Source organism: Streptomyces sp. NPDC051207, assembly GCF_040682395.1.
GTDB lineage: Bacteria > Actinomycetota > Actinomycetes > Streptomycetales > Streptomycetaceae > Streptomyces.
The window spans coordinates 168,113-224,522 of sequence record NZ_JBFBAX010000003.1; the positions used below are offsets into that span (position 1 = coordinate 168,113).

At 72.0% G+C, this 56,410-nt stretch carries 49 protein-coding genes and 2 pseudogenes (1 of these 51 only partly in view); 19 read left to right on the forward strand and 32 right to left on the reverse strand.

The window, feature by feature from the left end:
• From AB0M97_RS04310 to AB0M97_RS04320, 3 genes are all read left to right on the forward strand, one after another.
• Positions 1 to 62: the 3' end of a PadR family transcriptional regulator gene (locus AB0M97_RS04310; RefSeq protein ID WP_365959190.1), read on the forward strand. 454 nt of this gene lie to the left of the window's left edge; only the last 62 of its 516 coding nucleotides appear in the window; the start codon falls outside the window, past its left edge; it ends in the stop codon at positions 60 to 62.
• Complete coding sequence (locus AB0M97_RS04315; protein ID WP_365959191.1) at positions 59 to 808, forward strand: ABC transporter ATP-binding protein; 750 nt, start codon at positions 59 to 61, stop codon at positions 806 to 808. The genes AB0M97_RS04310 and AB0M97_RS04315 overlap by 4 nt, the downstream gene beginning before the upstream one ends.
• Positions 809 to 1,172: 364 nt before the next feature.
• On the forward strand, positions 1,173 to 3,455 hold the full coding sequence (locus tag AB0M97_RS04320) for an FtsX-like permease family protein (RefSeq protein WP_365959192.1): 2,283 nt from the start codon (positions 1,173 to 1,175) through the stop codon (positions 3,453 to 3,455).
• An 88-nt stretch (positions 3,456 to 3,543) separates the two neighbouring features.
• On the opposite strand, the gene pgi is transcribed toward AB0M97_RS04320, so the two are convergent.
• The 12 genes from pgi to uvrC form a co-directional block, all read right to left on the reverse strand.
• Entirely contained in the window at positions 3,544 to 5,199 is a 1,656-nt protein-coding gene (gene pgi / locus AB0M97_RS04325) for a glucose-6-phosphate isomerase (protein ID WP_365959193.1), read from the reverse strand.
• A gap of 73 nt (positions 5,200 to 5,272) precedes the next feature.
• Complete coding sequence (locus AB0M97_RS04330) at positions 5,273 to 6,466, reverse strand: MFS transporter (RefSeq protein ID WP_365959359.1); 1,194 nt, start codon at positions 6,464 to 6,466, stop codon at positions 5,273 to 5,275.
• Positions 6,467 to 6,696: 230 nt separating this feature from the next.
• Positions 6,697 to 7,032, reverse strand: a complete 336-nt coding sequence (locus tag AB0M97_RS04335; RefSeq protein ID WP_003976875.1) for an RNA polymerase-binding protein RbpA — start codon at positions 7,030 to 7,032, stop codon at positions 6,697 to 6,699.
• Positions 7,033 to 7,231: 199 nt separating this feature from the next.
• A complete protein-coding gene (gene secG, locus AB0M97_RS04340) occupies positions 7,232 to 7,462 on the reverse strand; it encodes a preprotein translocase subunit SecG (protein WP_365959194.1) in 231 nt (76 codons plus the stop codon).
• 117 nt (positions 7,463 to 7,579) lie between these two features.
• The gene (tpiA, locus tag AB0M97_RS04345) at positions 7,580 to 8,356 is read right to left on the reverse strand and encodes a triose-phosphate isomerase (RefSeq protein WP_365959195.1); all 777 of its coding nucleotides are present in this window, start codon (positions 8,354 to 8,356) and stop codon (positions 7,580 to 7,582) included.
• A 6-nt stretch (positions 8,357 to 8,362) separates the two neighbouring features.
• On the reverse strand, positions 8,363 to 9,574 hold the full coding sequence (locus AB0M97_RS04350) for a phosphoglycerate kinase (protein ID WP_365959196.1): 1,212 nt from the start codon (positions 9,572 to 9,574) through the stop codon (positions 8,363 to 8,365).
• A gap of 123 nt (positions 9,575 to 9,697) precedes the next feature.
• The gene (gene gap, locus AB0M97_RS04355) at positions 9,698 to 10,705 is read right to left on the reverse strand and encodes a type I glyceraldehyde-3-phosphate dehydrogenase (RefSeq protein ID WP_365959197.1); all 1,008 of its coding nucleotides are present in this window, start codon (positions 10,703 to 10,705) and stop codon (positions 9,698 to 9,700) included.
• Positions 10,706 to 10,927: 222 nt separating this feature from the next.
• Positions 10,928 to 13,882 (reverse strand): M14 family zinc carboxypeptidase, encoded by a 2,955-nt coding sequence (locus AB0M97_RS04360; RefSeq protein ID WP_365959198.1) that lies wholly within the window; start codon positions 13,880 to 13,882, stop codon positions 10,928 to 10,930.
• A gap of 145 nt (positions 13,883 to 14,027) precedes the next feature.
• A complete protein-coding gene (gene whiA / locus AB0M97_RS04365; protein WP_365959199.1) occupies positions 14,028 to 15,017 on the reverse strand; it encodes a DNA-binding protein WhiA in 990 nt (329 codons plus the stop codon).
• Positions 15,008 to 16,099, reverse strand: coding sequence for a uridine diphosphate-N-acetylglucosamine-binding protein YvcK (yvcK, locus tag AB0M97_RS04370; protein WP_365959200.1), 1,092 nt, complete (start codon positions 16,097 to 16,099; stop codon positions 15,008 to 15,010). The genes whiA and yvcK overlap by 10 nt, the downstream gene beginning before the upstream one ends.
• On the reverse strand, positions 16,096 to 17,127 hold the full coding sequence (gene rapZ, locus AB0M97_RS04375) for an RNase adapter RapZ (protein WP_365959201.1): 1,032 nt from the start codon (positions 17,125 to 17,127) through the stop codon (positions 16,096 to 16,098). The genes yvcK and rapZ overlap by 4 nt, the downstream gene beginning before the upstream one ends.
• Positions 17,124 to 19,163, reverse strand: a complete 2,040-nt coding sequence (gene uvrC / locus AB0M97_RS04380) for an excinuclease ABC subunit UvrC (protein ID WP_365959202.1) — start codon at positions 19,161 to 19,163, stop codon at positions 17,124 to 17,126. Before uvrC ends, rapZ begins: the two co-directional genes overlap by 4 nt.
• A 326-nt stretch (positions 19,164 to 19,489) precedes the next feature.
• Here uvrC and AB0M97_RS04385 point away from each other — a divergent pair, with 326 nt between their 5' ends.
• The gene (locus AB0M97_RS04385) at positions 19,490 to 20,437 is read left to right on the forward strand and encodes a hypothetical protein (RefSeq protein ID WP_365959203.1); all 948 of its coding nucleotides are present in this window, start codon (positions 19,490 to 19,492) and stop codon (positions 20,435 to 20,437) included.
• 222 nt (positions 20,438 to 20,659) lie between these two features.
• On the opposite strand, the gene AB0M97_RS04390 is transcribed toward AB0M97_RS04385, so the two are convergent.
• Positions 20,660 to 21,088 carry a Rieske (2Fe-2S) protein gene (locus tag AB0M97_RS04390; protein ID WP_365959204.1) on the reverse strand — a complete coding sequence of 143 codons (429 nt, stop codon included), beginning with the start codon at positions 21,086 to 21,088 and terminating at the stop codon, positions 20,660 to 20,662.
• Positions 21,089 to 21,291: 203 nt separating this feature from the next.
• On the opposite strand from AB0M97_RS04390, the gene AB0M97_RS04395 reads away from it, so the two are divergent.
• Together AB0M97_RS04395 and AB0M97_RS04400 are read left to right on the forward strand one after the other, a co-directional pair.
• Positions 21,292 to 22,344, forward strand: coding sequence for a LacI family DNA-binding transcriptional regulator (locus tag AB0M97_RS04395; protein WP_365959205.1), 1,053 nt, complete (start codon positions 21,292 to 21,294; stop codon positions 22,342 to 22,344).
• Entirely contained in the window at positions 22,341 to 23,261 is a 921-nt protein-coding gene (locus tag AB0M97_RS04400) for a carbohydrate kinase (protein WP_365959206.1), read from the forward strand. The genes AB0M97_RS04395 and AB0M97_RS04400 overlap by 4 nt, the downstream gene beginning before the upstream one ends.
• A 116-nt stretch (positions 23,262 to 23,377) precedes the next feature.
• On the opposite strand, the gene uvrA is transcribed toward AB0M97_RS04400, so the two are convergent.
• Positions 23,378 to 26,464 (reverse strand): excinuclease ABC subunit UvrA, encoded by a 3,087-nt coding sequence (gene uvrA / locus AB0M97_RS04405; protein WP_365959207.1) that lies wholly within the window; start codon positions 26,462 to 26,464, stop codon positions 23,378 to 23,380.
• A 224-nt stretch (positions 26,465 to 26,688) separates the two neighbouring features.
• Between uvrA and AB0M97_RS04410 the strand changes: the two genes are divergently transcribed.
• Together AB0M97_RS04410 and AB0M97_RS04415 are read left to right on the forward strand one after the other, a co-directional pair.
• The gene (locus AB0M97_RS04410; protein WP_365959208.1) at positions 26,689 to 27,375 is read left to right on the forward strand and encodes a maleylpyruvate isomerase family mycothiol-dependent enzyme; all 687 of its coding nucleotides are present in this window, start codon (positions 26,689 to 26,691) and stop codon (positions 27,373 to 27,375) included.
• Positions 27,376 to 27,428: 53 nt separating this feature from the next.
• Complete coding sequence (locus AB0M97_RS04415) at positions 27,429 to 28,085, forward strand: MBL fold metallo-hydrolase (RefSeq protein ID WP_365959209.1); 657 nt, start codon at positions 27,429 to 27,431, stop codon at positions 28,083 to 28,085.
• A gap of 125 nt (positions 28,086 to 28,210) precedes the next feature.
• On the opposite strand, the gene aroQ is transcribed toward AB0M97_RS04415, so the two are convergent.
• Positions 28,211 to 28,684 (reverse strand): type II 3-dehydroquinate dehydratase, encoded by a 474-nt coding sequence (gene aroQ, locus AB0M97_RS04420; protein ID WP_365959210.1) that lies wholly within the window; start codon positions 28,682 to 28,684, stop codon positions 28,211 to 28,213.
• A gap of 234 nt (positions 28,685 to 28,918) precedes the next feature.
• Between aroQ and AB0M97_RS04425 the strand changes: the two genes are divergently transcribed.
• Positions 28,919 to 30,205, forward strand: a complete 1,287-nt coding sequence (locus tag AB0M97_RS04425) for an MFS transporter (protein WP_365959211.1) — start codon at positions 28,919 to 28,921, stop codon at positions 30,203 to 30,205.
• Here AB0M97_RS04425 and AB0M97_RS04430 read toward each other — a convergent pair.
• From AB0M97_RS04430 to AB0M97_RS04455, 6 genes are all read right to left on the reverse strand, one after another.
• On the reverse strand, positions 30,195 to 31,295 hold the full coding sequence (locus AB0M97_RS04430) for an ionic transporter y4hA (protein WP_365959212.1): 1,101 nt from the start codon (positions 31,293 to 31,295) through the stop codon (positions 30,195 to 30,197). The two genes, AB0M97_RS04425 and AB0M97_RS04430, sit on opposite strands and share 11 nt — an antisense overlap.
• Before the next feature lie 146 nt (positions 31,296 to 31,441).
• Positions 31,442 to 32,443, reverse strand: coding sequence for a TerC family protein (locus tag AB0M97_RS04435; protein ID WP_365959213.1), 1,002 nt, complete (start codon positions 32,441 to 32,443; stop codon positions 31,442 to 31,444).
• Positions 32,444 to 32,726: 283 nt separating this feature from the next.
• Positions 32,727 to 34,730, reverse strand: a complete 2,004-nt coding sequence (locus AB0M97_RS04440) for a TerD family protein (protein ID WP_365959214.1) — start codon at positions 34,728 to 34,730, stop codon at positions 32,727 to 32,729.
• A gap of 68 nt (positions 34,731 to 34,798) precedes the next feature.
• Positions 34,799 to 35,377, reverse strand: a complete 579-nt coding sequence (locus AB0M97_RS04445; RefSeq protein ID WP_365959215.1) for a TerD family protein — start codon at positions 35,375 to 35,377, stop codon at positions 34,799 to 34,801.
• A 205-nt stretch (positions 35,378 to 35,582) separates the two neighbouring features.
• Complete coding sequence (gene uvrB, locus AB0M97_RS04450) at positions 35,583 to 37,730, reverse strand: excinuclease ABC subunit UvrB (protein WP_365959216.1); 2,148 nt, start codon at positions 37,728 to 37,730, stop codon at positions 35,583 to 35,585.
• Positions 37,731 to 37,770: 40 nt separating this feature from the next.
• Positions 37,771 to 38,622, reverse strand: a complete 852-nt coding sequence (locus AB0M97_RS04455; RefSeq protein ID WP_365959217.1) for an MHYT domain-containing protein — start codon at positions 38,620 to 38,622, stop codon at positions 37,771 to 37,773.
• Positions 38,623 to 38,903: 281 nt separating this feature from the next.
• Here AB0M97_RS04455 and AB0M97_RS04460 point away from each other — a divergent pair, with 281 nt between their 5' ends.
• Both AB0M97_RS04460 and AB0M97_RS04465 read left to right on the forward strand, forming a co-directional pair.
• Positions 38,904 to 39,776, forward strand: coding sequence for a glycerophosphodiester phosphodiesterase family protein (locus tag AB0M97_RS04460; protein ID WP_365959218.1), 873 nt, complete (start codon positions 38,904 to 38,906; stop codon positions 39,774 to 39,776).
• A 54-nt stretch (positions 39,777 to 39,830) separates the two neighbouring features.
• A complete protein-coding gene (locus AB0M97_RS04465) occupies positions 39,831 to 40,385 on the forward strand; it encodes a methylated-DNA--[protein]-cysteine S-methyltransferase (protein WP_365959219.1) in 555 nt (184 codons plus the stop codon).
• 9 nt (positions 40,386 to 40,394) lie between these two features.
• On the opposite strand, the gene AB0M97_RS04470 is transcribed toward AB0M97_RS04465, so the two are convergent.
• The gene (locus tag AB0M97_RS04470; RefSeq protein WP_365959220.1) at positions 40,395 to 40,823 is read right to left on the reverse strand and encodes a VOC family protein; all 429 of its coding nucleotides are present in this window, start codon (positions 40,821 to 40,823) and stop codon (positions 40,395 to 40,397) included.
• A 99-nt stretch (positions 40,824 to 40,922) separates the two neighbouring features.
• On the opposite strand from AB0M97_RS04470, the gene AB0M97_RS04475 reads away from it, so the two are divergent.
• Positions 40,923 to 41,831: a pseudouridine-5'-phosphate glycosidase gene (locus AB0M97_RS04475; protein WP_365959221.1), complete on the forward strand. Its 909-nt coding sequence runs from the start codon at positions 40,923 to 40,925 to the stop codon at positions 41,829 to 41,831.
• On the forward strand, positions 41,828 to 42,745 hold the full coding sequence (locus AB0M97_RS04480; RefSeq protein WP_365959222.1) for a sugar kinase: 918 nt from the start codon (positions 41,828 to 41,830) through the stop codon (positions 42,743 to 42,745). Before AB0M97_RS04475 ends, AB0M97_RS04480 begins: the two co-directional genes overlap by 4 nt.
• A gap of 209 nt (positions 42,746 to 42,954) precedes the next feature.
• On the opposite strand, the gene AB0M97_RS04485 is transcribed toward AB0M97_RS04480, so the two are convergent.
• Entirely contained in the window at positions 42,955 to 43,746 is a 792-nt protein-coding gene (locus tag AB0M97_RS04485) for a methyltransferase domain-containing protein (protein ID WP_365959224.1), read from the reverse strand.
• Between the two features lie 229 nt (positions 43,747 to 43,975).
• Between AB0M97_RS04485 and AB0M97_RS04490 the strand changes: the two genes are divergently transcribed.
• Entirely contained in the window at positions 43,976 to 45,103 is a 1,128-nt protein-coding gene (locus AB0M97_RS04490; RefSeq protein ID WP_365959225.1) for a magnesium and cobalt transport protein CorA, read from the forward strand.
• A 28-nt stretch (positions 45,104 to 45,131) separates the two neighbouring features.
• On the opposite strand, the gene AB0M97_RS04495 is transcribed toward AB0M97_RS04490, so the two are convergent.
• On the reverse strand, positions 45,132 to 45,560 hold the full coding sequence (locus tag AB0M97_RS04495) for a CBS domain-containing protein (protein ID WP_365959226.1): 429 nt from the start codon (positions 45,558 to 45,560) through the stop codon (positions 45,132 to 45,134).
• Positions 45,561 to 45,705: 145 nt separating this feature from the next.
• Positions 45,706 to 46,338: a uridine kinase gene (locus AB0M97_RS04500; protein WP_365959227.1), complete on the reverse strand. Its 633-nt coding sequence runs from the start codon at positions 46,336 to 46,338 to the stop codon at positions 45,706 to 45,708.
• Between the two features lie 245 nt (positions 46,339 to 46,583).
• Between AB0M97_RS04500 and AB0M97_RS04505 the strand changes: the two genes are divergently transcribed.
• Both AB0M97_RS04505 and AB0M97_RS04510 read left to right on the forward strand, forming a co-directional pair.
• Positions 46,584 to 47,063: an anthrone oxygenase family protein gene (locus AB0M97_RS04505; RefSeq protein ID WP_365959228.1), complete on the forward strand. Its 480-nt coding sequence runs from the start codon at positions 46,584 to 46,586 to the stop codon at positions 47,061 to 47,063.
• 123 nt (positions 47,064 to 47,186) lie between these two features.
• Entirely contained in the window at positions 47,187 to 48,674 is a 1,488-nt protein-coding gene (locus AB0M97_RS04510; RefSeq protein ID WP_365959229.1) for a glutamate synthase subunit beta, read from the forward strand.
• Positions 48,675 to 48,825: 151 nt separating this feature from the next.
• Here the strand turns inward: AB0M97_RS04510 and AB0M97_RS04515 are convergent, their stop codons facing one another.
• A complete protein-coding gene (locus AB0M97_RS04515; RefSeq protein ID WP_365959230.1) occupies positions 48,826 to 49,308 on the reverse strand; it encodes a carboxymuconolactone decarboxylase family protein in 483 nt (160 codons plus the stop codon).
• Positions 49,309 to 49,385: 77 nt separating this feature from the next.
• Between AB0M97_RS04515 and AB0M97_RS04520 the strand changes: the two genes are divergently transcribed.
• Positions 49,386 to 50,807: a PLP-dependent aminotransferase family protein gene (locus AB0M97_RS04520; protein ID WP_365959231.1), complete on the forward strand. Its 1,422-nt coding sequence runs from the start codon at positions 49,386 to 49,388 to the stop codon at positions 50,805 to 50,807.
• Positions 50,808 to 50,993: 186 nt separating this feature from the next.
• On the opposite strand, the gene AB0M97_RS04525 is transcribed toward AB0M97_RS04520, so the two are convergent.
• Together AB0M97_RS04525 and AB0M97_RS04530 are read right to left on the reverse strand one after the other, a co-directional pair.
• Positions 50,994 to 51,269: a DUF397 domain-containing protein gene (locus tag AB0M97_RS04525; RefSeq protein ID WP_365959232.1), complete on the reverse strand. Its 276-nt coding sequence runs from the start codon at positions 51,267 to 51,269 to the stop codon at positions 50,994 to 50,996.
• Complete coding sequence (locus AB0M97_RS04530) at positions 51,270 to 52,130, reverse strand: helix-turn-helix transcriptional regulator (protein ID WP_365959233.1); 861 nt, start codon at positions 52,128 to 52,130, stop codon at positions 51,270 to 51,272.
• A gap of 266 nt (positions 52,131 to 52,396) precedes the next feature.
• On the opposite strand from AB0M97_RS04530, the gene AB0M97_RS04535 reads away from it, so the two are divergent.
• Both AB0M97_RS04535 and AB0M97_RS04540 read left to right on the forward strand, forming a co-directional pair.
• Entirely contained in the window at positions 52,397 to 53,014 is a 618-nt protein-coding gene (locus AB0M97_RS04535; protein WP_365959234.1) for an ATP-binding protein, read from the forward strand.
• Positions 53,011 to 53,445, forward strand: a complete 435-nt coding sequence (locus tag AB0M97_RS04540) for a hypothetical protein (protein ID WP_365959235.1) — start codon at positions 53,011 to 53,013, stop codon at positions 53,443 to 53,445. Before AB0M97_RS04535 ends, AB0M97_RS04540 begins: the two co-directional genes overlap by 4 nt.
• Before the next feature lie 216 nt (positions 53,446 to 53,661).
• Here AB0M97_RS04540 and AB0M97_RS04545 read toward each other — a convergent pair whose 3' ends face one another.
• From AB0M97_RS04545 to AB0M97_RS04560, 4 genes and pseudogenes are all read right to left on the reverse strand, one after another.
• Entirely contained in the window at positions 53,662 to 53,844 is a 183-nt protein-coding gene (locus AB0M97_RS04545) for a hypothetical protein (protein WP_365959236.1), read from the reverse strand.
• Between the two features lie 286 nt (positions 53,845 to 54,130).
• Positions 54,131 to 54,603, reverse strand: a pseudogene (locus tag AB0M97_RS04550) (DUF899 family protein).
• Between the two features lie 8 nt (positions 54,604 to 54,611).
• On the reverse strand, positions 54,612 to 55,976 hold the full coding sequence (locus AB0M97_RS04555; RefSeq protein ID WP_365959237.1) for an amidohydrolase: 1,365 nt from the start codon (positions 55,974 to 55,976) through the stop codon (positions 54,612 to 54,614).
• A pseudogene (locus tag AB0M97_RS04560) lies at positions 55,973 to 56,272 on the reverse strand (hypothetical protein); the annotation flags it as partial. The gene AB0M97_RS04555 and the pseudogene AB0M97_RS04560, both read right to left, overlap by 4 nt.
• Positions 56,273 to 56,410 lie beyond the last annotated feature (138 nt).

A 56,410-nucleotide genomic window follows, 5' to 3' on the forward strand; every position in this document is an offset into this window, starting at 1 on the left:
ACCTGCAGGCCGATCTCGACTGGCTGGAGCGGTGCCAGGAAGAGCTGGAGGAGCTGGAGTGAGCGACGGTTCCCCGCCCGTGCTGCGCGCCGAGGGCCTGGTCAAGACCCACCACGGCGAGGGCGCGCCCGCCCACGCCGTGCGCGGGGTCGACCTGAGCGTGCGGGCGGGCGAGTTCGTGGCGATCACCGGCCCGTCCGGCGCCGGCAAGTCGACGCTGCTGCATCTGCTCGGCGGTCTGCAGCGCCCCGACGCCGGCAGCATCTGGCTGGACGGCGAGTGCACGGACGGCTACAGCGAGGCGCGCTGGGCCGTGGAGCGCAGGAAGCGCATCGGGATCGTCTTCCAGTTCTTCAACCTCGTCTCCAACCTGTCGGTCGCCGACAACGTCGAACTGCCCGCGCTGCTCGCCGGGGTGCCGCCGAAGCAGGCCCGCGCCGAGCGGGAGCGGCTGCTGGCCGAGCTGGGCCTGGCCGGCAAGGAGCGCGGCATGCCCGGTGAGCTGTCCGGCGGTGAGCAGCAGCGGGTCGCGCTGGCCCGCGCACTGGTCAACCATCCGCCGCTGCTGCTCGCCGACGAGCCCGCGGGCAGCCTGGACAGCAGGGGCACGCGCGAGGTGATGCGGCTGCTGTCCCGCTTCCACCAGCGCGGCCAGACCATCCTGCTGGTCACCCACGACGCCCGGATGGCCAGCGCCGCCGACCGCGTCATCAGCTTCTTCGACGGCCGGATCGCCGACGACGCGGTACTGGACGGCACACCGTCGCGCGGCGCCGGCATATCTGGGGTGCTGGAGCTCAAGGACTGATGCGGGGGGCACGACTGATGGGGTACGCCTGCCGGGGTGGGGGCGAGGTGGGACGGGCCTGCGGCGGGGGGCGCGAGGGGTCCCGGATCTGCCGCGTCGCGGGCGGGGCGGGACGGGGCTGGGGCGGGTCCCGCACCTGCCGCGCCGCACGTGAGCCGGGGGTGACCCGGGACGGGGCCCCGGCCTGCCGTGCCGCGCGCGAGCCGGAACGAACCTGCGGTGGGTCCCGGGCCTGCCGCGCCACACGTGAACCGGGGGTGGCCCAGGATGAGGCCCCCGCCTGCCCCGCCGCGCGCGAGCAGGAGCAGACCCGCGCCCGGTCCCAGGACTGGCGCGCCGCGCGCGAGCCAGGAGGCTGAGCCCCGTGCGAGCCACCATGCGCTGGGCGCACTCCGATCTGCGCACGCACCGCGGCGAGGCGCTGTTCCTGGTGCTCGCCACCGCGGGCATCGTCGCCTCACTGCTGCTGGCCACGGCCCTGTTCGGGTACGCCACGAACCCGTGGCAGCGGGTCTTCACGCAGGCCCGTGGCGCGCACGTGTGGCTGCACACCGCCCTCTCCGCCGACCCGGCGGCACTGGCCGCGCTGGACGGCGTCGAGTCCGTCGCCGGCCCCTACCCCACCGAGTCCACCGCCGTCACCGCGCGTGGCACCCGCGCCTCCGTCGAGCTGCGCGGCACGCCCGAGCTGCCCGAGGTCGGCCGCCCGCTGCTCACCGCCGGGCGCTGGCTCGACCCGGCGGTCCCCGACGGGGTGGTCCTGGAGTCCCGGGTGGCCCGCGCGCTGCTGGCCGAACCCGGCGACACGGTCACCGTGCCCGGCTCGGCCCGCACCCTGACCGTGCTCGGCGTCGCCGACAGCGCGGAGCGGCGCTACCGGCCGGGTGAGCGGCCCGGCCTGGTGTGGACGCAGCCGTCCGCCGTGTCCGACCCGTCCGGCCAGGCGATCGGGCTGCGTCTGACCGACCCGGAGGACACCGACTACGCCGTCCAGCGCGCGGTGACCGTACTGGGCGCCGGAGCCATCGGCGAGGTCAGCACCTGGAAACAGGCGCGGGCCGAGGCCCAGGGCGAGAACCGGCTGCTCGGGCAGGTGCTCGGGCTGTTCGGGCTCGGCGCGCTGGTCGCCGCCGGGCTCGCGGTGCACGGGGCGATCGGCACCCGCATCCGGGGCCATCTGCGGGACATCTCGGTGCTGAAGGCGATCGGCTTCACGCCCGGCCAGGTGGTCCGCGTCTTCCTGCTCCAGCACATCGCCTACGCGCTGCTGGGCGCCGTGTCCGCCGCCGCCCTCGCCGAGGCGCTGGGCAGCCGCATCCCGGGGCGGCTCGGCGACGCGGTCGGCGTGTGGCAGGGGCTGCCCGGTCACACCCTGGCGCTGGGCGCGGTGCCGGTGGGCGCGGTGCTGTTCATCGGCGCGACGACCGGGCTCGCCGCCTGGCGGGCGGGCCGGGTGCCGCCGGTGCCGCTGCCGAGGCCCGCCGCCCCGTCGGGCGGGCGCCTGCCGGGGGCGGCACGCCGGGCGCTGGGCATGCGGGTGCCGCCCGCGCTGGTGCTGGGCTGGCACAAGGCGTCCTCGCACCGCCCGCGCTCGCTCGGCACGGTCGCACGACTCGCGCTGCCGCTGCTGCTGATCGTGGTGGCGATGAGCGCCTGGACCACCATCGAGCGGTTCCACGACAGCCCCGAGGACATCGGCCTGCCGGCCGCGCTCACCGTCCGCGCGGACGCCGGACTGGGCGACCGGGAGACCCGTGCCCTGCTGGAGCGCGACCCGCAGGTCGCCGCCGCCCACCCCGGCGTCGAGGTGGCCGCGCTGGTGCCCGGCCAGACCGCCACGATCGCGCTGCGCGGCCTCGGCACCCGCGAGGACCCCTACCCGTACCCGCTCGCCGAAGGGCGCGCCGCGCGCGGTTCCGACGAGGCCGTCGCCGGGCAGGGCCTGCTGGACCTGCTGGACGTGCGGGTCGGCGACTGGGTGCGGATGACGGTGGGCGACCAGCCGCAGATCCTGCACATCGTGGGCCGCAGCATCGAACCGGAGAACGCCGGCCGGGTCATCTCCACCTCGCTCGACACCCTCCGCGAGAACGACCCGCGGCTGCGCCCCACCCTGTACCAGCTCCGGCTCGAACCGGGCGCCGACCCGGACGAGGTGGCCGCCCGGCTCACCGCCGCGGGCGACGGGCGTCTGGACGTGCACGCCGTGCCGAACCCGGCCGACGGGCTGTCCCCGTTGCGGGGCGTCGTCGTCGGGGTGATCGGCGTGCTCGCCCTCATCGGGCTGATCGAGCTGTTGACCGCGATCGGCGGCACGGTCCGCGAGAGCGAGCGCGACCTGCTGGCGCTGAAGGCCATCGGCCTCTCCCCGCGTCAGATCACCGCGATCACCGTCACCGCGACCGGCTGCACCGCCTTCCTCGCCGTCCTCGTCGCCACGGCCCTCGGTCTGCCGCTCGCGCACTGGCTGATCGACTACCAGGGCAGTACGAGCGGCATCGGCGCCGGTATCGCGCAGTTCCCCTCTCCCGCGCTGCTGCTGCTGTTCGGCGCGGCGGCGGTGCTGGGCGCCGTGGCCCTCGCCGCCGTCCCGGCGGCCCGCGCGGCCCGCCGCCGCCTGGCGGACACCCTCAGCGCCGTGGCGTGAAGCCGTTGCGGCCGCGGCTGCCCGTGATCGCCGGGGAGTCCGCGGGAAGCGGCCGGCGCCGCGAGCCGCCCGCTTCCCGCGGCACCGGTCAGGCCCGGCCGCGCAGCTCCCGGTAGGTGGCGACGAGCGCCTTGGTGGAGGCGTCCAGGCCCTCGACGTCGGCGCCCCCGGTGAGGGCGGGCTCGACGCGCTTGGCGAGGACCTTGCCGAGTTCGACGCCCCACTGGTCGAAGGAGTCGATGTTCCAGATCGCGCCCTGCACGAACACCTTGTGCTCGTACAGCGCGACGAGCTGTCCCAGCACGGACGGCGTCAGCTGGCGCGCCAGGATCGTCGTCGTCGGATGGTTGCCCTTGAACGTCTTGTGCGCGACCAGGTCCTCCGGCACGCCCTCGGCCCGCACCTCGTCCGGTGTCTTGCCGAAGGCCAGCGCCTGCGTCTGGGCGAAGAAGTTCGCCATCAGCAGGTCGTGCTGCGCCTTGAGCGTGTCGCTCAGCTCGGCGACCGGCTCGGCGAAGCCGATGAAGTCGGCCGGGATCAGCTTCGTGCCCTGGTGGATCAACTGGTAGTAGGCGTGCTGCCCGTTGGTGCCCGGCGTGCCCCACACGACCGGGCCCGTCTCCCACTCGACCTCGCGCCCGTCCCGGCCGACGTACTTGCCGTTGGACTCCATGTCGAGCTGCTGGAGGTAGGCGGTGAACTTGGACAGGTAGTGGCTGTAGGGCAGCACCGCGTGCGACTGGGCGCCGAGGAAGTTGCCGTACCAGACGCCCAGCAGGCCCAGCAGCAGCGGCACGTTGGACTCGGCGGGCGCGGTCCGGAAGTGCTCGTCCACGAGGCGGAAGCCGTCGAGCATCTCCCGGAACCGGTCCGGGCCGATCGCGATCATCAGCGACAGGCCGATCGCCGAGTCGTACGAGTAGCGTCCGCCGACCCAGTCCCAGAACTCGAACATGTTCGCCGTGTCGATGCCGAACCCGGCGACCTTCTCCGCGTTGGTCGACAGGGCGACGAAGTGCTTCGCCACCGCCTCCGGACCGGCCCCCAGCCCGTCGAGCAGCCACTCGCGCGCGGAGGTGGCGTTGGTGACCGTCTCGATGGTGGTGAACGTCTTGGACGCCACGATGAACAGCGTCTCGGCCGGGTCCAGGTCCCGCAGGGCCTCGTGCAGGTCGGCCCCGTCCACGTTCGACACGAAGCGGAACGTCACGTCCCGTGCCGTGTACGCCCGCAGCGCCTCGTAGGCCATCGCCGGGCCGAGGTCGGAGCCGCCGATGCCGACGTTGACGACGTTCCTGATCCGCCTGCCGGTGTGCCCGGTCCACTCCCCGGAGCGGACCCGGTGGGCGAAGTCGGTCATCCTGTCGAGGACGGCGTGCACCTTCGGCACGACGTTCTCGCCGTCGACCTCGATCACGGCGTCCGCCGGGGCGCGCAGCGCGGTGTGCAGCACGGCGCGGTCCTCGGTGACGTTGATCCTCTCGCCGTCGAACATGGCGTCCCGCAGCCCGAACACGTCGGTCGCCGCGGCCAGTTCGCGTAGCAGCCGCAGCGTCTCGTCGGTGACGAGGTGCTTGGAGTAGTCGACGTGCAGGTCGCCCACCCGGAGCGTGTACCGGGAGCCGCGGCCGGGGTCGGCGGCGAACAGCTCACGCAGGTGCGTCTCGCCGAACTCCTCGCGGTGTGTGGCGAGAGCGGTCCACTCGGGGGTCTGATTGAGCCTGGCACGGCCGTCTGCGTTCATTTCTGACTTCACGCCTCTTTCCTACCTGTCCCTGCTGCGTACCTTGCCCCGCTGCCGGTCCCAACCTAATTGATCAGTGGGCAACGCGACCTGTCGTCGGGGCGTCGTCCGGTTCAACAGCGGGTACGTCCGGCTTGCGCGCCGGTATCAGGCAGCCGACGGCGAGCACCAGCAGGGCGGCGGCGAGCAGCGCGGGCCCGTTCAGCCCGAACAGCCCGGCGACGGCCCCGCCGAGCAGTGCCCCCAGCGGCGCCCCGGACGTCGAGGCGGTGCGGAACGCGGCGGCGATGCGGCCCAGCGCGGCCCGGGGGCTGCGCTCCTGCATGAGGGTGGCCTGGTTGACGTTCCACACCATGCCCATCGCGCCGAGCAGCAGCATGCCCGCGACGAGCGCCCCGAGGTGCCGCGCGGTCCCCATGAGCAGCAGCGCCCCCGTCTGGACGCTTCCGGCGAGCAGCAGCGCACGCACCCGCCCGAGCCGGTCGGCGACGCGCCGGGCCAGGAAGCCGCCTGCGATGCCGCCGGCCGCGTACGCCGTCGTCGCGGCCACGTACCCCGTGTCCCCGGCGTCGAGCCAGCGCGTCACGTGCAGCACCAGTGTGGCGATCAGGGCGCCCATGCCGATGTTGGACAGCAGCGTGGCCGCGCACACCGCCCGCAGCGGACGGTCGCCCCACAGCGCGCGCAACCCCGCACGTCTCTCCGCGCGCAGGGTGCTGCCCGCCGCACGCGGCTCCCGCTCGGGCGGTACCCCGCGCAGGGACGCGACGAGGGCGGCGGCCAGCAGATAGGTGGCCGCGTCGGCCGCGAACGGCACGGCGAGGCCGACGGCGAGCAGCAGCGGCACGAAGGGCCCGGCGAGCAGGCCGCCCGCGAACTGCTGCCCGGTCATCAGCCGGGCGTTGGCACCACCCAGGGCCGCGGGGCCGACCAGGGACGGCAGCAGGGCGGTGGCGGCGTTGTCGAAGAGGGTCTGGAGCGCCGTCAGCGAGAAGGCGAGCGCGAGCAGCAGCGGGACCGAGGCGTGCCCGAGGGCGACGGCGAGCGCGAAGCCCGCCACGAGCAGCCCGCGCGTGAGGTCCACCGCCCACATCGCGCGCCGCTGGTCCACCCGGTCCGCGACGGCGCCGCCGAGCAGCCCGAACAGCAGCCAGGGCAGATAGCCGCAGGCCGTCACGGAGGCGATGACGAGCGGCTCGTCCGTGAGCTGCACGGCGATCAGGGGCAGCGCGGCCGTGCGCAGCGCGTCCCCGAAGCGGGACAGCACGGCGGCGGTCCACAACCGCCCGAACCCGCCGCGCCACGCCGGAGCGCGCCCGTGCGCCACCCCGCTGTCCACCCCGACCGTCGCCACCGCTCCCCCTCACGATTCGCCGATGCACAAACCGTAGGGGGCACCACTGACAACGGGTCCGAAGCGCGGTGGACCACCGGCCCGGACGGCGGGCCGGAACGGCTCCGGCCAGGCACCGCTCGGTGCCCGGCCGGATCCAACTCCTAGATTTCGCCCCGCAGTTTGGCGAGGGCCTCGGCGAGGATGGCCTCGCCGTCCGCATCGCTGCGGCGCTCCCTCACGTACGCCAGGTGCGTCTTGTAGGGCTCGGTGCGCGGCGGGTCCGGCGGGTTGTCCCGGTCCTGTCCGGCCGGAAAGCCACAGCGCGGGCAGTCCCAGGTCTCGGGCACCTGCGCGTCGCTGGCGAAGCTCGGCTGCGTCTCGTGCCCGTTGGAGCACCAGAAGGAGATGCGCAGACGCGGGGCGGACTCGCCGCGCTCGGCCTCGCCCATCGGCCCCGCCCCGACCCGGCTACCTCGGATCGCGTTGCCACTTGCCACGGTCGTAACTCCCTGCGTGAAGGTGCCGCGAAGCGAGTCGGCGTCTCGCTTCGCTGCGAGCGCCTCAGTCTACGTAAGGCCCAACGCGCGTCCAGTGATGGGAGTTACAGCCCCCGCACCTAGACGCAAGCCCCATGATAGGCCGCGCCCAGCTGCGCGTACCCAACATGGGGCCATACGTACGGAATGCGCGTACCGCTCAGTTGTTCGCCTTCATGAGCAGGCCGAGCACGATGATGCAGGCCACCCACAGCAGACCGACCACGACGGTGATCCGGTCGAGGTTGCGCTCGGCGACGGAGGAGCCGCCGACGGACGACTGCATGCCGCCACCGAACATGTCGGAGAGGCCGCCGCCCTTGCCCTTGTGCATCAGCACCAGCAGCATCAGCAGCCCGCTGAAGACGATCAGGGCGATCGAGAACCCCATAACCACGGCTGGACCAACTTCCTCGGAATCGGATGGACGACGACGGGGGCACGGCGCTGTGGCCATGCCCCCGCAAGAGTACGACGGATCGTCGCTAGCGCATACTCACTGGTCGCGCTACTGGTCGCGGAACCGCACGATCTTGACGAACTCGTCCGCGTCCAGGGACGCGCCGCCGACCAGGGCGCCGTCGATGTCGGCCTGCGCCATGATCTCGGCGACGTTGCCCGACTTCACGGAGCCGCCGTACTGGATGCGGACCTTGTCGGCCAGCTCCGGCGAGTACAGCTCGGCGACCCTGGCGCGGATGGCGGCGCAGACCTCCTGGGCGTCCTCGGCGCCGCAGACCTTGCCGGTGCCGATGGCCCACACGGGCTCGTAGGCGATCACGACGGACTCGGCCTGCTCGGCCGGCACGTCCTTCAGGCCGCCCTCGACCTGGGCGAGGGTGTGGGACACGTGGTTGCCCGCCTCGCGGACCTCCAGCTCCTCGCCGACGCACAGGATGGGGGTGAGGCCGTGCTTGTAGGCGGCCTTGACCTTGGCGTTCACCAGCTCGTCGGTCTCGTTGTGGTACTGGCGGCGCTCGGAGTGGCCGACCGCCACGAACGTGCACTTCAGCTTGGCCAGCATCGCGCCGGAGATCTCACCGGTGTACGCGCCGGAGTCGTGCGCCGAGATGTCCTGGGCGCCGTACTTGATCTTCAGCTTGTCGCCGTCGACCAGGGTCTGCACGGAGCGCAGGTCGGTGAAGGGGGCCAGGACGGCGACCTCGACGGCCTCGTAGTCCTTGTCGGCCAGGGCGAAGGCGAGCTTCTGGACGTGGGCGATGGCCTCGAGGTGGTTGAGGTTCATCTTCCAGTTGCCCGCCATCAGCGGCGTGCGCGTGCTCATAAGGGGTCAGTCCTCCAGTGCGGCGAGGCCGGGGAGCGTCTTGCCCTCGAGGTATTCGAGGGAGGCGCCGCCACCGGTCGAGATGTGGCCGAATGCGTTCTCGTCGAAGCCCAGGGTGCGCACGGCCGCGGCGGAGTCGCCACCGCCGACCACGGTGAAGCCCGGGGAGTCGAGGAGGGCCTGGGCGACCGCCTTGGTGCCCTCGGCGTAGTCGGGGTGCTCGAAGACGCCCATGGGGCCGTTCCAGAAGACGGTGGCCGCGTCGGCGAGCTTCGAGGCGTACAGCTTGCGGGACTGCGGACCGATGTCCAGGCCCATCTGCCCGGCCGGGATGGCGTCCGCGGCGACGGTGGTGGCGTTGGCCGGGGCCTTGGTCTTCAGGTCCGGGAACTCGGGACCCACCACCGCGTCGACGGGCAGCACCAGCTCGACGCCGGTCTTCTCCGCGCGCTCGACGTACTCCAGGACGGCCGGGATCTGGTCCTCCTGAAGGAGCGAGCTGCCGATCTCGTAGCCCTTCGCCTTCAGGAAGGTGTACGCCATGCCACCGCCGATGAGGATGCGGTCGGCCTTGCCGAGCAGCTGGTCGATCACGGCGAGCTTGTCGGAGACCTTGGCGCCGCCGAGGGCGACGACGTAGGGCCGCCGGACGTCGTCGGTGAGCTTCTTCAGGACGCCGACCTCGGTGGCGATGAGGTGGCCGGCGTAGTGCGGCAGGCGGGCCGGCAGGTCGAAGACCGAGGCGTGCTTGCGGTGCACCGCGCCGAAGCCGTCGCCGACGTAGACGTCGGCGAGGGACGCGAGCCGGTCGGCGAAGGCGGCGCGCTCGGCGTCGTCCTTGCTGGTCTCACCCGCGTTGAAGCGGAGGTTCTCGATGACGGCGACCCGGCCGTCGGCGAGGCCGGCGACGGTGGACTCGGCCGACTCGCCGACCGTGTCGGTGGCGAAGGCGACGTCCGCGCCGAGGAGTTCACCGAGCCGCGCGGCGGCGGGCGCGAGGGAGAACGCCGGGTCCGGGGCGCCCTTGGGGCGGCCCAGGTGGGAGGCGACGACCACGCGGGCGCCCGCCCCGGCGAGCGCCTCGACGGTGGGCAGCACGGCCCGGATACGGCCGTCGTCGGTGATGGTGGTGCCGTCGAGCGGCACGTTCAGGTCGGCGCGGACGAAGACGCGCTTGCCCGCGACGCCTTCGGTGAGGAGTTCGTCGATCGTCTTCATGAGGGTCTCCTGCGGAGGGCTCGTGATCGAGTGGTGGGCCTGATCTGCACGCGAGTCAGGGCTCGGACAATGCATGGTGCACTGTCCGAGCCCTGCTCCCGCATCGAGGTGCCTGTCAGGCGATCAGAGCTGGTCGCCGACGAAGACCGTGAGGTCGACGAGGCGGTTGGAGTAGCCCCACTCGTTGTCGTACCAGCCGATGACCTTCACGTTCGTGCCCTCCTGGACCATGGTCAGGGAGGAGTCGAAGGTGCAGGACGCCGGGGCGTTGACGATGTCGGAGGAGACGATCGGGTCCTCGGTGTACTCGAGGATGCCCTTCAGCTCGCCCTCGGCCGCCTTCTGGAAGGCGGCGTTGACCTCTTCCTTGGTGACCTCGCGGCCCAGCTCGACGACCAGGTCGGTGACCGAGCCGGTCGGGACCGGAACGCGCATGGACATGCCGTCCAGCTTGCCCTTGAGCTGCGGCAGGACCAGGGCGGTGGCCTTGGCGGCGCCGGTGGTGGTCGGGATGATGTTCTCGGCGGCGGCACGGGCGCGGCGCAGGTCCTTGTGCGGGAAGTCCAGGATGCGCTGGTCGTTCGTGTACGCGTGCACCGTCGTCATCAGGCCCTTGACGATGCCGAAGCTCTCGTCCAGGACCTTGGCCATCGGCGCCACACAGTTGGTGGTGCAGGAGGCGTTGGAGATGACGTGGTGGTTCGCCGGGTCGTAGGTCTCGTGGTTGACACCCATGACGACGGTGACGTCCTCGTCCTTGGCCGGAGCCGAGATGAGGACCTTCTTCGCACCGCCGGCCAGGTGCTTGGCGGCGTCGTCCCGCTTGGTGAAGATGCCGGTCGACTCGATGACGATGTCGACGCCCAGCTCGCCCCACGGGATGTCGGCGGGGTCGCGCTCGGCGAGGACCTTGATGGTCCTGCCGCCGACGGTGATGGTGTCCTCGGTGTGCGTGACCTCCTGCTTGAGGCGGCCGAGGATGGTGTCGTACTTCAGCAGGTGGGCGGTGGTCGCGGTGTCACCCAGGTCGTTGACAGCCACGATCTCGATGTCTGCACCCTGCTCCAGCAGCGCGCGGAAGTAGTTACGACCGATGCGGCCAAAGCCGTTGATGCCTACGCGGATCGTCACGAACCGATCTCCTCGTTGGTACGCCGGTTTCGAGACCGGCGAGCTGTATGGGATGTCCCCGACCACCTACGACCCTACCTCTCCGGGGCCCCGGAGGTGACATTCGGCTTTCCCGCGCACGGCAACGCGGCCCGTACCCGCCAGTAGGGTACGGACCGCTGGGACCGTGAGGTCGTGTCGCTCGATCTGACTACGCAGGGCCAACCGCGGTTGACCGGAAGGTCACCCGTCCAGGGCCGTGAGCGCCTTCCTCAGCAGCGCGGCCCGCTCGGCCGCGGAGGCGAGGTGCTCCAGACCGAAGCCGAGGAGCACGGTGTGCTCCGTGCTGACCGCTCCGTGGGTGCGGAACAGCTCCCCGGTGCGCGTCCAGTCCTTCAGTACGGCCGGGCTGCCCGGGGGCGGTCCGGCGGCCCGCCAGGCCCCGAGCGACGACTCGAAGTCCTCGGTGCCGGTGGCCGTGGAGCCGACGACGAGCGAGGCGTCGTCCGCGAGGACGCCGTGGCCGCCGGTGCCCGGGTCGGTGACGTAGCTGAGGGAGACCTCGACGGTCTTGCCCGCGTAGGCGCTCAGGTCGAAGTTCACCTGCTGCCAGCCCTCGGAGGCGCCGGTGAGGCTGTGCCACGCGCCGGTGGTGCCGGTGGCGGCGCAGCTGCCGTCGTTCACGGTCAGGTAGTGCTCCAGCCACGGGTGCTCACCGACGTAGAAGCCGGCCTCGCACTCGGCCGGCACCTCGGTGCCGGTGGCGCCGCCCGCCTCGGGGAGCGTCGTCCAGTCGCCGGCGCCCGCGGTGTGGGCCTCGACGACGACGTGGTCGTAGCCGGCCTCGGTGTCCCACAGCAGCCGGGTGCGCAGCGTGGGCCGGTCGGCCGCGGCGACGCCGGTGAGGTCGATCGTGCGGGTGAGGCGCTTGTAGGCGTCGTCGGTGTGGACGGCCGCGGCCATCCACGATCCGGCGTAGGGCCCGTACGGGTTGACGGTCCCGGCGAACTGTCCCGCGCCCGCGCTCGCGAACTGCGGGTAGGTGGCGGCGGGCAGCTCGTCGGAGGTGACGCTGTAGGTGCCGGCCCGGTCGAGCGGGTTGCCGGGGGCGGCGCCGAGGGTGCCGGTGAAACCGTCCAGCGCGCCGTCGCCGGTGAAGCCGGTGGCGCCGGGGGTGGAGGTGCGGGTGTAGGCGCCCAGGTAGTACTGGCCGAAGTCGTTCGACAGGGCGCCGCCGCCGAGGTCGACGTGGCCGCCGGCCTGCTCGCCGGCCTCGATGAGCTTGCCGCCCTCGTTGAGGAAGGCCCGCAGTTCGAGCTGGGTGGCGACGCCGGGGACGGCCGCGCCGGTGTGGTGGACGACGGTGTCGAAGTGGCTCAGCACGCCGAGCGCGTCGGGCGCGCCCTGGGTGGCGACGTCCCACACGACCGCCTTGCGGCCGTTGGCCTTGAGCGCGTCGACGTAGGTCTGCGCCTGGGTGGCCTTCGCGCCTTCCTCGGCGACGACGAGGACGTCCGCGCGCGGGCGTTCGGCGACGGTGTAGGTGAAGTGCTCGCTGGAGACGGCCTTGCCGCTGCGTGTCTCGCCGGTGAACCACACCTCGACCTTGTCGCCCGGGTCGCCGTCCTTGACCTTCGCGCGGTACTCGTCGAAGTGCAGGTTGTCCTCGCCACCGAACCGCTCGCCGCCCTTCCAGGGCCTGAGCGCCATGTCCTCGGTGCGTCCGCCGTTGACGCGGTACTTCAGCTCCTTGTCGCGCACCGACTTGCGTACGACGACGGAGACCTCCTGGTCGGCGCCGCGCGAGTAGGAGGTGGTGAACGGCGCCGGGGTGAAGTCGGCGGCGGTCAGGCCCACCGAGGAGGCCGGGCGGTCGGGGTGGGCGGCGCTCTCGGCGACGGACATGGCGAACGGGATGTTCTTGGTGAACTCCCGCTGGATCAGCCTCTCGTCGTCCGGGAACGTGAAGATCGACCGGCAGTCGGCCGCCTTCCAGGCGTCGTTCGGGTCGGAGTCCGAGGCGGACTGGCAGGTCGACATCTCCGGGGTGAACATCGCCATGCCGTTGACGTTGGCCGCGTGCCCGTCGGCCTCGCCGTTGGTGGTGTACAGCTCCGAGGACAGCTGCGGGTGGTAGCCGGGGATCGCCGGGTTGCCGGGCGTACCGGCCAGGGCCTCGTAGAGGACGTCGTCCGGGGTGGGCGTGGCGACCTGCCAGCCGACCCCGTAGAGGATGAGTTCGGCGGCGGAGTGGTAGTTGATGCCGTACGCGAAGCCGATCCGCTTCTGGAAGGCGTCCAGGGCCTTGGTCTCGGGCTCCGAGCCGGGGCTCGCGCCGCGGTAGGTCTGGCTGGTGGGGTTGGGGGACGAACCCTCGTCGTCGTAGCCCCACTTGTAGGGGAAGTTGCGGTTGAGGTCGACGCCGTCGCCGGTCGCGATGGTGCCGTCGCCGTTGACGTCGCGCAGGTTCTTGCGCCACAGGCGCGTGTCGTCGCTCTGGAAGGTGTAGTCGTAGCCGTCGGGGTTGGCCGACAGGACGAACCACAGCTCCGTGGAGTCGACGAGCCGTTTGATCCGCTTGTCCGTCTTGTAGTTGTCCAGGTAGTGGTGCATCAGGCGCCGGGTCATCTCCGGCGTGATCCACTCACGCGCGTGCTGGTTGGACAGGTACAGCACGGCGGGCTTGGAGCCGTCCTGGGCCTTCTTGGCGCCCTTGGTGAGCTTCAGCGCGAGGATGTCCTGGCCCTTGTACGTCTTGCCGATGGAGACGACCTTGGTGAGCGCGGGGTGCGCCTGGGCGGTCCGGAGGATCTCCTCCTTCAGGCCGCCGCTGCCGCTGTAGGGGCGGAACACCCCGTCGGCGGCGGCCTCGACGCGCTGTTCGGCCGTGCGGGAGAGCGTGTGCTCGGTGAGCTCGACGCCCTGCTTCCGCAGCTTCTTGGCCTGCCGGTCGGTGAGGTAGACCTCGACGGTGCCGGTGCCCTTGTCGGGGACCTGCTCGCCGAGTTCGTGGCCGTCCTGTCCGGCGGCCAGCAGCAGGGGTACCTGCCGCTGCGTGACGTCGGCGCGGAAGACCTTGACCTCGTCCGCGTCGGCCGTGGCCGGTTTGGTGGGCTGCGCCTGGGCGATGGGCGCGAGGCTCGCTCCGGTGACCAGGAGCGTGCCGGCAGCGAGGATCGCACTCGCTCTGAATCTCATGAACCCCCCTAGCTGGGTCCGCCACAGCAGCGAACTGATGCCAGGCTCATGACAGTCCATGATCGAGTCAATAGCACGGCAGCGACACGAAAACGCCGGTACCGGCCACCCGAGCGGGCGTCGGCACCGGCGGATTGACGCGGGGTCAGCCGGCCAGGTTGTCGGCGAGCTCCTCGCCGAGGTTGGCCTCCGTACCCGGAATGCCCAGGTCGGAGGCGCGCTTGTCGGCCATCGCCAGCAGCCGGCGGATACGGCCCGCCACCGCGTCCTTGGTGAGCGGCGGGTCGGCGAGCGCCCCCAGCTCCTCCAGCGAGGCCTGCTTGTGCTCCATGCGCAGCCGGCCGGCCGCCGCGAGGTGCTCGGGCACGTCGTCCCCGAGGATCTCCAGCGCGCGCTGCACGCGGGCACCGGCCGCGACGGCCGCGCGGGCCGAGCGGCGCAGGTTGGCGTCGTCGAAGTTGGCGAGGCGGTTCGCGGTGGCGCGGACCTCGCGGCGCATCCGGCGCTCCTCCCAGGCCAGCACCGACTCGTGGGCGCCGAGCCGGGTGAGCAGCGCGCCGATCGCGTCGCCGTCGCGGACCACGACGCGGTCGACGCCGCGCACCTCGCGGGCCTTGGCGGCGATCGACAGCCTGCGGGCGGCGCCGACGAGCGCGAGCGCGGCCTCGGGGCCGGGGCAGGTCACCTCGAGCGACGAGGAACGGCCGGGCTCGGTGAGCGAGCCGTGCGCCAGGAACGCCCCGCGCCAGGCCGCCTCGGCGTCGCAGGTGGCCCCCGAGACCACCTGCGGGGGCAGCCCGCGGATGGGACGGCCGCGGCCGTCGACCAGACCCGTCTGCCGGGCCAGCTGGTCGCCGCCGGCGACAACCCGGACGACGTAGCGCGAGCCGCGGCGCAGCCCGCCCGGGGCCATCACGATCAGCTCCGAGCCGTGGCCGAAGATCTCCAGGATGTCCCGCTTGAGGCGGCGGGCCGCCATCGCGGTGTCCAGCTCCGCCTCGATCACAATGCGCCCGCTCACCAGGTGGAGGCCGCCGGCGAACCGCAGAAGGGCGGAGACCTCCGCCTTTCTGCAGCAGGTCCGGGTGACGGGGAGCCGGGAGATCTCGTCCTTCACCGCTGCCGTCATCGCCATGGGCCGATCCTTCCATGCATCCGAAAAATACGGTCGTACGCGGCTGCCAACAGCTCCGGGTCGTGCCGCGGAGTTCCGTCGGTCCGGGCCACCGGCGCCAGCTCGACCGCGGCGCCGAACCGCTTGGCGGCATCGGTCATCGCATCGCGGTCGGGCACGGCGGCCTCGTCGGCCAGCACCACGTCCAGGGCGAGTTTAGGGGCGTGTCGTCCCAAAACCTCCAAATGACGCTGCGGGGAGAAGCCCTCGGTTTCTCCGGGTTGCGGCGCGAGGTTCAAGGAGAGCACCCGGCGCGCCTTGGTCTGCGTGAGCGCGTCCAGGAGCTCGGGCACCAGCAGGTGCGGGATGACGGAGGAGAACCAGGAGCCGGGACCGAGCACCACCCAGTCCGCGTCCCGGACCGCCGCGACGGCCTCCGGGACGGCCGGCGGGTCGTTCGGCACCAGGTGCACCGACTGCACCTCGCCCGGTGTGAGGGCGACGGTCGCCTGGCCGCGCACGGTGTCGATGTCGTCCGGCCGGGCCGGGTCGTGGCCCCTGACGAGCGCCTGGAGCTCCAGCGGCACGGCGGACATGGGCAGCACGCGCCCGTGCGCGCCGAGCAGCTTGCCCACCAGGTCGAGCGCCTGCACATGGTCGCCGAGCTGTTCCCACAGGGCGACGATCAGGAGGTTGCCCACCGCGTGGTCGTGCAGGTCGCCGCGGGACTGGAAGCGGTGCTGGATGACGCGGGACCAGGTCTGACCCCAGTCGTCGTCACCGCACAGCGCGGCCAGCGCCTTGCGCAGGTCGCCGGGCGGGAGCACGCCCAGCTCGTCGCGCAGGCGCCCGCTGGAGCCGCCGTCGTCGGCGACGGTGACGACGGCCGTGAGGTCGCCGGTGATCCGGCGCAGAGCGGCGAGCGAGGCGGACAGGCCCATGCCGCCGCCGAGGGCGACGACCTTGGGCTGGGTGCCCCGGCGGCGCGGCCGGGCGCCGCGGGCCTCGGCGATCCGGCCGCTGCGGCTCTCTGCGGGCCGGCCGCCGCGCCCTTCGGGCACCGCCCGGCGCAGCCTGCTCAGCCGCGGAGTACGTCCCGTCATTCCCGTCCCATGTCCCGGTGGACGACCACCGTCTCCACGCCCTCGGCCGCCAGCCGGGCGGCCAGCTTCTCCGACATGGCGACCGAGCGGTGCTTGCCGCCGGTGCAGCCGACGGCGATCGTCACATAGCGCTTGCCCTCCCGACGGTAGCCCGCGGCAACGAGCTGGAGGAGTTCGGCGTACCGGTCGAGGAACTCCTTGGCGCCGGGCTGGTTGAGCACGTACGCCGCCACCTCCTCGTGCATCCCGGTGTACGGGCGCAGCTCCGGGACCCAGTGCGGGTTCGGCAGGAACCGCATGTCCACGACCAGGTCGGCGTCGACCGGGAGGCCGTACTTGAAGCCGAAGGACATGACGGTGGCCCGCAGCTCGGGCTCCTCCTCGCCGGCGAACTGGGCGTCCATCTTGGCGCGCAGCTCGTGGACGTTCAGGCTGGAGGTGTCGATCACCAGGTCGGCGTCGCCGCGCAGCTCGCGCAGCAGTTCCCGCTCGGCGTCGATGCCGTCCACGATGCGGCCGTCACCCTGGAGGGGGTGCGGGCGGCGGACCGACTCGAAGCGGCGCACCAGGGCCTCGTCGGAGGACTCCAGGAACACGATCCGCCGGGTGACGCCCTTGGTGTCGAGGTCGGCGAGGGACTGCCGGAGGTTGTCGAAGAAGCGCCGGCCGCGGACGTCCACGACGACCGCGATCCGGGCGACGTTGCCCTGGGAGCGGGCGCCGAGCTCCACCATGGTGGGGATCAGGGCGGGCGGGAGGTTGTCGACCACGAACCAGCCCAGGTCCTCCAGGCACTTCGCGGCCGTCGACCGGCCGGCCCCGGACATGCCGGAGATGATCACCAGCTCGGGGATGGCCGCCTCGGGGAGCCCTGCCGCCTCCTTGCCCGTGCCCGCCTGTGCTCCGTCGCCCGTCTCCTGGTGCTGGGCGTCCTGCTGCTCTGGTGGCAGCGCTTCCCGCTGTTCCTGCCGCAGTGCGTCCTGCTGTTCTTGATGCCGCGGGTCCTGCTGTGCGTCGTGCTCGGTCATGTCTCCTGCCCCCGTCGATCGTCCGGGGCTCCCGCGGTCACGGGCTCCCCGGGGGCACCCGCCGTCGTGCCGGGTACCCCGTCTTCCACGTCTTCCATGATCTCTCCAGTCGCCGTGTTCACGGCGGGCGCGGCCGGTGCGGCCTGGGCGAGCGCCACGGCGACCGTCTCGGCGGTTTTGCGGCCTATGCCGGGAACCTCGCAGATCTGGTCGATGGTCGCCGACCGGAGCTTCTTCACGGAACCGAAGTGCTTGATCAGCGCCTGTCTGCGGGTCTCGCCGAGGCCCGGCACGTCGTCCAGCGGGGTGGCGCGGATCCGCTTGGCGCGCTTGCTGCGCTGGTAGGAGATGGCGAAGCGGTGCGCCTCGTCACGCACGCGTTGCAGCAGGTAGAGGCCTTCGCTGGTGCGGGGCAGGACCACCGGGTCGTCCTCGCCGGGCAGCCACACCTCCTCCAGGCGCTTGGCGAGGCCGCACACCGCGATGTCGTCGATGCCCAGCTCGTCCAGGGCCCGCTGGGCCGCCCGGACCTGCGGCTGCCCGCCGTCCACGACGACGAGCTGCGGCGGGTACGCGAACCGCTTGGGCCGGCCGTCGTCCTCCTTGAGCTCCTCCTCCGTCCACTCCCCGGTCCGCTCCTTCTCTGCCAGGTAGCGCCGGAAGCGGCGGCTGAGGACCTCGTGCATGGACCGCACGTCGTCCTGGCCGGCGAAGCTCTTGATCTGGAAGCGCCGGTACTCGCTCTTGCGGGCCAGGCCGTCCTCGAAGACGACCATGGAGGCCACCACGTCGTCGCCCTGGAGGTGGGAGATGTCGTAGCACTCGATGCGCAGCGGCGCGCTGTCCAGGTCGAGCGCCTCGGCGATCTCCTCCAGCGCGCGCGAGCGCGTGGTCAGGTCGGAGGCGCGCTTGGTCTTGTGCAGGACGAGCGACTGCTGCGCGTTGCGCTGCACGGTCTCCATGAGGGCCTTCTTGTCGCCGCGCTGCGGGATGCGCAGCGACACGTTCGCCCCGCGGCGGCCGGTGAGCCACTGCTGCACCGGCTCCACCGGGTCCGGGAGCGCCGGAACGAGCACCTCCTTGGGGACGGCGTCCCCGGTCTCCTCGCCGTACAGCTGCTGGAGCGCGTGCTCGACGAGGGCGCCGGTGGTGATCTCCTCGACCTTGTCCGTCACCCAGCCGCGCTGGCCGCGCACGCGTCCGCCCCGCACGTGGAAGATCTGCACGGCGGCTTCCAGCTCGTCCTCGGCGACCGCGATCAGGTCGGCGTCGGTCGCGTCGGCGAGCACGACCGCGTTCTTCTCCATGGCCTTCTTCAGGGCCTCGATGTCGTCGCGCAGGCGGGCGGCCCGCTCGTACTCCATCTCCTCGGCCGCCAGCGTCATCCGCTTCTCCAGACGGCGCAGGTACGTGCCCGTGCGGCCGGCCATGAAGTCGCAGAACTCCTCGGCCAAGTCGCGGTGTTCCTCGGGCGTGATCCGCTCCACGCAGGGCGCGGAGCACTTGCCGATGTAGCCGAGCAGGCAGGGGCGGCCGGTGCGGGCGGCGTTCTTGAAGACACCGGCCGAGCAGGTGCGCACCGGGAACACCCGCAGCAGCAGGTCCACGGTGTCGCGGATCGCCCACGCGTGCGCGTACGGCCCGAAGTAGCGCACGCCCTTCTTCTTGTGGCCGCGCATCACCTGGACGCGCGGGAACTCCTCGCCCATCGTCACCGCGAGGTACGGGTAGCTCTTGTCGTCCCGGTACTTGACGTTGAAGCGGGGGTCGTACTCCTTGATCCAGGAGTACTCCAGCTGCAGGGCCTCGACCTCCGTGGACACCACCGTCCACTCCACGGACGCGGCCGTGGTCACCATGGAGCGCGTCCGCGGGTGCAGGTTCGCCAGGTCCTGGAAGTAGCTGGCCAGGCGCTGACGCAGGCTTTTCGCCTTTCCGACGTAGATCACCCGGCGGTGCTCGTCACGGAACCTGTACACCCCGGGAGTGTCCGGGATGTCTCCCGGCGTGGGGCGGTAGCTGGAGGGGTCGGCCATGTCTCACACCCTACTGGCGAGCACCGACACTCCGGGGCGGTGCGGGGCCCCGGGGCAGCACCTCCCGGCCCGTGTGGACCTCGCCGTACGCCGCCGGGTCCGGGCGGCCGGCCACGCACAGTACGGACTCGGCCAGCCGTCCGTCGCGGTTGGGCATCAGGTGTTGTCGGGACTAGGTCAACACGCTTCAATGCGGAGGACCTCGGGGCCCCGGAACGGCGGCCTGCGCATCTCAGGACGCCCCCTGCCCCGGCGCGGGCGGCCCCGCGGACCCTTGCCAACGGTCTGACCAGCCGTTGGGAACATTCACAGAAAGGCCCCTGTGCATGCCGCACGCCACACAGCACGCGGACGACGCCACCGCTGACCTGGACTCGGCCCTGCGAGGCGGCCCCTTCCACGTCGCCCTGCGCGCCGCGATCGCCGCGCGCGGCCTGCCCCTGCAGCGTGTGCAGCACCATCTGTCGCGCCACGGGGTGAAGGTGGGCGTGACGAGCCTGAGCTACTGGCAGCAGGGCGCCCGGCGTCCCCAGCGCCCGGAGTCACTGCGCGCCGTGCGGGCCCTGGAGGAGATCCTCCAACTGCCCGACGAGTCGCTGATCCGGCTGCTCGCCGACGCCGACGACCGCCCCGCCGACCGGGACGCCTCCGCACGCTCCTACCGCGCCTTCGTGGCGGCCTCGGGCGTCCTGGAACGGCTGCTGGCCGAGCTGGACTCGGCCGTGGACGGCGGGCTGCACACCCTCGGCCATCACGAACTGGTGCGGATCGGGGCGCACCGGGAACTGGCCGGGCGCGAGTCGCACCACATCGTGCGGGCCCATCGGGACGGCGTCGACCGCTTCGTGGCCGTGCACCACGGTGACCCGGGGTGCGATCCGGACCGCATGGCGGTGCGCGCGCTGGAGAACTGCCGCGCCGGGCGCGTGCGCCGGCACCACGACACCGGACTGCTCGTGGCGGAGCTGCTGTTCGACACCCGGCTGCGGACCGGTGACACCTTCCTGTTCCGTTACGGCGTCGAGGACGGCACGGCCGGTGTGTCGCGCGAGTACGTGCGCGGCTTCGACTCCGCCGGGGGGCAGTACGCGCTCCAGGTGCGGTTCGACGGGCGGGCCCTGCCGGTGCGCTGCCACCGCTTCACCCAGCACACGGCGGCGGCACCCCGCAGCGGCCACCAGGACCTGGCCCTGACCGGGCCGCACCACTCGGTGCACCTGGTGGAACCACGGGTGCGGTCGGGCATGGTGGGGATTGGGTGGGAGTGGGGGTGAAGGGTGGCGCCGCGGGCCTTGGTCAGTGCCGCGGTGAAGGGCGCGGGGTTGAGCCTGGGCTGAGCGCGGGGAGCGGGTTGGGGCGGGGTCGCCGGGCCGGATGGTTGCGGCCGGGCGGGGCGGAGTCGGCGGGCCGGATGGGGCGGGCCGGGCGGGCGGGATCGGGCCGCGGGTCGGCGAGGCGGCCGGGGCCCGGCCGCGGGTCGGGCTGGGCGGGCCGGGTCAGGATTTCGGCCCTGCGACGATCCTGCCGTTCTGCTCCCGCACGTCGAGCGCGACCAGCGGCTCCGTGGCGGGAGACCGCAGCACCTCCCCCGTCGTGGCGTCGAACTCGCTGCCGTGACACGCGCATACCAGCTTCTTCCCCTCCAGCTTGTCGAGGGCGCACCCCGCGTGCGTGCAGACGGCGCTGTACGCCGTCAGCGAGCCGTCCCCGGCACGGCTGACGACCACGTGCTGATTCCGGTACAGCGCCGGGCCGGGCCCGGCGACCTCCTCCGGCGCGCCGAGTTCGACGGACGCGGTCGGCGTCGCCGGCAGCGCCCCCTCGTCGTCCCCGGGCCCGCAGGCGGTGAGCGCCGTTCCGGCGACGGGAGTGAGGGCCGCGCCCCGCAGGACGGTGCGACGGCTCGGGGACGGACGGCCGGGCATGGGATCTCCACAGGTCATGTTGGGTGTGCAGGGCGACCATACCGGCCCCTTCGACGGCCCCGAGGGGGCGGGTGAGGCAGTCCGGAAGAGGCACGTAAACGCTTGCGCAAGCGTTTACGTCCGCCGCCGAATGAGGTAGCTTCCGGCCTCGGGAAGGCTGTCCCGCCCGATGTCCGGCCGGGCCCGTCCGAGAGGGAGCGCGCATGGCGACAATGGCCGACGTGGCGCGGAGCGCCGGTGTCTCCGTGGCGACCGTCTCCCATGTGCTGAACGGCACCCGGCCCGTGCTGCCCCACACCCGCCAGGCCGTCCTGGACGCCGTGGAGAAGCTCGGTTACACCCCCAACACCCTCGCCCGCTCCCTGGTGACCTCCCGCACCCGGTCCATCGGGCTAGCGGTGTCGGCGATCAGCAACCCGTACTTCACGGAGATCCTCCAGGGCGTCGAGGCGAGCGCCCTGGAGCACGGTTACGGCCTGCTCGTCGCCGACCCGCACGACGACCCCGAGCACGAACGCAGGGCCGTCCAGCTGCTGCACGAACGCCGCGTGGACGGCATGATCGTCGCCCCCTCGGCGGCACCCGGCGACCTCGTCGCCCACCTCCGGCGCCATGCCGTGCCGACCGTCTTCCTGGACCGCGTGCTCGACTCCCCCGGTGACGGTGCCCCGGCCTTCGACCAGGTGTGCGCTGACAGCGCGGAGCCCACGGCCCGGCTCGTCACCCACCTCGCCGGGCTCGGCCACCGTCGTATCGGCCTGGTCGCCGGCCGGCCGGGGCTCAGCACCACGCGCGAACGGATCGCCGGGTACCGCCAAGGGCTGGCCGCCGCGGGACTGCCGTACGACGAACGGCTCCTGGTGCACGGCGACTCCGAGTCGGCCGGCGCCGAACGGGCCACCGCCGCCCTGCTGTCCCTCGGCGCCCGGCCCACCGGACTGGTCACCGCCGACAACGCCATGACCATCGGCGCGCTGCGTGCCCTGCGCGACGCCGGTCTGTCGGTGCCGCGCGACATCGCGCTGTGCTGCTTCGACGACTTCCCCTGGGCGGACCTGTTCGAGCCCCGGCTCACCGCGATCGCGCAACCCAGCACCGAGATCGGCGCCGAAGCGGTACGGGCGCTGCTCGACCGCCTCGCCGAGCCGGACCGGCCCGCCCGGACCGTGCGGCTGCCCTGCGCCTTCGTCCACCGCACCTCGTGCGGCTGTCCCGAGACACCCCAAACCCGGCTGGAGAGAGGAACCCGCTCGTGATCGTCGTCGCCGGTGAGGCCCTGATGGACCTGGTACCGCAGGGCACGGGTGCCCTCGCCTCCCTGCGGCCGGCGCTCGGCGGCGGCCCGTACAACACGGCCGTCGCACTGGGCCGGCTCGGCTCCCCCACCGCGTTCTGCTCCCGCGTGTCGGACGACGCGTTCGGCGAGGCGCTGCTGGACCGGCTGCGCGAGACCGGCGTGGACGTGTCGTGGGTGCGGCGCGGACCGGAGCCGACCACGCTCGCCGTCGCGACGGTCGGCGCGGACGGCTCGGCGGCGTACTCCTTCTACGTCGAGGGGACGGCGGACCGGCTGTTCACGGCGCCGGACGCGCTGCCGCCCGGGGTCCGCGCGGTCTCCTTCGGCACCTGCTCGCTGGTGCTGGAGCCCGGTGCGACCGGCTACGAAGACCTGATGCGACGCGCCGCCGCCCAGGGGGTGTTCACCGCCCTGGACCCGAACATCCGGGCCGGGCTGATCCCGGACGCCGACGCCTACCGGGCCCGGTTCAAGAGCTGGCTGCCGTCCGTGTCCCTGCTGAAGCTGTCCGCGGAGGACGCCGACTGGCTCGGCGGCACCCCGCGCGAGTGGCTCGCGGCCGGTCCGGCGGCGGTCGTGGTGACCCGGGGCGGCGACGGGCTGACGGTGTTCACGCGGTACGGCGGCGAGTACTCCGTGCCGGGCGAGCGGGTCGACGTGGTGGACACGATCGGCGCCGGCGACACGGTGAACGCGGCACTGCTGCACGGGCTCCGCGTGCGCGAGGCGCTGAGCGAGGCCGCGCTCGCCGGTCTCGGCGCGGACGGCTGGGCGGAACTGCTGCGGTTCGCGGCGCGCGCGGCGGCGGTCACCTGCTCGCGGGCGGGCGCGGAGCCGCCGTACGCCTCCGAGTTGGGAGATCCCTGGAAGGGCTGACCGGTCGCCGGACGGTCGTGCGTGCACCGCACCTGGGTTCGGCGACGCGGCAACGCGGCGCGCCCCACGGGCGGTTGGGCCCCTGGGACGCGCCGCGGTGTGCGGGTGGGGCGGGCTCAGGCCTTGCGGGCCCGGGTCGCCTTCTTCGCGGGTGCCGCCTTCTTGGTGGCGCCGTCGGCGGCCTTCTCCGTGCCGTCGACGCTGTCGACCGTCGTGGTGGCGGTCCTCCTGGCGGTGGACTTGGCGGCCGAGGTCTTGGCCACCGTCTTGCCTGCCGCCGCCTTTCCTGCCGCCGTCTTGCCTGCGGTCGCCTTCGCCGTCGTCCGCCTGCGTGCCGCCGGGACCGGGGCGTCGCTGATCCGGTCGGCGTCCAGGATGTCCCGCAGGAACTTGCCGGTGTGGCTGGTGGTGACACCGGCGACCTGCTCGGGCGTGCCCTCGGCGACGACCAGGCCGCCGCCCGCACCGCCCTCGGGGCCCATGTCGATGAGCCAGTCGGCGGTCTTGATCACGTCGAGGTTGTGCTCGATGACGATGACCGTGTTGCCCTTGTCCACCAGGCCGTTCAGCACTGTGAGCAGCTTGCTGATGTCCTCGAAGTGCAGGCCGGTGGTCGGCTCGTCCAGGACGTAGACCGTGCGGCCGGTGGAGCGCTTCTGCAGCTCGCTGGCGAGCTTCACGCGCTGCGCCTCACCGCCGGACAGGGTGGTCGCGGACTGGCCGAGCCGGACGTAGCCGAGACCGACGTCGTGCAGCGTCCTGAGGTGCCGGGAGATCGCCGGAACGGCTTCGAAGAAGTGCATCGCCTCTTCGATCGGCATGTTCAGGACGTCGGCGATGGACTTGCCCTTGTAGTGCACCTCCAGGGTTTCCCGGTTGTACCGGGCGCCGTGGCAGACCTCGCACGGCACGTACACGTCCGGGAGGAAGTTCATCTCGATCTTGATCGTGCCGTCACCGGAGCAGTTCTCGCAGCGGCCGCCCTTGACGTTGAAGGAGAACCGGCCCGGCATGTAGCCGCGGACCTTCGCCTCGGTCGTCTCGGCGAACAGCTTGCGGATGTGGTCGAAGACGCCGGTGTACGTCGCCGGGTTGGACCGCGGGGTGCGGCCGATGGGCGACTGGTCGACGTGCACCACCTTGTCCACGAGGTCGTCGCCGTCCACGCGCGTGTGCCGGCCGGGAACGCTCCTCGCGCCGTTCAGCTCGCGGGCCAGGTGCGTGTACAGGATGTCGTTGACCAGGGTGGACTTGCCGGACCCGGACACACCGGTGACCGCGGTGAACACGCCCAGCGGGAAGGACACGTCGATGTCCCTGAGGTTGTTCTCGCGGGCGCCGTGCACGGTCAGCTGCCGGGACGGGTCGCGCGGGCGGCGCACCTCGGGCAGCGGGATGGCCTTGCGGCCGGACAGGTACTGGCCGGTCTGCGACTCGGTGTTGGCCAGCAGTTCCTTCAGGGAGCCGCTGTGCACGACCTTGCCGCCGTGCTCACCGGCGCCGGGGCCGATGTCGACGATCCAGTCGGCGGTCTTGATGGTGTCCTCGTCGTGCTCCACGACGATGAGCGTGTTGCCCATGTCGCGCAGCCGGACCAAGGTTTCGATCAGCCGGTGGTTGTCGCGCTGGTGCAGCCCGATGGACGGCTCGTCCAGGACGTACAGCACGCCGACGAGACCGGAGCCGATCTGGGTGGCGAGGCGGATGCGCTGGGCCTCGCCGCCGGACAGCGTGCCGGCCGCGCGGTTCAGCGAGAGGTAGTCCAGGCCGACGTCGACCAGGAACCGCAGCCGCTCGTTGACCTCCTTCAGCACGCGCTCCGCGATCTTCTTGTCGCGGTCGCTGAGCTTCAGCTCGGCCAGGAAGTCGGCGCAGTCGCTGATGGACATCGCGGCGACCTCGGCGATGGACTTGCCCATGATCGTGACCGCGAGGACGATCGGCTTCAGCCGCGAGCCCTCACAGGACGGACAGGGCACCTCGCGCATGTAGCCCTCGAAGCGCTCGCGGCTGGCGTCGCTCTCGGCCTCGCTGTGCCGGCGCTTCACGAACGGGACGGCGCCCTCGAACGGCGTGGTGTACCGGCGCTCGCGGCCGTACCTGTTGCGGTAGCGCACCTCGATCTGGGTCTTGTGGCCGTGCAGCAGGGCCTTCTTGGCGCGCTGCGGCAGACCGGCGAAGGGGATGTCCGTGCGGAAGCCGAGCGCGTCCGCGAGGGCGCCGACGAGGCGTCCGAAGTAGTCCTTCGTGTGACCGTGCGACCAGGGGTGGATGGCGCCCTCGTCCAGGGACTTGTCCGGGTCGGGGACGATCAGCTCGGGGTCGACCTCCATGCGCGTGCCGATGCCGGTGCACTCGGGGCAGGCACCGAAGGGCGAGTTGAAGGAGAAGGAGCGGGGCTCCAGCTCCTCGAAGGACAGGTCGTCGTACGCGCAGTACAGGTGCTCCGAGTACATGCGCTCGCGCTCGGGGTCGTCCTCGGGGAGGTCCACGAAGTCGAGCACGACCATGCCGCCGGACAGCCCGAGGGCGGTCTCCACGGAGTCGGTGAGCCGCCGCTTGGCGGACTCCTTCACCGTGAGGCGGTCGATGACCACCTCGATGGTGTGCTTCTCCTGCTTCTTCAGCGTGGGCGGCTCGGAGAGCTGGACGGTCTCGCCGTCCACACGCGCGCGGGAGTAGCCCTTGGTCTGGAGGTCGGCGAAGAGGTCGACGAACTCCCCCTTGCGCTCGCGGACGAGCGGCGACAGCACCTGGAAGCGGCTGCCCTCCGGCAGCTCCAGCACCTTGTCCACGATGGCCTGCGGCGACTGGCGCGAGATCGGACGGCCGCACTCCGGGCAGTGCGGCTTGCCGATGCGCGCGAACAGCAGACGCAGGTAGTCGTAGACCTCGGTGATGGTGCCGACCGTCGAGCGCGGGTTGCGCGAGGTCGACTTCTGGTCGATGGAGACCGCCGGGGAGAGGCCCTCGATGAAGTCCACGTCCGGCTTGTCCATCTGGCCGAGGAACTGCCGGGCGTAGGAGGAGAGCGACTCCACGTAGCGGCGCTGGCCCTCGGCGAAGATCGTGTCGAAGGCCAGGGAGGACTTGCCCGACCCGGACAGGCCCGTGAAGACGATGAGCGAGTCACGAGGCAGGTCGAGCGAGACGTTCTTCAGGTTGTGCTCGCGCGCGCCACGGACGATGAGACGGTCGGCCACGCCGGTCCGCACCTTTCTTGAGAGAAGTGACAGGGGCGGGGCCCCCGTGCTTTCTCAGACTAGGGGGAGCCACTGACAACGCGGGTCGGATTCCCGGTCGCTTAACAATCCCCGACCATCCAGCATGCCCGACGCCGCACTCGACCATATAGCACGGGCATTCGATTACCGGGCTCGGTTCGTCACCTTCACCCGAAGGAGTGGCGGGGACTAGGGTCAGCACCATGATTGATCACGCTCATGACCTGGCGTCTGTACGTGACGCGACCGAGCGGCTGCTCACCGCCATCGGCACACTGGACGACGCCTCCGTGACCGAACCCTCACGGCTGCCCGGCTGGACCCGCGGCCACGTCCTCGCCCACCTCGCCCGCAACGCGGACGCCCTGGTGAACGTCCTGCGGGGCCGGCCCATGTACGTCTCCGCCGAGGCCCGGGACGCCGACATCGACCAGGGCGCCCCTCGCGCGCTGGACGTCCAGCTCACCGACCTGCGCGACAGCGCCGCCCGCTTCCAGGAGGTGGGGGCCGAGCCGGCCGACTGGTCGCGCACCGTGGAGCTGCGCAACGGCGTGACGGACACGGCGGCCCGGGTGCCGTTCCGGCGCTGGGTCGAGGTGGAGCTGCACCACGTGGACCTCGGGATCGGCTACGAGCTGGAGGATCTCCCGGAGGAGTTCGTTCAGCGGGAGATCGAGTTCCTCGCCGACCGCTTCACCGGGCACCCCGACGTGCCGCCCACCCGTCTGACGGACGGCACGCACGCGTGGCGCACGGGCCGGGAGGCCGGCGAGCCGCGGATCACCGTCACGGGGTCGCCCGCCGACCTGCTCGGCTGGCTCGCCGGCCGGCGCGACGGGTCGGGGCTCACGGTGGAGGGCGGCCCGCTGCCCGCGCTCCCGCCGCTGTAGCCGTCTCCCGGTGGGCCCGTTCCGCCGGCCTCCCCGGCGATAGGCTGACGCGCATGACGTACAGCGGAGAGGTCACGGTCGGCGGGCCCGCCGACGTGCACGAACTCGCAGACCTGATGATCACCAAGGTCGCGGTCGGCCCCATGAACAACAACGCCTACCTGCTGCGCTGCCGGGCCACCGACGAGCAGTTGCTGATCGACGCGGCCAACGACGCGGACACGCTGTTGGGCACCATCGGTGACGACGGCATCGCCTCCGTCGTCACCACCCACCGGCACGGCGACCACTGGCAGGCGCTCGCCGAGGTCGTGGCCGCCACCGGCGCCCGCACCTACGCGGGCCGGTACGACGCGGAGGGCATCCCCGTACCGACCGACGTCCTCGTCGACGACGGCGACGTCATCCGGTTCGGGCGCGTGCAGCTCACGGCGCGCCACCTGACCGGGCACACGCCGGGCTCGATCGTCCTCGTCTACGACGACCCGCACGGCCACCCGCACCTGTTCACCGGCGACTGCCTCTTCCCGGGCGGCGTGGGCAACACGTTCAAGGACCCGAAGGCGTTCGCCAGTCTGATCCACGACGTGGAGACCAAGATTTTCGACGTGCTGCCGGACGAGACCTGGGTCTACCCGGGGCACGGCAACGACACCTCACTCGGCGCGGAGCGCCCGCACCTGCCGGAGTGGCGCGCACGCGGTTGGTGAACGCCGCGGCGCGCGCCCCGGGTGGAACACCTCTCAGATGTCCGCGCCCCGCGCGCACCCGGCGTACGGGCGCACGCGGTCCACAGGGCGGCAACCCGGTCGCCCCGCGTGATCCTTAGGAGCGCCTACGTGGCGGCCTGCCCGGCCCCGGCCAGCGCCGCCACCCGCTCCACGGCGAACACGTACCCCTGCACCCCGCACCCCGCGATGACCCCGTCGGCGCGCAGCGACACGTAGGAGTGGTGCCGGAACGGCTCCCGCCGGTGGATGTTGGAGATGTGCACCTCCAGCACCGGCAGCCCGTCGCAGGCGTTGAGCGCGTCCAGGATCGCGACGGAGGTGTGCGAGTAGGCGCCGGGGTTGATCACGAGCCCGCAGTGGTGCAGACGTGCCTCGTGGATCCAGTCGACCAGCTCACCCTCGTGGTTGGACTGGCGCAGGTCCACCGTGCCGCCGTGCGCGGCCGCCGCCTTGGCGCACATCGCCTGGACGTCGGCGAGGGTGTCGGAGCCGTAGATCTCCGGCTGACGCTGCCCGAGCAGGTTGAGGTTGGGGCCGTTGAGGATCATGATCGGGGCGCTGGCCAGGGTGCGGGGCACGGTTCCTCCGGTCCTTCGGGGTCGGGCCGCCCGGCGACGGCCCTGCTCGGCACCGGTCTATCACGGTGCGCGCAGGCGGCAGCCGGCGTCGTCCCAGTCGGCACGGACTGTCCTGCCCGGCGCGTCCGCGGCACATACCCGCATGTCCCCCACGCCTGCGCGCCCCCGTAACCGTTGATCACCGTGGGTAGTTGACCGTGCATGCACGACGTACGCACCGTGAGGGCGCCCTCCATGCTCCGGACGGCCACCGCCTCGCTCGCCGGCACGGCCATCGAGTTCTACGACTTCTTCGTCTACGGCACCGCAGCGGCGCTGGTCCTGGGACCGCTGTTCTTCCCGACGTTCTCGCCGCTCGCGGGGACGCTGGCCGCGTTCGGCACGTTCGGCGTCGGGTTCGTCGCGCGACCGCTCGGCTCGGTGCTGTTCGGGCACATCGGCGACCGGCACGGGAGGCGGCCGGTGCTGGTGGCGTCGCTGCTGCTGACGGGCGCCTCGACGGTCGCGGTCGGCTGTGTGCCGACGTACGACACGATCGGCGTGGCCGCCCCCGTGCTGCTGCTGGTGCTGCGGTTTCTGCAAGGACTCGGGCTCGGCGGGGAGTGGGGCGGCGCGGTCCTGCTGACCGTGGAACACGCGCCCGCCCACCGGCGCGTGCTCTGGTCGAGCTTCCCGCAGGCCGGGCCCGCGCTGGGCTTCCTGCTCGCCAACGGCGTGGTGCTCGGCCTGTCGGCGTCGCTGTCCGCGGCGCAGTTCGCCGACTGGGGCTGGCGGGTGCCGTTCTGGGCGGCGGGGGTGCTCGCGGTGGCGGGTCTGTGGTTGCGTTCCTCGCTCGCCGAGAGTCCCGGCTTCCTCGGCATCGACGACCACGCGCGCGTGCCGCTGGTCGAGGTGGTGCGCGACCACTGGCGCCTCGTCCTGCTGACGGCCGGAGCCCTCGCCGTCGGATACGCCGTCTTCTACGCGGTGACGACCTGGTCGCTCGCCTACGCCACCGAACGGCTCGGGGTGAGCCGCGGGGCCGTGCTGACCTGCATCATGGCGGCGGTGCTGGTGAAGGGCGTGCTCACCCCGGTCGCGGCGCTCGTCGGCGACCGCTTCGGACGACGGCCGATGTGCATGCTGGGGTGCGCGGCCGCCGCCTTGTGGATGTTCCCGATGGTCGCGCTGCTGTCCACCGGGGCGCCGCTGCAGATGTTCCTCGGCTTCCTCGGCGCGATGCTCGCGTTCCTCACGATGTTCGCCGTGATCGCCGCCTATCTTCCCGAGCTGTACGAGCCGCGGGTGCGCTGCACGGGCGCCGCGGTCGGCTACAACCTCGGCGGGGTTCTCGGGGGCGCGCTCACGCCGATCGTGGCGACGGCGCTGGCCGAGCAGGGCGGCCGGGTCCCCTGGGGCGTGGCCGCGTATCTGACGGGGGTCGCACTGGTCAGCCTGGCGTGCTTCGCGCTGCTGCCGGAAACGCGCCCGGAGCCGTCGCCGGCGGCGAAAGTCGCGTCCTCGCCCGCCGCTAGGGGTTGATCGCGAGCTCCAGATACGCCGCCAACAGCACCAGGTGGACCCCTCCCTGGAGCGGCGTGGCCCGGCCCGGCACCACCGTGAGGGAGCCCACCGCCACGGTGAGGGCGAGCAGCACCATGTGGGTGGCACCGAGGCCGAGGACGAGCGGGCCGGACAGCCAGACGGTGGCCAGGGCGACGGCGGGGACGGTCAGGCCGATGCTGGCCATGGCGGAGCCGAAGGCGAGGTTGAGGCTGGTCTGCACCCGGTCGCGGCGGGCGGCACGCAGCGCGGCGATGGTCTCGGGCAGGAGGACGAGCAGTGCGATGACGACGCCCACGACGGCGTGCGGCAGACCGGCCGCGCCCACGCCGGACTCGATGGTGGGCGACACTCCCTTGGCCAGTCCGACCACGCCGATCAGCGCGAGTCCGAGCAGCCCCAGGCTGATCAGGGCGGTGCGGGGCCCGGGTGCCAAGGCGTGGCCGTCCACGTCGATGACGCCGCCCTGCCGGGCGACGGGCAGGAAGTAGTCGCGGTGCCGCACGGTCTGGGTGGCCACGAACAGGCCGTACAGGGTCAGTGAGGACACCGCGGCGAAGGTCAGCTGGACGCCGGAGAACTCCGGGCCCGGCCTGCTCGTGGTGAACGTCGGCAGCACCAGGCTGAGCGTGGCCAGGGTCGCCACCGTCGCCAGTGCGGCGCCCGCGCCCTCGGAGTTGAAGACGGCGGTTCTGTGGCGCAGCGAGGCGGACAGCAGGCTCAGGCCGACGATGCCGTTGCAAGTGATCATCACGGCCGCGAAGACCGTGTCCCTGGCCAGGGTCGAGGACGTGCCGCCGCTGTCAACCATGAGGGTGACGATCAGGGCGACCTCGATGATCGTGACGGCGACGGCGAGGACCAGTGAGCCGAACGGTTCGCCGACCCGGTGCGCGACCACTTCCGCGTGGTGCACGGCGGCCAGCACCGCCCCCGCGAGGGTCACCGTGACGAGCGCGACGACGGCGCCGGGCAGGTCGCGTCCCCAGGTGAGGACCAGCAGGACGACCGCGAGCACGGGCACGGCGGTCGTCCACCGAGTCACGAGCGCCCGGAGCCGAGTGACCATGCGGCGATCGTCGCAGAGGCGGTGGTGACCCGCACTCCGGCGACGATCACTCACCGGGAGCGGCGGGCGGTGGTCCCTCCCGTCCGCTCCCGGTGCCGCATGCGCGGTCGGTCTCCGGGCCGCTGTCGCTCCGGCGACCGGTGCCGTCAGGCGTCGACGCTGTCCTTCGGCACGCCGCCGTCCCCGCCCTGCGCGGCGTCGGCCGCAGCCTGCTTCCTGGAGGCCCGCAGGCTGGTGATCGTGGTGACGATCAGCACCGAGCAGATGACGCCGAGGGAGACCGGGATGCTGATCTCCGGGACGTGGACCCCGGACTCGTGCAGGGCGTGCAGCACCAGCTTGACGCCGATGAAACCGAGGATGATCGACAGGCCGTAGCTGAGGTGGACCAGCTTCTTCAGCAGGCCGCCTATGAGGAAGTACAGCTGCCGCAGACCCATCAGCGCGAACGCGTTGGCGGTGAACACGATGTACGGGTCCTGCGTCAGTCCGAAGATCGCCGGGATCGAGTCGAGCGCGAAGAGCACGTCCGTGGTGCCGATCGCGAGCATGACGACCAGCATCGGCGTCATGACCCGCTTGCCGTTCTCCTGGATCCACAGCTTGGTGCCGTGGTAGCGGTCGGCCACGCCGAAGCGGCGCTCGGCGGCCTTCAGCAGCTTGTTCTCCTCGTACTCCTCGTCCTCCTGGTCGGCCCTGGCCTCCTGGATGAGCTTCCAGGCGGTCCAGATGAGGAAGGCGCCGAAGAGGTAGAACACCCAGGAGAAGCTGGCGAGGATGGCGGCGCCCGCGGCGATGAAGACGGCCCGCAGGACCAGGGCTATGAGCACGCCGATGAGGAGCACCCGCTGCTGGTACTGCGACGGCACCGCGAACTTCGCCATGATCAGGACGAAGACGAAGAGGTTGTCGACGCTCAGCGACTTCTCGGTGATGAAGCCGGCGAAGAACTCACCCGCGGGCTGCCCGCCGCCGAAGACGAGCAGTCCGAGCCCGAAGAGGACGGCCAGGACGATCCAGACGACCGTCCAGATTCCGGCTTCCTTGATCGATACGTCGTGCGGCTTGCGGCCGATGAAGAAGTCGACCGCGATCAGGGCGGCAAGGCCCACAACGGTCAGGACCCACAGGGTCAGGGAAACATGCACTGCGCCTCCGGCAGTCGTAACGGCAAATGTCAGCGTCGTCGCTGCCGGAGGTCTCTTCCACCCCGGGCGACCGGAGCGCGTGAAGCGCCCGGAACCCACGGGCCGACGCCCCGGGATCTGGCCAGATCCGTATTGACGGGTACGCCGCAGCAGACAGGGAGTACTCCCCTCCGTACGGAAAACGGTACCCCAATCCTCAAGGAAAGGTAAAGAGGTAAGTAAAAGAAAAGCCAAGTTACCTGGTGGGAGGCGCTTTACGCGTGCTTGGTGCAGGCCGTGGACGTCACCGCTTCCAGGCGCGGCGGGCCGCCGCGACCTGGCTGAGCACCTGCTGGAGCACCTGGCTGCCGCCCGGCGGCATGGAGGGCTCGAACGTCCAGGCGTGCCCCACCCACGGGTCCGCCAGGTGATCGTCGGGCACGGGCGTCAGTCGCAGCAGCGAACGCCACAGCGGGTCGAGCAAAGGCCCGTAGCCGGCGGACTCCTCCCGGTCGGCGACCATCATCAGATGGACACCGACGGCCGGCCCCTCGTCGGCGAGGTACCGCAGCTGGTTCACGGCCCGGTCGTCGAAACCGTGCGGGAAGTCGTTGACGACGAGGAGTTGCTGGGCCAGGTCCAGGTCGGGCGGGAGCGCGTCGGCCGCACCGCCGCGCACCGCCATCTGCACCAGGTCCACGCGCTGCGTGAGCCGTGCCAGGACGTCCGCGACACCGGTCGCGCCCTGCGCGGGCGGGCTGGCGAGCACCCCGCTCCGCACCAGCGGTGCCAGGGGCTGCGCTCCCGAGCCGGCCGGGTCGATGACGTGCACGGAGAAGTCGCCCGCGGGGTGGACCGCGAGCAGCCGCGCGACGTGCGCCACCGCGGACTCCAGCGCCAGCCGGTGCAGCTCGTGCGAGTCGGTGAAGGTGCCGTCCGGCGAACCGGCCCGGCCGCTGTCCAGCCACAGCCCGCGCTCCAGCGGCAGCCGGACCAGCATCGGGATGCGCACCTGGGTGGCCTCGGGCACGTGGAGGTCGCCCAGCCGCAGGGCCATGGGCATCTCCATGGGCACGCGGTAGCCGTGCCAGACGGGGCTGTCCCAGCGGGCGAACGCGGCCGGCAGCGCGGGCTCGACGACTTGGGCCTCGTCGGTGAGCTGGGCGAGGTCCCGGTCGAGGGCCTCTCTGGCCTGCGTGACGAGCTGGGTGTGCCGGGCGCGGGCGGCCTCGCGCGCGGCGTCGCCCTGCCCGCCGATCCGGCTGCGCGGATCGGACAGCACCTGGTCGAGTTCCTTCTCCATGCGGGAGTCGGCGAAGTCGACGGCGCTGCGGTACGCGGCGGTCGTGCGGGCCAGGTCCTCGAACATGCCCCACACCTGGTTGTAGAGCCGCTCGTCCATGGACCAGCCGGTGGCGTCGCCCGCGACGGGCCGCGCGGGCTGCCCGGGCTGGGCCGGGGGCGCGGTCGGCGGGGGCGGCGGCGGGGCGGAGGTCTGCCGCCCCGGGTGGCTGTAGTTGACCGGACCGCCCGCGGTGGGCATCGACGGCTGGGGGCCGCCGGACTGATCCGCCCCGCCGGGGTACGCCGGCTGCGGGCCGGGCGCGCCCTGATGGCCGTACGGCGATGCCTGCGTGGCGGGGGCGCCCTGCGTGGCGGGGCCGGCGTGGTCCGGTCCGGGTGCCTGGCCCGCCGTCTGCCGTGAGCGGTCGGTGTCCGCCGTGCGCGGCGGGGACGCCGACACCGAGCGGGCCAGGCCGCCGGCCACCGCCTCGTTGATGCCGGCGGAGAGCTGGTGGGCCTCGGCCATGCCCTGGTCGGTGAGGAGTTCGGCGAGGCCGCCCGCGTAGCCCTGGCCGACGGCTCGCACCTTCCAGGCGTCCAGCCGCCGGTACAGCTCCAGGGCGACGACGGCGGTCTCGGCGTCGAGGCCGGTGATGGTGTAGCTGGCGACCTCCGTGCCGTCGAGGCCGGTGACGGCCACGAAGGGGGCGGCCACGGCGCCGAAGCGGACCGGGCCTCCCCCGTCGGCGGGGGGCAGGGCGAGCAGCACGTTGACCCGGTGCACGGCGTCCGGCATGGCGTCCAGGTCCACCGCGAGGCGGTGGTCGGCCGCTGCCTGCCGGGACACCTCAAGACCCGGCAGGGCGGGTGTGCCCGGGTGGGCCACCCACTCCACTCCGTTGACCCGGCCGCCTTCGTCGCTGAGCGTGGCCGCGGCCACGATCGGCGTGCCGGCCGAGACCCGGATCTCGAGACGGGTCTGGGTGAGCGGGTGGTTCTGCCCCCGCACCAGCTCGGCCGTCATCGCCTTCCCCCTGTGTCACTCGTGTGATGTTGTGTACCGCTCGCCGGCCCCGGTCGGCCGGGCCGCCGTCAGAGCAGCGGCAGGATGGACGGCATCAGGTCCTGGAACGTGCGGCCGTTGGCCGGAGTGCCGAGGGCCGTCATCGTCCAGCCCGGGCCCGAGCGGTGCACCTTCGCCATGATCTGGGCCGTGTAGGCGCCGCCGCCGGCGAGCGTGTAACGGGCGAGCTCCTGGCCGTTGGTCTCGTCCACCAGACGGCAGAACGCGTTCTGCACCTCCTGGAAGGTCTGGCCCGTGAAGGAGTTCACGGTGAACACGAGCTGGTCGATGTGGACCGGGAGACGCTGCAGGTCGACGAGGATCGCCTCGTCGTCGCCGCCCTGGCCGACACCGCCGACGAGGTTGTCGCCGGTGTGGCGCACCGAGCCGTCGTCGCTCACCAGGTGGCGGAAGAAGACGACGTCGACCGGCTGCTTGTCCGCGAACAGAACGGCGGAGGCGTCCAGGTCGATCTCCCGCGTACGCGAACCGAACAGGCCGCGCCGGGGAGCCGCCTGCCAGCCGAGACCCATGCGCACCGCGGTCAGGCTGCCGCCGTCGCTCTTCTGCAGACTGATGGCCTGACCCTTGGTCATGTTGACGGTCACGCGCTGATTCCCCTCTCGAACTGTCCCCTGTTGCCGCGAAGTCGCGGTTGACCAGAACCCTACGCACGACCACTGACAGTGCCGTACCCCGGTCCGCACTTTGTGTCGCTCTTGCAACACAGCGCGGGCCGAGCGGGACCACCGGGGCCGATGGGCGGAGCCGGTGCCCGGGCGGCGACCGGCGCCGCCCGCGTGCGGCCTGCCGTCAGGCCAGGCCTGCCTCCTTCATCTGGCGCAATTCCTTCTTCATCTCGGAGACCTCGTCGCGCAGCCGGGCCGCGATCTCGAACTGGAGGTCCGCCGCGGCGGCACGCATGCGTGCGGTGAGATCCTCGATCTGCCCGGCGAGTTCGGCGGCGGGGCGGTCCGTGGGCACGGTGTCGGCCGCCTTGGCCTTCCCCTTGCCCCTGGCCGCCTTGCCGCCGGCCTGGTGGGCGCTCAGGGACGGCACCGGTGCCTTGGCGGCCTTGCCGTCCTTGGACTTGCGGTAGCCCGAGCCGAGCAGCTGTTCCGTGTCGACGTCCTCGCGGGCGATCTGCGCGACGATGTCGTTGATCTTCTTGCGCAGCGGCTGCGGGTCGATGCCGTTCGCCTTGTTGTACGCGACCTGTTTCTCCCGGCGCCGGTTGGTCTCGTCGATGGCCTTCTCCATCGCCGGGGTGATCTTGTCGGCGTACATGTGGACCTGGCCGGAGACGTTGCGCGCGGCGCGGCCGATGGTCTGGATGAGCGAGGTGCCGGAGCGCAGGAAGCCCTCCTTGTCGGCGTCCAGGATGGCCACCAGCGACACCTCGGGCAGGTCGAGGCCCTCCCTCAGGAGGTTGATGCCGACCAGGACGTCGTACTCGCCGCTGCGCAGTTCCCGCAGCAGTTCGACGCGGCGCAGGGTGTCGACGTCGCTGTGCAGGTAGCGGACCTGGATGCCGAGCTCCACGAAGTAGTCCGTGAGGTCCTCGGCCATCTTCTTGGTGAGGGTGGTGACCAGGACGCGCTCGTCCTTCTCGACGCGCTTGCGGATCTCGTGCACCAGGTCGTCGATCTGGCCCTCGGTGGGCTTGACGACGACCTCCGGGTCGACCAGGCCGGTCGGGCGGATGATCTGCTCGACGACGCCCTTCGAGCGGGACAGTTCGTACTGCCCCGGGGTGGCCGACAGGTAGACCGTCTGCCCGACGCGCTCCTGGAACTCCTCCCATTTCAGGGGGCGGTTGTCGAGGGCGGAGGGCAGCCGGAAGCCGTGGTCGACGAGGGTGCGCTTGCGGGAGGCGTCGCCCTCGTACATCGCGCCGATCTGCGGGACGGTGACGTGCGACTCGTCGATGACGAGGAGGAAGTCGTCCGGGAAGTAGTCCAGCAGGGTGTTGGGCGGGGAGCCGGGCAGGCGGCCGTCGAAGTGCATCGAGTAGTTCTCCACGCCGGAGCAGGAGCCGATCTGGCGGAGCATCTCGATGTCGTACGTGGTGCGCATCCGCAGGCGCTGGGCCTCCAGGAGTTTGCCCTGCGTCTCCAGCTCGGCCAGCCGCTCGGCCAGTTCCTTCTCGATGTCGTTGACGGCCCGCTCCATGCGCTCGGGACCGGCGACGTAGTGGGAGGCCGGGAAGACGTACAGCTGCTGGTCGTCGCTGATGATCTCGCCGGTGAGCGGGTGCAGCGTGGACAGCGCCTCGATCTCGTCGCCGAACATCTCGATGCGGACGGCGAGCTCCTCGTACACCGGGAAGATCTCGATGGTGTCGCCGCGGACGCGGAAGGTGCCGCGGGTGAACGCCATGTCGTTGCGCGTGTACTGGATGTCGACGAAGCGCCGCAGCAGGTGGTCCCGGTCGATCTCGTCGCCGACCCGGAGGGGCACCATCCGGTCCACGTACTCCTGCGGCGTGCCGAGGCCGTAGATGCAGGAGACCGAGGCGACCACAACGACGTCGCGGCGGGTGAGCAGCGAGTTCGTCGCGGAGTGGCGCAGGCGCTCGACCTCCTCGTTGATCGAGGAGTCCTTCTCGATGTAGGTGTCCGACTGCGGGACGTACGCCTCGGGCTGGTAGTAGTCGTAGTACGAGACGAAGTACTCGACGGCGTTGTTCGGCAGCAGCTCGCGGAACTCGTTCGCCAGCTGGGCGGCCAGCGTTTTGTTCGGCGCCATCACGAGCGTGGGACGCTGGAGCTTTTCGATCATCCACGCGGTGGTGGCGGACTTGCCGGTGCCGGTCGCGCCGAGCAGGACGACGTCCTTCTCGCCGGCTTCGATGCGCCGGGCGAGCTCGGCGATGGCCGCCGGCTGGTCGCCGCTGGGCTGGTAGGGGCTGACGACCTCGAAGGGCGCCACCGTGCGTTCGATCTTTGAAACGGGCCGCATGGAATCAACCGTACGACCCGCCACTGACAATGCGGCGTGATCAGCGGTTCTGCGGGGTTCCGACGCCGCGGACCCGCAGTGGCCGACGGGGGCGGCCGGGGTGGTGGACCACTTGGTCGGCCGGGACGCCCGGCTTGTCCTCGACGGCCGGGACGGCGACGCGCCCCATGACCATCAGCGGGTCGAAGATCACGACGACGCCGGCGAGGAAGAGGAAGGCGAGCGGGCCGAGCAGCATCGGCGCGAGCAGGGTCGCGGGCGACTCTCCCGTGGCGGGAGCGCCCGTGCCGTGCAGGTGGACACTGAGGGCGGCCATGCCCGTGTAGTGCATGCCGCTGACCGCGAGCCCCATCACGAGGCTGGCGCCCACGCTCCACAGGAAACCCTTGATCTGGCACGCCGCCCAGAGCGCGGCGGTGGCCGCGGCCATGGCAATGACGACGGACGCGGCGACGGTGGCCGTGTTGTACCGGAACTCGCCGTCGAGCTGCATCCCGGCCATGCCCAGGTAGTGCATCGAGGCGATGCCGAGGCCGGTGATGGTGCCTCCGGTGAACAGGGCCGTGCCCTTCGCGCCGCGGTAGCCGACGATGAAGATCCCGATGCCCACCATGAGGATGGCGACGCCCAGGCTCGCGTACGTCATCGGCTTGTCGTAGTGGATCGGCGCCTCTTCGACCGTGAACCCCATCATGGCGACGAAGTGCATGGTCCAGATGCCGGAGCCGATCGCCGCCGACCCGAGGGCGAGCCAGCCGGGTCGCCACGACCGGGTCACCAGCAGCGATCTGGTGGTGCAGCGCAGGCCGAGGGCACCGCCGAGGCAGGCCATGAGGTACGCCACCAGCGGTGTGACGAGTCCGTAACTGAAGTCGTCGACCGTGCCTTGCATGCGCGGCTGCCCTTCCGCCTTTTTTACGTCCCGGATTCCCCCATTGTGTCCCCCCTCCCCGGACCGCCTGGGCGGTCGAGGTTGACGCAGAGAGTATGACGCCCACCGGAATGGTCGAACGACTATCCGGCAAAGAAACACGGCCTTGACCCACTTGTGCTGCCCAGGCGTGTGGAGTTGTGGCCCCGCCCTTCACCCCGTGGCCATCCTGCGCCCCTCTCCCGTTGACCGACAGCTGTCACAGTTGAGCTGTCCGTGATCGCTCGACGCGAGGAGTACGCATGCACGCGCGCGCAGTTGCCGCCACGACCACCGCGCTCCTGGGAACCGTCGCCGCTCTGTTGCCGGCTCCGGGCGCCGGGGCCGCCGAGGCCGGCCCGCCACGGGTGATCGCCCACCGGGGCGCTTCCGCGTACGCGCCGGAGAACACCCTGGCCGCCGTCGACAAGGCGGCCGAGCTGGGCTTCCGCTGGGTCGAGAACGACGTCCAGCGCACCAGGGACGGCAAGCTCGTCGTCATCCACGACGACAGCCTGGCCCGCACCACGAACGTCGAAGAGGTCTTCCCCGGCCGGGCCCCCTGGAAGGTGAAGGACTTCACCGCCGCCGAGATCGCACGGCTCGACGCGGGGAGCTGGTTCGGCCGCGCGTACGCGGGCGCGCGCGTGCCGACGCTGGAGCAGTACGTGCGCCGCGTGGACCAGCACCACCAGAAGCTGCTGCTGGAGATCAAGAACCCGCAGCTGTACCCCGGCATCGAGAGGCAGACCCTCAAGGTGCTCAGCAACGAGGGCTGGCTCGACCGGCGGCACGTGGCGGGCCGCCTGATCGTGCAGAGCTTCAGCGCGGACAGCGTGCGGACCGTCCACGAGCTGAAGCCCGCCGTCAAGACCGGATTCCTCGGTGCGCCGCCCGTGGCGGCCCTGCCCGCGTACGCCCGTTTCGCCGACCAGATCAACCCGTCGTACCGCTCGGTGTCCCTGGGATACGTGACCGCCGTCCAGGCCTTCACCGGGCCGCACGGCAGGCCGCTGGAGGTCTTCACCTGGACCGTCGACGACGCGGCCACCGCCCAGCGGGTCGCCGGGTACGGAGTCGACGGGATCATCACCAACAAGCCGGACGTGGTGCGGGCGGCGGTGGACGGCGACTGACCCGCACCGGGCGGCCGGCGGGGCGTTGTCAGTGGCGGATCGTACGGTGGGCGCATGGACAGCCATGGGCAGGCGGAGCAGCAGGCCGTGTGGACCGTCGTCGGCACCGACATCGGTCCGCTGCTGCTCGCCGCGACACGTGAGGGCCTGGTCAACGTCGTGTTCCACGCCGCGGACGCGGTGCGCGACCGGGCGCTCGGCCGACTCGCGTCCCGGCTGGGCGGCCGGCCCGTCGAGGCGCCCGGCTCCCCCTTGCTGGCCGAGGCGATATCGCAGGTCGAGGCGTACTTCGCGGGCCGTCGGCGCGCCTTCGAGCTGCCGCTGGACTGGTCGCTGATCTCGGGCTTCAACCGCCAGGTGCTGCGCGAGCTGGCGGCCGGCGTGCCGTACGGCGCGGTCGTCGGCTACGGCGACCTCGCCAGGCGGGTCGGCCAGCCGGGGGCCGCCCAGGCGGTGGGCATGGCGATGGGCGCCAACCCCCTGCCGGTGGTGGTGCCCTGCCACCGGGTCGTGGAGAGCGACGGCGGCATCGGGGGCTTCGGCGGCGGGCTGGAGACCAAGCGGAAGCTGCTCGCCCTGGAGGGTGTGCTGCCCGAGCCGCTGTTCTGACGGCCCGGATCAGGTGTAGTGCCGCGCTTCGAAGACGTTGCCGTCCGGGTCGCGGAAGTAGAAGCTGCGCCTGGCCATGCCCCGGGCGCCGTAGGCGTCGTGGGTGAAGTCCGACACGGGGACGGCCTGTCGTTCCAGGCGGTCGCGCAGCGCGTCGAAGTCGTCCGGTGCCAGGGCCAGGCAGACGTGGTTGACGGGGTGGCCCGCGCTGTCGGCGGCGCCCGGGACCATGGTCATGCGCTCCGCCATGGTGAGCGGCGCCAGATCGAAGATCGTCTCCTCGTTGAGCCGTACGGAGGGGAAGGACGCGGTTCCCGCGGCGTACTCGGTGACGCGCAGCGGTTCCATGCCGAGCGCCTTCTCGTAGAACTCGGCCGCTGCGACCGGGTCCCGCACCCAGAGGACGACGTGGTCGAGACGTGGCGTGTTGTCCGTCATGTCTCCAGGCTCATGCCGGTCCGCATCGACGGCAAGGGTTTGACCCGGTACGCCATCCGCCAGAGATGAGGGAAGACCGACAGAGCAGGAGGCAGTCGCGTGGTGCTGACGGTGTCCGAAGAGGTACGGGAGGCGATCGGCGCGGGCCGTCCGGTGGTGGCGCTGGAGTCCACGATCATCGCGCACGGTCTGCCGCGCCCCCGCAATCTCCAGGTGGCGCTGGAGCTGGAGGCGGCCGTACGGCAGGAGGGTGCCGTGCCCGCGACGATCGCCGTGCTGGACGGGCGGCCCCATGTCGGGTTGGACAAGGGGCAGTTGGAGCGTGTCGCCAACGAGGACGGGATCCGCAAGCTGGGGCACCGGGACCTGCCGCTCGCGGTGGCGTCGGGGGCGAGCGGCGCGACCACGGTGTCGGCGACGGCACTGCTGGCGGCTCTGGCGGGCGTACGGGTGTTCGCGACGGGCGGGCTGGGCGGTGTGCACCGGCAGTGGACCGTCACGCAGGACGAGTCGGCCGACCTGGGCTTGCTGGCGCGCACCCGGATCACGGTGGTGTGCGCGGGAGTGAAGTCGATCCTGGACGTGCCGGCGACGCTACAACGCCTGGAGACGCTGGGCGTCGCGGTCGCCGGGTACGGCACGGACCGTTTCCCGGGCTTCTATCTGTCGGACTCCGGTCACCCGGTGGACTGGAGACTCGACACGCCGGATCAGGTGGCGGACGTCATGCGGGCCCAGGACGCGCTCGGGGTGCCGGAGTCCGCGCTGATCGTCGCCAACCCGGTGCCGGAGGAGGAGCAACTCGACCCGGGGCTGCACGCGCGTGTGCTCGGCGAGGCGCTGAGCGCGTGTGGGGAGGAGGGAGTCACCGGGCAGGGCGTCACCCCGTTCCTGCTCGACTACCTGGTGCGGCACACCGACGGTGCCTCCCTGAGCGCCAATCTGGCCGCGGTGCGGGGCAACGTACGGCTTGCGGCACGGATCGCGGCGGCCTGGGCCGCGGCATGACCGGGCCGGGGGCGGGCGGTGCGCTGCTGGTCGTCGGGGACGTGATCACGGACGTCGTGGCCCGGCACCGGGGACCGCTCGCCGCGGGCACGGACACGGCTGCGGTGATCCGGCGGGTGCCGGGCGGCGCCGGAGCGAACGTGGCCTGCTGGGCGGCGCACTGGGGGTGCCCGGAGGTACGGATGTTCGGCCGGGTGGGTGCGGAGGCCGTGGCGTGGCACGAGCGGGAGCTCGCCGCGCACGGGGTGCTGCCGCGGCTGGTCGTCGATGAGCAGGCGCCGACGGGGACGGTGATCTGCCTGGTCGACACGGGCGCGGCGGCCGAACGGACGTTCCTGACCGACAGCGGCGCCTCCCTGCGGCTCGGGCCCGCCGACTGGTCGGAGGCGCTCCTCGACGGTGTCGGGCGCCTGCACCTGTCGGGCTATCTGCTGTTCTCCGAGCCGAGCCGTGCGCTGGTGGCGACGGCCGTGGCGTCGGCACGCGCGCGTGGCGTGCCGGTGAGCCTGGACCCGGCGTCCGCGGGCTTCATCAAGGACCTGGGGGCGGACCGGTTCCTGGCGCTCGTCGAGGACGTCGACGTGCTGCTGCCGAGCCGCGACGAGGCGTGTCTGCTGACGGGGCGGTCCGGGGCGGAGGACGCGGCGGCCGAGCTGAGCCGGCGCGTGCCGCTGGTGGTCGTCAAGCAGGGCGCGGACGGTGCGCTGGTGTCCCGCTCCGGCGGCATGTCGGCCCATGTCGCCGCCGTCCCCGCGACGCCTCGGGACACCACGGGTGCCGGGGACGCCTTCACGGGCGCGTTCCTGGCCGCGCTGCTCGCCGGCGCGGATGCGCAGGAGGCGGCGCGAGAGGGCTGCCGGGCGGGGGCGCGGGCGGTGGAGCGGGTGGGCGGCAGGCCGCCGGCACCGGGCTGACGGCGGGGAGGGACGGGTTGACCGGTCTCGGGGCCGTCCGCAAGGCGCGGGCAGGCCATGATCCGGGGGCCGTCCGCAAGATCCGGGCGGGTCATGAGCCCCGGGCCGTCCGCAAGGCCGGCGGGTCGTGATCCTGGGCCGTCCGCAGGGTCGGCGCGGGTCATGCCTGTTGCAGGCCTTGTGCCGCTGTGGCCCGTGCCTGTTGCCCCCTATCCCTTGCGCCCCCACGCGGAGATCATCGGGGCGGTCGTGAGGTCCATGGCGCCGGACGCCACGTTCGCGAGGTGGCGGTCGATGTCCTCGTCGGTGGCCAGACCCGCGGTGACGAGCCGGCCGCGGATCTGGCGGATGGTGGCGTCCTCCAGGGCGGCGCAGGCGGGTGAGGCGAGCGGAAAGTACGCGTCGGCCTCCACGCACCGCAGTCCGGCCGCGCGCAGCAGCCGGGGCAGCTTGCGGCCGTGGGCGAGGTCGGCCCCGCGGTCGGCGAGCATCTGGCGGAAGCCGTGCCGCAGCCGGTTGGCGAGCTGCTGTTCGGGGCCGAACTCGTCGGGGCAGAGCAGTGGCTGCAGGGCCGGGTCGGCGTCCTCGACCAGGAGCCGTCCGCCCGGGCGCAGCGCCCTGGCCATCGACCGCAGCGCCTGTTCCCGGTCCCGCACCCGGGTGAGGCCGAGGCGGGCATGGACCAGGTCGAAGCCCTCCCCCGGCGGGCTGTCCGCGCACACGTCGTGGACGCGCACCTCGACCGGTGGGCGGGCGGCCCCAGCGAACCGTGTAACGTCCACGTCGGTGGCGAGGACACGCCCGGTCGGGCCGACCCGCTTCGCGAGCCAGGACGCGACGGAGGTGCCGCCCGCGCCGATCTCCCAGCAGCGCCAGCCCGGTCCGACGCCGAGGGCTTCGAGATGCCGGAAGGTCGTGGAGTCGAAGATCGCGGCGAACGCGGTGAAGCGCTCCGCGTCGGCAGGCCGGTCGTCGAGGAGGTGCCCGTCGGTTCGCATCATACCCCGATCATCCCAGTTGCCCCGGTTTTCCATAGAGGGCGACGCTCCGACGGGACACGCGCCCGGCGGTTGTTCACAGCCCGGAACGCGGCGGAGCGCGTCGGGGCACCACGGGACCAAAGCGGAACATTCCGTTTCCACAGGCTCGTCCGCCGTTCGCGCCGTGCTGGCAAACTGGCCCGACCAGGGCGCGGAGACGCGGCGAGGGTGTCCACGCAAGGAGATCCAGATGTCCATGGCAGGGAATCTGCGGAAGGTCACGAGCATCGGCGGCGTGAGCGGCCTGCGCAGAGTGGCGCGGCTGGCCCGGCGGCGCCCGCGCGTCGACCTGAGCCACCCCGCCCGGTCCCCGCTGGGCTCCTCGGTGGTCAACTGCGTGACGTATCAGGACGGTTGCCGGGTCCCCACGGGCGGCGACCTGGTCGATGCGGTGCGGCAGGTGCGCAGGAGCGGCGTGGGCTTCGTCTGGCTGGGGCTGCACGAGCCGACGAACCGGGAGTTCGCCGGCATCGCCGAGCTGTTCGACCTGCACCCGCTGGCGGTCGAGGACGCCGTCGAGGCCCATCAGCGGCCCAAGCTGGAGCGGTACGGCGAGACGCTCTTCGCGGTGTTCAAGACGGTGTGCTACGTCGAGCACGACGTGCTGACGGCCACCAGCGAGGTGGTGGACACGGGCGAGATCATGGTGTTCGTCGGCGAGGACTTCGTGATCACGGTACGGCACGGGCGGCACGGCTCGCTGGGCCCGCTGCGCGAGGAGCTGGAGTCCGAACCGCAGCAGCTCGCCAAGGGACCGTCGGCGGTGCTGCACGCGATCGCGGATCATGTGGTCGACGACTATCTGTCCGTCACCGACTCGGTGCACAGGGATATCGACGAGGTCGAGACGGCCGTCTTCGCCGAGCAGGGCGCCCGGGTCGATCCGGGCCGGATCTACCAGCTCAAGCGTGAACTGCTGGAGCTGAAGCGGGCGGTGGTGCCGCTGAGCCGCCCGTTGGAGGACCTCGCCACGCGGCCCATACGCGTGGTCGACCCGGAGATACAGGCGTACTTCCGGGACGTCTCGGACCATCTGCTGCGCGCCGTTGAGCAGATCGCCGCCTTCGACGAGCTGCTCAACTCCATCCTTCAGGCGCATCTCGCGCAGGTCACGGTCGCTCAGAACGAGGACATGCGGAAGATCACGGCCTGGGCCGCGGTGATCGCCGTGCCGACGATGGTGTGCGGGATGTACGGCATGAACTTCGACCACATGCCGGAGCTGCAGTGGCGGTTCGGCTATCCCCTGATCATCGGCGTCATATCCGTCGCCTGCCTGGCGCTGCACCGGGGTTTCCGGCGCAACGGCTGGCTGTGACGCGCGCCCTCGGGGCAGGTGGGGCGGCTCAGCGCGTGGGACTCTTGGCGTAGACGCTCTCCGCCCAGCTCGCGATCTGGTCGTCGGCCAGGTGCCGGGCGAGGTCGGACTCGCTGATCATGCCGACGAGCCGCTTGTTCTCGATGACGGGGAGACGGCGGATCTGGTGCTGCTGCATCTCCCGGAGGACTTCGCTGATGTCGGCGTTCGCGTCGATCCAGCGCGGGGTGCCCTGGGCCATGTCGCCCGCGGTGACCCGGGACGGGTCGTGGCCCATGGCGACACAGCCGACGACGATGTCGCGGTCGGTGAGGATGCCGCAGAGCCGTTCGTTCTCGTCGCTGATGGGCAGGGCGCCGACGCCCAGTTCGCGCATCATCTGGGCGGCCCGGTCCAGGGTTTCGTGGGCGGGGATCCACTGGGCGCCGCGGTGCATGATGTCTCCGGCGGTGGTCATTCGGTACCTCCTGGTGCCGGACGGCCGGCGCGGTGCGGAGGCGCACCGCTAGTCCCGGCGTCCAACATTCTTGCCGCGCCACCCGGCACCCGCACCCGGAGCCGGTACGGGTGGGTTCCGCCGCCGGCAGCGGGGAGCGGCCGGTTCACCCGTTCCACGCCGGGTGATTCGGGTCGTCGGCGCGCACCAGGACGTCGGCGGTGTTCGCGGGGTCGGTCTCGTCCTCGTAGCGCTCGAACGCGGGCAGGGTCCAGTGGTCGGTCCCGGGGGTGCGGCGGCGCAGCGCGCCCGGGGAGAGGAGGACGTGGACGGTCAGGTCGAAGGGGAACCAGTGACGCAGGAGAAGAGGGCCGTGCATCAGCAGGACGCCGCCGGGCGGGAGTTGGACGTAAGGGCTGCGGGTGGCGCGGTCGGTGACCGGGTCCCACAGGTCGGGCAGGACGCGTCCGTCACCGCCGGGGTCGAGGGGCCCGAACACCTCGCGCCACAGGGCGCCGGTGTCGTACCAGCCGCTGTAGAAGGACTCCAGGTCCTGACGGCCGTACTCCAGGCGCAGCGAGGCCGGGCGCAGGAAGCCCTCCGTGCCGACGACGAGCGAGGGGCGTCCGCGCACGCGCAGCGCCTCGCTGACGCGTTCGGCGAGGTCACCGGGGCGGGCGGCCGGGGCGCCGTCGAAGGCGACGCGCGGCCAGGGACTTTCGTCGGCCGGCCTCAGGTCGAGCAGACGCTCGGCGAGCAGGTCGCCGAGCCGGTCCCAGGTGATCGCTTCGAGTCGCACAGGCCCATGATGCGCCGTCCACCGACGGACGCGACGGGCCGCCCGTGCCGGACGGGCAGTCCTTCCGGAGACGGTCCCTGGACGCTCGCGTATGGCTCCGCGCGGCTCGGCGATGGTCGTCGTGCCCGCGCGCGGCTTCACTGGTGGTGACGGCGGGACGGGCGGCATCGGGAGACGGCGGGCGGCATCGGGGGAGGGATTTCCCGGGTTCAGGATGTGCAGGTCAAGACGGGGGTGACATCGACATGATCGACGGACCGTATGTCGTGCTGACGGTGCTGGGGGTGCTCGGTACCGGGCTGACGGCCGGGGTGTTCTGCGGCTTCTCGGCCTTCGTGATGAGAGGGCTGGCGGCGCTGCCGCCGGCGCAGGGCGTCGCCGCGATGCAGCGGATCAACGTGGCGGCGGTGCGGCCGGCGTTCATGCTGGTGTTCGCCGGGTCGGCGGTGCTGGCCGTGGTCATGGCCGTGGTGGCGTTCGTGCTGTGGCCGGACGACGGGGCGGTGGAGCTGCTGCTGGGCAGCGGGTTGTTCCTGTTCGGCTCGTTCGGGGTGACCGCCGCCGCGAACGTGCCGCGCAACAACACGCTGCAGGCGATGGAGCCGGGCACGCGGGAGGCGGCGGCGTACTGGCCGGCGTACGTGCGCGAGTGGACGGCGTGGAACCACGTCCGTACGGCCGCCTCGGCCGCGGCGGCGCTGTCCTATCTGCTGGCGCTCACCTGACGAAGCCGCCGAAAGCGCTGTCCCGCGGCTCTGCGCCGGGGGCCGAGGCGTCGTATCGTGGCCGGAAGCGTGCCGCCCCCGACGGCGCACGGTCTGCCACGAGCGCACCTGAGGAAGACGGCCATGGGCGATCCCAGGGGTTTCATGACCACGCCGCGCGAGGAATGGCCGCGGCGGCCGGTCGAGGAGCGGGTGCGGGACTGGGACGAGGTCTACGTCCCCGGGGCGTTGCTCCCCCTCATCAGCAGGCAGGCCGACCGCTGCATGGACTGCGGCATCCCCTTCTGCCACGACGCCTGCCCGCTCGGCAACCTGATCCCCGAGTGGAACGACCTGGTGTCCCGCGAGGACTGGCGGGCGGCGTCCGACCGGTTGCACGCCACCAACAACTTCCCGGAGTTCACGGGCCGGCTGTGCCCGGCGCCCTGCGAGGCGGGCTGCGTGCTCGCCATCAACCAGCCCGCGGTCACCATCAAGAACGTCGAGTGCGCCATCGCCGACCGGGCCTTGGAGGAGGGGTTCACACAGCCCAGCCCGCCGGACCGGCTGTCCGGGCGGACGGTGGCGGTGATCGGGTCGGGTCCGGCCGGGCTGGCCGCGGCGCAGCAGCTGACCCGGGCGGGGCACACCGTCGCCGTGTACGAGAAGGACGACCGGATCGGCGGGCTGATGCGGTACGGCATCCCCGAGTTCAAGATGGAGAAGCGGCATCTGGAGCGGCGGATCGAGCAGATGCGGGCCGAGGGCACCAGGTTCCGTACGTCGACAGGGGTCGGGCGGGACGTCGATGCCGCCGGGCTGCGGGCCCGTTACGACGCCGTGGTGATCGCCACAGGTGCGACGGCGTGGCGGGAACTGGCCGTGCCCGGGCGGGAGTTGGCTGGTATCCACCAGGCGATGGAGTATCTGCCGCTGGCCAACCGGGTGTGCGAGGGGGACCTGGAGGCGTCCCCGCTGTCAGCCGCCGGGAAGCACGTCGTCATCGTCGGCGGCGGCGACACCGGGGCGGACTGTCTGGGCACCGCGGTGCGGGAGGGCGCCGCGTCCGTGACCCAGCTGGACATCTACGCCCGGCCCGGCACCGAGCGCGACGAGGACACCGCGCCCTGGCCGACGTACCCGAAGGTCTACCGGCTGTCCGCCGCCCACGAGGAGGCGGGCGAACTGCGGACGGCACCCGCGGCGGACGCCGATGCCCGGCTGTTCTCGGCGTCGACGCTGCGCTTCACCGGCGACGCGGAAGGACACGTGCGGGCCCTGCGTCTGGTCGAGGTGGACGCGGGGCGCCGTCCGGTGCCGGGCAGCGAGCGGGCACTCCCCGCCGACCTGGTGCTGCTCGCCCTCGGCTTCTCGGGGCCCGACCGGCGCGACGGGCTGGTGGACCAGCTGGGCCTGGAGCTCGACCCGCGCGGCACGATCAAGCGGGACGCGGGCTTCGCGACCAACGTGCCCGGCGTGTTCGCCGCCGGCGACGCCGCGCGCGGACAGTCGCTGATCGTCTGGGCGATCGCGGAGGGCCGGGCGGTCGCGGCAGCCGTCGACCGCCATCTCACGGGCCGTACGCGTCTGCCGGCACCGATCGGTCCGTACGACCGGCCGATGAGGGTGTGACCGGTCGGCGGGGGCCGCGGACCTGTCGACGGTGAGGCCGGCCGACGGCGCGTGGAGCGGCCGCCTCGCGCCCTCGACGCCTCAGCCAGGCGGCCCCGCCCGCGGGACACCGCCCTTCCGGCGCCGCCCCGCGCGGGCCGCAGCACGTCGCCTACCGCTCGTCCGTGCCCGCCACCTTCTGAGTGGCGAGGGCCACCCGGTTCCAGGTGTTGATCGTGCAGATGAGGGCCAGGACCCGGGCGAGTTCTTGCTTCTCGAAGTGGGCCGCGGCCCGTGCGTAGACGTCGTCGGGAATGCCGTCGTCGGCGACCAGGGTCACGGCGTCCGTCAGGGCGAGGGCGGCCTGCTCCTTCTCCGTGAAGAAGTGCCGGGCCTCGCGCCACACGGCGACCATGTGCAGCCGGTCCTCGCTCTCACCGGCCTTGCGGGCGTCGTTGGTGTGCATGTGCAGGCAGTACGCGCAGTGGTTGAGGTGGGAGGCGCGGATCTGGATCAGTTCGACGAGCGCCGGATCGAGCCCTTCGCGGGCGGCGGCGTCGAAGCCGATGAGGGCGCGGAAGGCCTTCGGGGCGGACCGGGCGAAGTTCAGGCGGGTCCCGGCGGGCGCGGCGGCGACAGCGCCTGGAGCGGACATGGGCATCGTGTTCGTCGCGGGAAGGTGCATGTCCCTCACCCTATGAACCGGAAAGACCGACTGTAGGGTTCATTTCCATGCCGGATTCGCGGGTCAATTCATGGGTCGACTCCGCCGAGCGGATCGGTGCCGACCTGCACCTGGAGCTGTCCGGGCCGGGAGGCCGCCGGGCCGCGCTGACCGGCGCCCTGCGCGAGGCCGTGCGCAGCGGGCGGCTGGCGCCAGGCGCCCGGCTGCCGCCGTACCGTTCGCTCGCCGCGGACCTCGGCGTGGCCCGCAACACGGTGGCCGACGCGTACGCGGAACTCGTCGCCGAGGGCTGGCTGACCGCCCGCCAGGGCTCCGGAACGCGGGTCGCCGAGCGGGCCGAACCGCTGCGCCCACGCGCACGCGTGCCGAAAAAGTTGCCGCCACGCGTGCGTGGCACCCGCCACGACCTGCGGCAGGGCACCCCGGACGCGTCGGCGTTCCCGCGCGCCGCCTGGCTGGCGTCCTACCGGCGGGCGCTTCAGCAGGCGCCGAACGAGGCGTTCGGTCCCGGCGACCCGGCCGGACGGCGCGAACTGCGCGAGGCGCTCGCGGAGTACCTGGCACGCGCGCGTGGCGTGCGGACGGAGCCGGGCCGCATCGTGATCTGCTCCGGCTTCGCGCACGCCGTAGGGCTGCTGTTCGGCGGCGGGGTACTGCGCGGTCCGCTGGCGGTGGAGGCGTACGGCCTGTCCTTCCACCGGAAGCTGCTCACGGCGGCGGGCGTACGGACCGTTCCCCTGCCCCTGGACGACGACGGGGCACGGGTGGACCGGCTGGGGCGGGAGCGGGCCGTGCTGCTGACACCGGCGCACCAGTTCCCGACCGGGGGACCCCTGCACCCGGAGCGCCGGGCCGCCGTCGTGGACTGGGCACGCGCGCGTGACGGGGTCGTCCTGGAGGACGACTACGACGGGGAGTTCCGCTACGACCGCAAGCCCGTCGGCGCCGTCCAGGGCCTCGACCCCGAGCGGGTGATCCACATCGGCTCGGTGAGCAAGAGCCTGTCACCCGCGCTGCGGCTGGGCTGGATGGTGCTGCCGGAGCGGTACGTCGACGGCGTGCTGGCCGCCAAGGGCGACCGTGAGGCCTGGGCGAGCGTCCTCGATCAGCTGAGCCTGGCGGACTTCCTGGCCTCCGGGTCGTACGACCGTCATGTGCGGCGCATGCGGCAGCGGTACCGCAGCCGCCGGGACCGTCTCGTCGCAGCCCTCGCCGAGCACGCCCCGCACATCGCGGTGACCGGGGTGGCGGCGGGGCTGCACGCCGTGCTCCGCCTGCCGCCCGGCACCGAGCGGTCCGCGGTCAAGGCCGCCGCCCGGCACGGCATCGCGCTGGACGGACTCGCCGGTTTCCGGCATCCGGCGACGGACATGGAGCCGCGCGAAGGGCTGGTCGTGGGCTACGCGACGCCGTCGGAGGCCGAGTACGGACCGGCGCTTGAGGCGCTGTGCCGGGTGCTGCCGGGCTGACGCACGCCGCCACCCGCCGACCGGGATGCCGGACGACGGGTGGCGGATGGCAGGTGGTGACCGGTGACGGGTGGGATGGGGGATGCAGGTGGCGGAAAACAGCAACTGCTGGTGATCAACTCAGGACGTATCTCATGACCAGCTCAGAAAAGCCGTGCGGACAGGACCCGCACGGGCGCGTTCCGCTCAGGACAGCAGGAAGTCCGCCTCCCCCGCCTTGGCGCCCTCGATGAAGGCCGTCATCTCGTCGGACGTGTAGATCAGCGCCGGCCCGTCCGGGTCGGTGGACTGCCGGACCGCGATCCGGCCGTCGGCGAGCTTCATCGCCTCCAGGCAGTTGCCCCCGTTGCCACCGCTCCACGGCTTGTGCCAGCCCTCGCTGCCCAGCTCCCGCGCGGGCATGCCGTTGTAGATCCGCTCGGTGCGGACCCGCGGCTGAGGCTCGGGCTTGATGCGGTTCATTCACAGCTCCTTGCGGAGATCCCGCAGGATCTCCTTCGTGCGATGTGCCGTAGCGGCCAGTGCCGCCATGCGGTCCATGACCTCGAGGTGGGCCGCCACCTCGGCACGCGCGTCGAGGTAGACGGCTCCGGTCAGGTACTCGCTGTAGACCATGTCCGGAAGTTCGGGCATGGCGAATCGGAACAGCACGAACGGCCCGTAGGTGCCGGGGTGCGGCCCGTTGGCGAACGGCGCGACCTGCAGCGTCAGGTGGGGCAGGTCCGCGGCCTCGAGCAGTCTGTCGATCTGGGCCCGCATCACCTCCGGACCGCCCACCGGGCGGCGCAGCGCGGTTTCGTCCATCACGACCCACAGCCGGGGCGCGTCCTTGCGGGTGAGCAGTTCCTGCCGTTGCATGCGCAGGGCGACGTGCCGCTCGATGTCCTCGGGCCGGGTCTGGCCGATGGCGCCGGACCGCAGTACCCCACGCGCGTAGTCCTCGGTCTGCAGCAGGCCGGGGACGAAGTGGGGCTCGTAGCTGCGGATCAGGCTGGCGGCGCCCTCCAGGCTGACGTACATCGAGAACCAGCCGGGCAGGATGTCGTGGAAGCGCTGCCACCAGCCGGGCTTGTTGGCGTCCTCGGCGAGCTCGACGAAGGCGTCGGCCTCGTCCTCCGGGACCCCGTAGGCCTTCAGCAGCACCTGGAGGTACGGGATCTTGAGGGCGACCTCGGCCATTTCCATGCGGCGGACCGTGGCGGGGGCGACGCGGAGGACGGCGGCGGCCTCCTCGCGCTTCATCCCGGCGCGTTCCCGCAGGTCCATCAGGCGCCGGCCGAGGACGACCTGTCCGACGGTCGGCGCGGACCGCGGTTCACTCACGCTCCACCTCCAGAAGAATCCCCAGCGGGTACCGGCCGGTTCCATGGTCCACCGGGCTCCGTCGGATTCCGCGAAAGGATCCCGACAGCCCGGCGGCGCCATTCGAAGACCTGTTCGAAGACCGGGGCAGTCTTCTTGATCTCAATTGGCGCCGCTCGACGTGCTGTTGCGAGCAGTGTGCCACGGCGCCTCACCGCGTCATACAGCACTCTGCATTTTTCATAGTGACACTTGCCAAGTGTTCGCGACGGGGCGATAGTGGCACCGTGATCCCGTCCGCGCCCTTAGGAACAGACGCCGCCGTCGGCCCGCTCGGTCCCGGCGCCGTCACGGGAGGCACCCCTCACGGGGCGGCTGCCCAGCGCCGGTTCCGCTTCGAACTGGCGGCACATCCGGGCTCTCCCGCGCAGGCCAGACGCCTGACTCGCGCACGACTGAACGGCTGGTCGGTGTGCGAGGACACGTGCGACACCGCGTCACTCGTGGTGTCCGAGCTGGTCACCAACGCGATCGTGCACACCGCCAGCACGCACATAGTGTGCGAGCTGCACGACGGCGACGACCTGCTGCGCATAGCCGTACGTGACGAGGGCTGCGCGCCGGGTATGCCGCAGGCGGCGTCCCGGCAGCGCCCCGAGGAGGAGCACGGGCGGGGACTGCTGCTCGTCGACGCCCTGTGCCACGCCTGGGGTGTCCACGAGCACGGCCCGGGACTGCTGGTCTGGGCCGAACTGCCGCGCCAGGCGGACACACCGCGCGACCCGTCGGAACCGCGCAACGACCTGGGCTGGGGCGCACGCCCGAAGCCGGGCGCGCCCGGCGGCTCCGGCGGCGAGGGGGACGAAGCGGAAGCGCACGCGGGATCGGGGGCCGCGTGGAAATGAGGGCTGCGTCCGGCGGCCGGGCGATGTGCCTGGACACGCTGGTCGGCCTGCGGCGCGGGCTGCGCCCGCCGGGTGTGCCCCGGCGACTGGCCGTGCCCGACGGCATGACCGCCCCGCTGGGCTGCGACGCGGTGGCGACACCAGCCCGCCTCGGCCCTCTGCTGCTGCCCCGGCTGCCCCGCGTGGGGTGCGTCTACGGCGATGAGACGCACTGGTGGTGGATCGTTCCGCCCGACTCCGACTACGCCCTGGACTGGCCCGCGCCCGCGCACTACGCCATCGGCGCGATGGTCCCCGACACACCGAGTGCGCCGGGCCTCGTCCACCGGCCGGACGGAACGGTCCCCTATACGCCGCCCATTCCGCTCTACCTGGCACTGTGCAGCCTGACGGGCACGACGCCGGTCTGGTCGCGGCCGGTCAGCGCCTGAGGCGGGGTGAAACGCCTCAGGCCACAGGGCCCGGCGCTTGCGGCCCGCAGGCCTCAGGGCTCTTTGGTTTTTTTGGGATCTCCGGTGTTCTGGGCTCATTCTCCCTGGACTGCATTGCCCTTTTGGATCCCTGGGCCTTTGAGCGCGTTACTCTCCGGGACCGTTTGGCCATCGGATTCTTACCGGGGAAAGAGGTACGCGGCAGCGCCGCACAGTTCACGCGACAGCGTCGATCGCCGCGTCGCTCGGCACGACGACCAGGAACATGTCCGTCGCAAGATCCATGACTACCTCGGCCTGCAGGCCCTCCACACGCCGCGCCTGCGCGAACTCCTCCGCTGGCCACGAGCCGCGCGGCCCGCCTGCGGGAAAGCGTTCGAGCACCGTTCGCCCGTTCACCCTGTACCTCCATGTAGCGTTGTACTGGTGTAGTTAAACGCCATGGAGGCCCAGAACGCCTCGTGAAGTGACGGTACTGAGACATACTTGACACCCGTTCACCGCCCAATGTGAGCACAATCTCAGCATTTCGGGTGAGCGATTACGGTGCGTCTCAGTCCGCGTACAGTTCCCGCGGTCTCGCGGTTCTGGCAGTTCCAGCGGTTCTGGCAGTTCCAGCGGTTCTGGCAGTTCCAGCGGTTCTGGCAGTTCTCGCTTCAGTGCTGTTTCACTCGCTTCGCTCGTTTCAGTCGTCGTACTCGTCGTGGTGGCGAATGCGCGCGCTTCCCGCGGGCGCGCCGAGGGCCGTCGCGCGCCCCTTGGGTTCCTCCCGCTCCTCCTGACGCCCCAGTGCCGTCAGGTCGAGCAGGCTGGTGGTCGAGCCGAGCCCGTCGAGACCCCGTTCGTACGTCGAGTAGGTGTGGAAGACCCGGTCGCGGTCGCGCAGGAAGCAGCTGAGGCCGAGCAACTGCGGCAGCCGGCCTCCCACTCGGGCGCGAACATGAAGTGGTGGACGACCAGTTGGGCCCGGCCGTCGAAGAGGTCGAGGAGTGAGGCCTTGCCGTCGCCGCCCTCGAAGACGTACTCCTTGCCGATCTCGACCATGGGCAGTCTGCGCCGCTCGGCGTTGAGCGCGTCCTGTGCGCGCGTGGCCTCCTTCTCCTCAACGAGCAGTCCTCGCGTGCGGCGCTCCGGCGAGAGGCTGTGAGCTGGAGGGATTTCCCTGCTCAGGTGTCGTATTCCTGGATGCGCCGGCCGTGGGCGCGGTCCACGAGCGCGGGCAGCCGCTCCTCCAACTCCGCCGCGACCGCCGCCACGTCGATGGTCAGCAGTTCGCGGTCGCGCATCAGGACACGCCCGTCGACGATCGTCGTACGGACGTCGGCGGAGCGGGCGCTGTGCACCAGGGTGGCGGCGAGGTCGTGGACGGGCCGGGTGTGCGGGCCGGTGAGGTCCACGAGGACGATGTCGGCGCGGCGGCCCGGCGCGATACTGCCGATGGTGTCGCCGAGGCCGACGGCGCAGGCACTCTGCAGCGTGGCGTGGTGCAGGGCCTGCCGGGACGTCAGCCAGCGGGGGTCGCCCTCGGTGGACTTCTGGACCAGCGAGGTGAGGGCCATCGACTCCCACACGTCGAGGTTGTTGTTGGAGGCGGCGCCGTCCGTGGCCAGCCCGACGGGGACGCCGATGCCGCGCAGGGCCCGCACCGGTGTGGTGGTGGGCCAGGCGAACTTGAGGTAGCCGCGGGGCGCGCTGGCGACGGCGACACGCCCCCCGGCCCCGGCCAGCAGCGGCAGGTCGTGTTCGAGGATGCCGGTGCCGTGCGCGATGAGGACGTCGGTGTCGAGGATGCCGGTGTGGGCGAGGACCTCTATGGGGGTGCGGCCGTGCCGGGTGAGGCTCGTGTCGGTCTGGTCGCGGTTCTCGGCGGCGTGCAGGTGCACGGGCAGGCCGTGGGCGCGGGCGAGGTCGGCGGTGGCGGCGAGGTCGGCGTCCGTGACGGTGTAGGGGGCGTGCGGAGCGAGAGCCGTGGTGATGCGTCCGCCGGCGGCGCCGCGCTGCCGCAGCGCGAAGTCGAGGGACCGCTCCCGCCCTTCGGGCCCCTGCGAGGAGAAGTAGGCCTCGCCGAGCAGGGCCCGCATCCCGCACTCGGCGACCACGGCGGCCACGGCGTCCATGGCGAAGTAGTGGTCGGCGAAGCAGGTGACGCCGCCACGGATCATCTCGGCGCAGGCCAGCCGCGCGCCCAGCTCGACGTGCTCTGCGGTGAGGTTGGACTCCACGGGCCAGACGACCCCGTTGAACCACTCCTCGGTGGGCAGGTCCTCGGCGAGGCCACGCAGCGCGACCATCGGCGCGTGGGTGTGGCAGTTGACGAGCCCCGGCATCGCGACCTGGCCGCGCGCGTCGATGTGCTCGGCGGCGGACAGCCCGTCGGTGCTGGCCGCACTCGTCACGGCTTCGACAACGCCGTTGCGTACGACGATCGCGGCGTCCTGCGCGAACCCGATCCGTTCCTCGTCGTCGTGCACGAGGACGGTGCAGCCGGTGATGAGGAGGTCGACGGTGACTTCCGCGGTGGCAGGCCTCATTCCGCCACGGTACGACGGGGAGGCGGGGCGGAGGAGCCTTCCGGACATGGCGCCTCCGGCACGGTGAGGAGTTCCTCTGCCTCGGTGACGGCCGCGATCAGCGCCTGCGGGCCGGGCCGCAGGCCGCTCAGCAGGGTGTCGGTGGCACCCAGTCCCGCACGCTCGACGAGCCCTTTCTCGTTGGTGACCCACTCGCCGCGTGCCGCCATCAGCGCGTGTGCCGTGTGGGTCGTCGCGACGGCGATCGCGCCCGCGACCTGGGTGACCGCGCCCCTGGGGGCGTGGCCGGCCTTAGCGAGGCGTCGGGAGGCAGAGGGGGGTCGTCAGGGGCGCCGGAAGCGTACGCGGCGTACCCCGGCGCACGCACGGCGATATCCGGGTGCGCCGCGCGATCCGAAGGCCGCATCATCGGCGGGTTGCCTCTCGTCCGGGGC

Excerpts from the sequence above, each read along its gene's own strand:
- pgi (WP_365959193.1), bottom strand. The coding sequence starts at position 5,199 with ATGAACGCAGACGGCCGTGCCAGGCTCAATCAGACCCCCGAGTGGACC.
- secG (WP_365959194.1), bottom strand. The coding sequence starts at position 7,462 with ATGGGGTTCTCGATCGCCCTGATCGTCTTCAGCGGGCTGCTGATGCTG.
- tpiA (WP_365959195.1), bottom strand. The coding sequence starts at position 8,356 with ATGAGCACGCGCACGCCGCTGATGGCGGGCAACTGGAAGATGAACCTC.
- AB0M97_RS04350 (WP_365959196.1), bottom strand. The coding sequence starts at position 9,574 with ATGAAGACGATCGACGAACTCCTCACCGAAGGCGTCGCGGGCAAGCGC.
- AB0M97_RS04360 (WP_365959198.1), bottom strand. The coding sequence starts at position 13,882 with ATGAGATTCAGAGCGAGTGCGATCCTCGCTGCCGGCACGCTCCTGGTC.
- whiA (WP_365959199.1), bottom strand. The coding sequence starts at position 15,017 with ATGGCGATGACGGCAGCGGTGAAGGACGAGATCTCCCGGCTCCCCGTC.
- yvcK (WP_365959200.1), bottom strand. The coding sequence starts at position 16,099 with ATGACGGGACGTACTCCGCGGCTGAGCAGGCTGCGCCGGGCGGTGCCC.
- rapZ (WP_365959201.1), bottom strand. The coding sequence starts at position 17,127 with ATGACCGAGCACGACGCACAGCAGGACCCGCGGCATCAAGAACAGCAG.
- uvrC (WP_365959202.1), bottom strand. The coding sequence starts at position 19,163 with ATGGCCGACCCCTCCAGCTACCGCCCCACGCCGGGAGACATCCCGGAC.
- AB0M97_RS04385 (WP_365959203.1), top strand. The coding sequence starts at position 19,490 with ATGCCGCACGCCACACAGCACGCGGACGACGCCACCGCTGACCTGGAC.
- AB0M97_RS04390 (WP_365959204.1), bottom strand. The coding sequence starts at position 21,088 with ATGCCCGGCCGTCCGTCCCCGAGCCGTCGCACCGTCCTGCGGGGCGCG.
- AB0M97_RS04395 (WP_365959205.1), top strand. The coding sequence starts at position 21,292 with ATGGCGACAATGGCCGACGTGGCGCGGAGCGCCGGTGTCTCCGTGGCG.
- AB0M97_RS04410 (WP_365959208.1), top strand. The coding sequence starts at position 26,689 with ATGATTGATCACGCTCATGACCTGGCGTCTGTACGTGACGCGACCGAG.
- AB0M97_RS04415 (WP_365959209.1), top strand. The coding sequence starts at position 27,429 with ATGACGTACAGCGGAGAGGTCACGGTCGGCGGGCCCGCCGACGTGCAC.
- AB0M97_RS04425 (WP_365959211.1), top strand. The coding sequence starts at position 28,919 with ATGCTCCGGACGGCCACCGCCTCGCTCGCCGGCACGGCCATCGAGTTC.
- AB0M97_RS04430 (WP_365959212.1), bottom strand. The coding sequence starts at position 31,295 with ATGGTCACTCGGCTCCGGGCGCTCGTGACTCGGTGGACGACCGCCGTG.
- AB0M97_RS04440 (WP_365959214.1), bottom strand. The coding sequence starts at position 34,730 with ATGACGGCCGAGCTGGTGCGGGGGCAGAACCACCCGCTCACCCAGACC.
- uvrB (WP_365959216.1), bottom strand. The coding sequence starts at position 37,730 with ATGCGGCCCGTTTCAAAGATCGAACGCACGGTGGCGCCCTTCGAGGTC.
- AB0M97_RS04455 (WP_365959217.1), bottom strand. The coding sequence starts at position 38,622 with ATGCAAGGCACGGTCGACGACTTCAGTTACGGACTCGTCACACCGCTG.
- AB0M97_RS04460 (WP_365959218.1), top strand. The coding sequence starts at position 38,904 with ATGCACGCGCGCGCAGTTGCCGCCACGACCACCGCGCTCCTGGGAACC.
- AB0M97_RS04465 (WP_365959219.1), top strand. The coding sequence starts at position 39,831 with ATGGACAGCCATGGGCAGGCGGAGCAGCAGGCCGTGTGGACCGTCGTC.
- AB0M97_RS04470 (WP_365959220.1), bottom strand. The coding sequence starts at position 40,823 with ATGACGGACAACACGCCACGTCTCGACCACGTCGTCCTCTGGGTGCGG.
- AB0M97_RS04480 (WP_365959222.1), top strand. The coding sequence starts at position 41,828 with ATGACCGGGCCGGGGGCGGGCGGTGCGCTGCTGGTCGTCGGGGACGTG.
- AB0M97_RS04485 (WP_365959224.1), bottom strand. The coding sequence starts at position 43,746 with ATGATGCGAACCGACGGGCACCTCCTCGACGACCGGCCTGCCGACGCG.
- AB0M97_RS04490 (WP_365959225.1), top strand. The coding sequence starts at position 43,976 with ATGTCCATGGCAGGGAATCTGCGGAAGGTCACGAGCATCGGCGGCGTG.
- AB0M97_RS04495 (WP_365959226.1), bottom strand. The coding sequence starts at position 45,560 with ATGACCACCGCCGGAGACATCATGCACCGCGGCGCCCAGTGGATCCCC.
- AB0M97_RS04505 (WP_365959228.1), top strand. The coding sequence starts at position 46,584 with ATGATCGACGGACCGTATGTCGTGCTGACGGTGCTGGGGGTGCTCGGT.
- AB0M97_RS04510 (WP_365959229.1), top strand. The coding sequence starts at position 47,187 with ATGGGCGATCCCAGGGGTTTCATGACCACGCCGCGCGAGGAATGGCCG.
- AB0M97_RS04515 (WP_365959230.1), bottom strand. The coding sequence starts at position 49,308 with ATGTCCGCTCCAGGCGCTGTCGCCGCCGCGCCCGCCGGGACCCGCCTG.
- AB0M97_RS04520 (WP_365959231.1), top strand. The coding sequence starts at position 49,386 with ATGCCGGATTCGCGGGTCAATTCATGGGTCGACTCCGCCGAGCGGATC.
- AB0M97_RS04525 (WP_365959232.1), bottom strand. The coding sequence starts at position 51,269 with ATGAACCGCATCAAGCCCGAGCCTCAGCCGCGGGTCCGCACCGAGCGG.
- AB0M97_RS04540 (WP_365959235.1), top strand. The coding sequence starts at position 53,011 with ATGAGGGCTGCGTCCGGCGGCCGGGCGATGTGCCTGGACACGCTGGTC.
- AB0M97_RS04555 (WP_365959237.1), bottom strand. The coding sequence starts at position 55,976 with ATGAGGCCTGCCACCGCGGAAGTCACCGTCGACCTCCTCATCACCGGC.